The sequence below is a fragment of the Haematomicrobium sanguinis DSM 21259 genome, assembly GCF_000688395.1.
GTDB classification, from domain to species: domain Bacteria; phylum Actinomycetota; class Actinomycetes; order Actinomycetales; family Micrococcaceae; genus Haematomicrobium; species Haematomicrobium sanguinis.
On the sequence record NZ_JIAG01000016.1, the window covers coordinates 1 to 57,671 of the forward strand.

A 57,671-nucleotide genomic window follows, 5' to 3' on the forward strand; every position below is an offset into this window, starting at 1 on the left:
CGCCCGAACCCTTACGACCCGTCCCAGAGAACACGCAACTCTTCACCCGAACCGCCATACAACGCGGCGGGATCTCGGTGGCAGGGCACGTCTACGTCCTCGGCAAAGCATGGACCGGGCAAACGATCCACGTCATCCATACCCCGAACACCGTCGAACTCTTCACCCGCGAGGGCGAAAGCCTGATACTCAAACCCTGGCCCCCACCCAAATCCGTCAAATACGAAGCCATCGCACGCCAACTCACCCACCCACACACCCGACACCACACACCCCACAAAAACTGTCCACTATGTATTGAGACCTAACTGTCCACTATGTATTGAGACAGTACAGAGCCCCATACGGGGATGAAAATGCGGTACGGGGATGCGAAACGATAAAAGTGGCCCGCCCCCACACCGGGGACGAGCCACTTCACTTTACGAGTTCAACGAACGGCTTACTTAGCCTTCTCGATGATCTCCACAAGGCGCCAGCGCTTGGTGGCGGACAGCGGACGAGTCTCCGCGATGCGCACCAAGTCGCCAATGCCGGCGGTGTTCTCTTCGTCATGAGCCTTGACCTTGGAGGTCTTGCGCATAACCTTGCCGTACAGGGCGTGCTTCACACGGTCCTCAACGGCGACCACAATGGTCTTGTTCATCTTGTCGGAAACCACGTAACCACGGCGGGTCTTGCGGTAGCCGCGACCGGTCTCCGGGTTGATGCCGGACTTGACCTGGGTTTCCTCGTTCAGCGTCTCTTCGCTCACGTTGTCACTCATTTGGCATCCTCCGAAGCACCCTCATCGGCTGCTTCCTTCTTCTTGCTAGCCTTCTTGGCCTTCTTTTCCTTGGGAGCCTCTTCGGCAACCGCTTCCACTTCGGGGCGGATACCGAGATCGCGCTCGCGAAGCACGGTGTAAATGCGCGCAATGTCACGCTTGACCGCACGCAGACGGCCGTGGTTCTCCAACTGACCAGTTGCACTTTGGAAGCGCAGGTTGAACAGCTCTTCCTTGGCCTTGCGCAACTCCTCGAGGAGCTTGTCGCGGTCAAAGCTTGCCAACTGGTCGATAGCCAGATCCTTAGTTCCTACTGCCATCTCTATTCACCACCTTCACGACGAACAATACGGGCCTTCAACGGGAGCTTGTGAATGGCCAAGCGGAGCGCCTCGCGGGCAACATCCTCTGGCACACCGGAGAGTTCAAAGAGAACCCGGCCCGGCTTCACATTGGCAACCCACCACTCCGGGGAACCCTTACCGGAACCCATACGGGTTTCGGCAGGCTTCTTGGTGAGCGGGCGGTCCGGGTAAATGTTGATCCAGACCTTACCGCCACGCTTGATGTGACGGGTCATGGCGATACGTGCAGCCTCAATCTGGCGGTTGGTCACGTATGCCGGGGACAGGGCCTGGATACCCCACTCGCCGAAGCTCACCTGCGTGCCGCCAGTTGCCTGGCCGCTGCGCTTGGGGTGGTGCTGCTTACGGAATTTTACGCGGCGTGGGATCAGCATTAGCCTTCCCCTCCTTCTGCGGCCTTCGCCTCGGTGGCTGCCGGTGCCTCGGCGGCAACGGCGGCCTCATCGGCCGGACGCTCTTCAGTACGACGGCGGCGCTCACCACCGCGGGCAGCGTCACCGCGTCCGCGGGCTGGGCGATCTCCGCGTGCCGGGCGGTCACCGCGACCGCGGGAAGGAGCAGCGGCTGCCTGGGCGGCCAGTTCCTTGTCGGTCACGTCGCCACGGTAGATCCACACCTTGACACCAATGCGGCCAAAGACGGTGTGGCTCTCGAAGAAGCCGTAGTCAATGTTGGCGCGCAGGGTGTGCAGCGGCACGCGACCTTCGCGGTAGAACTCGGTACGGCTCATTTCAGCGCCACCCAAACGGCCGGACACCTGGACACGGATGCCCTTGACGCCGGCACGCTGTGCGGACTGAATGGCCTTCTTCATGGCGCGGCGGAATGCGACACGGCTGGCGAGCTGCTCGGCAATGCCTTGAGCAACCAACTGGGCGTCGGCTTCCGGGTTCTTCACCTCAAGGATGTTGAGCTGAACCTGCTTCCCGGTGAGCTTTTCCAGCTCGCCGCGGATGCGGTCCGCTTCGGCGCCGCGGCGGCCAATCACAATACCCGGGCGGGCGGTGTGAATGTCCACGCGAACGCGGTCACGGGTGCGCTCGATCTGAACCTTGGAGATTCCGGCACGTTCCATGCCTTTAGACATCAGTTCGCGGATCTTAACGTCCTCGCGAACGAAGTCCTTGTAACGCTGACCGTCCTTGTTGCTGTCGGCGAACCAACGCGAGACGTGATCAGTGGTGATGCCCAGACGGAAACCGTGCGGGTTTACTTTCTGTCCCACTAGCGATCCTCCTCGTTATCTGGGGTGGCGACGACAACCGTGATGTGGCTGGTGCGCTTCTTGATGCGGTAGGCACGGCCCTGGGCGCGTGGCTGGAACCGCTTCATGGTCGGTCCTTCGTCAACGAATGCTTCGCTGACAAAGAGCTCGTCTTCATTGAAGGCAACGCCGTCACGGTCGGCAAGGTCGCGGGCGTTCGCTACAGCGGACGCAAGTACCTTGTAAACCGGCTCCGAAGCGCCCTGGGGGGCGAACTTCAGGATGGCCAGAGCCTCATTCGCTTGCTTTCCACGAACCAGGTTGACGACGCGCCGGGCCTTCATAGGCGTCACGCGGATGTAGCGTGCAATAGCCTTGGCTTCCATTGCTTTCCTTCTCTCGTAATTCTGCGTAAGAGTGCAGGCCCCGCGCTAGCGGCGCTTGCCCTTACGGTCGTCTTTCACATGGCCGCGGAAAGTCCGCGTGGGAGCGAATTCGCCGAGCTTGTGCCCAACCATCGCTTCGGTGACAAACACGGGAACGTGCTTGCGTCCGTCGTGTACGGCGATCGTGTGCCCGAGCATGTCGGGGATGATCATCGAACGACGTGACCACGTCTTGATGACGTTCTTGGTGCCCTTTTCGTTCTCGTTTTGCACCTTCACAAAAAGGTGCTGATCGACGAAGGGGCCTTTTTTCAGGCTGCGTGGCATGTGTCCAGGCTCCTATCGCTTGTTCTTGCCAGTACGACGGCGACGCACAATGAGTTTGTCGCTCTCTTTGTTGGGTCGGCGGGTGCGGCCCTCGGGCTTGCCGTTCGGGTTGACCGGGTGACGACCACCGGAGGTCTTACCTTCACCACCACCGTGCGGGTGGTCAACCGGGTTCATCGCGACACCGCGCACGGTCGGGCGGACGCCCTTCCAGCGCATACGGCCGGCCTTACCCCAGTTGATGTTGGACTGCTCGGCGTTGCCGACCTCGCCGACGGTGGCGCGGCAGCGCACGTCAACGTTGCGGATTTCGCCGGAAGGCAGACGCAACTGGGCGTAGCGGCCTTCCTTTGCAACCAACTGGATGGAGGATCCTGCCGAACGAGCCATTTTGGCGCCGCCGCCGGGACGCAACTCCACGGCGTGGATAACGGTACCCACGGGGATGTTGCGCAGCGGCAGGTTGTTGCCGGGCTTGATGTCCGCGCTCGGACCGGACTCGACGATGTCGCCCTGCTTGAGGCGCTCGGGAGCCACGATGTAACGCTTGGTTCCATCAACGTAGTGCAGCAGTGCAATGCGCGCGGTGCGGTTCGGGTCGTATTCGATCTCGGCTACGCGGGCGTTGACGCCGTCCTTGTCATGGCGGCGGAAGTCGATCAGACGGTACTGACGCTTGTGTCCACCACCCTTGTGACGGGTTGTGATCTTGCCGGAGTTGTTACGGCCGCCCTTTTTAGGAAGCGGACGCACCAGAGACTTCTCTGGGGTGCTCCGGGTAATTTCTACGAAGTCGGCAACGGACGAGCCACGGCGGCCCGGCGTTGTCGGCTTGAATTTACGAATTGCCATAATTTAGTCCTCGTTAAAGTGGTCTCCGCCCTAGCCGAGCGGACCGCCGAAGATGTCGATGGTGCCTTCCTTCAGGGTCACAATGGCACGCTTGGTGCTCTTACGTGCTCCCCATCCGAAACGGGTACGCTTGCGCTTACCGGCACGGTTGATGGTGTTCACCGAATCAACCTTGACAGAGAAGATCTTCTCCACTGCCAGCTTGATTTCGGTCTTGTTGGAGCGAGGATCAACCAAGAAGGTGTACTTACCTTCATCGATGAGCCCGTAGCTCTTCTCGGAAACGACCGGAGCGATGATCACATCGCGCGGGTCCTTAGCGATAGTTCCGCTCATTTGGCGTCCTCTTCCTTAGTCTTGGACTCCTTCGTGGCACCGGCCACAAAAGCGTCGTAGGCATCCTTGGTGAAGACCACGTCATCTGAGACGAGAACATCGTAAGTGTTCAGCTGATCCGGGTAGATCACGTGAACGTTCTCGAGGTTGCGCACGCTGAGCGTGGTGGTGTCATCGTTGCGGCCCACAACAACCAAGAGGTTCTTGCGCTCCGAGATGGCACCGAGTGCTTCGCGAGCTTGCTTGGTGGACGGTGCGTCGCCGGTGATGATGTTCTCCACCACGTGGATGCGATCGTGGCGAGCGCGGTCCGAGAGCGCGCCACGCAGAGCGGCGGCCTTCATTTTCTTGGGGGTCCGCTGGCTGTAGTCACGCGGAGTCGGTCCGTGGACAATACCACCGCCGGTCATGTGCGGCGCACGGATGGAGCCCTGACGAGCCCGGCCGGTACCCTTCTGCTTGAACGGCTTGCGGCCTGCACCGGACACTTCACCGCGTCCCTTGACCTTGTGGGTGCCCTGACGCTTGGCAGCGAGCTGAGCAACAACCACTTGGTGCAGCAACGGCATGTTGGTCTGTACGTCGAAGATCTCTGCGGGGAGATCAACCTTTACGGTCTTGGTAGCCATCTAGCTTATGCTCCCTTCACGGCGCTGCGTACAAGGACGACCTGGCCGCGAGCACCGGGAACGGCGCCCTTGATCAAAAGCAGCGACTTCTCCGGGTCAACAGCGTGCACCGTCAGGTTGAGGGTGGTGTGCTTGTTGTTACCCATGCGGCCTGCCATGCGCAGACCCTTGAAGACGCGGCTGGGGGTGGATGCGCCACCGATGGAACCAGGCTTGCGGTGGTTCTTGTGTGCACCGTGGGAAGCGCCCACGCCGGAGAAGCCGTGACGCTTCATCACACCGGCGAAACCCTTACCCTTGGTGGTGCCCACCACGTCAACCTTCTGTCCTGCTTCGAAAAGCTCCACAGAAAGTTCCTGGCCCGGCTCGTAGCTGTCGGCGTCTGCGGTACGCAGCTCGACAACGTGACGGCGCGGGGTGGTCTTGGCGGTCTTCTCAAAGTGGCCGGCCAGCGGCTTGGTCACCTTGCGAGGATCGATCTGTCCGTAACCGATCTGAATGGCCGAGTAGCCGTCCTTGTCCTGCGAACGCAGTTGGGTGACGACGTTGGAGTCGGCCTGAACCACGGTCACGGGGATCAGGTTGTTGTTTTCATCCCAGACCTGGGTCATGCCGAGCTTTTTGCCCAGCAGGCCCTTGACCTGGCGCGTAAGGTGGTGAGTCATTTTTCTTATCCCCTTCCCTTACAGCTTGATTTCGATGTTCACGTCCGCCGGCAGGTCAAGACGCATGAGCGAATCGACGGCCTTTGGCGTGGGGTCAATAATGTCGATCAGACGCTTGTGAGTACGCATTTCGAAGTGCTCACGGCTGTCCTTGTATTTGTGCGGTGAACGGATGACAACGTACACGTTCTTCTCCGTGGGCAGCGGCACCGGGCCAACCACCGTAGCGCCTGCGCGCGTCACCGTCTCAACGATCTTCCGTGCCGAAGTGTCAATGACCTCGTGGTCATAGCTCTTCAGCCGGATGCGGATTTTCTGTCCCGCCATCTGTCTCGACTCTCTTTCAGTAAGTACTGCTGTTGTTGTAGTACGTGCGGTGTGACATTGACCCGCTGTGCAATGTGATGATTGCGCCACTGCCCTGAACAGACTGAATCCGGATAAATCCGGGTTCCTCACCCTGCCGAGCCTCCGACCCCCGCGCTCGGGCGTGTCGCGCTTTCGAAGGCGCAGATCACCCGTGCAATTTGAGGTGGGTTATATTTGGTCCCTTCACGCAAGGCGCGCGAGAGCGCTTGAACAACTCAACTAGTCTGCCAGATCAGGGCTGTGCGGCGCAAATCCACGGCCGGAGCAGCCCCGGGCACGCCGCTCCCGGCACCGTCGGCGACGCCCCGGCTACTGTTCGCCTTTATTGGCACGGCGAATACGCTTGGCCCGATCGATTTCATGCCGGAAGTACTTCCGACCCCAGAGCACGAGCGCACCCACGCCGACAACTACGGCAAGGACGATCAGAATTTCCATGGCGGTTTCTCCCGAGGGTTTTCGTCGCTTACTTAGCCAAAGACCCTTGCTTAGCGTTAAGCGCGCAGGTGACCGGGCCGCCGTCGTACTTCAATTCGGCCTTGGTCTCCCAATCGCGTTCTTCGCCGGCGGGCACCTGCTGCAGGGTTTGCACGCCGCGCGCCACCACGTCCGAGCGTTCGGTTATCCAACTCACCGTCAGCACAATGTCTTGCGGCGAATCGCTGGCGTTCTTCACCTTGCCCTTGGCGACAACTTCACCCGGGTTGGTGGTGCACTCATCCATCGTGGTGTTGGCGCGAATACCCTTGGCACCGTCCTGCAGATCAGGGGCCTTGGTCAACTCCGGGGAGATGACACCGGTCTCCTGCGGGCCGGAGGTTGCCGTTTTTTCTGCGTCGGGATTGTCGCCGCCGGTGCACGCCGCCAGCGACAGCGATCCGGCGAGGATCAGGGTCATGACGGAAGCGGTTTTGAGCTGCGGACGCAGTTTCATTCGGCGGTTCTCCTTCGCTTAGCTAGGGCGGTGATCACTATACCAGCCGCAATCAGGAGCAGGCTGACAAGTAGGGCGGTGGCGATGCGGGCGCCGGTGTCCGGCAGATCGTCGCTTGGCCGTTCGGTGTTGATGACAACCTCGTCCGGCAGGCTGGTGATCGGCTTGTCGTCCGGCGTGGTCGCAGTGACGGTGGCGCTGTTGCGCACCGAACCGCGGTCCACGTCGGCCTTGGTGACCCGGTACTCGCCCGAGGTGCAGGTAATGCTTGCACCCGGTGCGACGCTCGTGCTCTCACACGTGACGCGCACTCCGGCCGCGTCCAGCATCGCGTCATTGACGGTGATGTTGGTGACGGTGCGCGGGCTATCGTTGCGCACGTCGAAGGCGTAGATAATGCCATCGCCCTCGTTGAGCTTATTGTCGCCGTTGTGATCCAGCACGCGCTCGATCCGCTTGGTCACCACGACCGCGCCGTCACCGACCCCAAGGCCCGTAGTGATGCTCGACGGCGGTGAGGTCACCTCGTTACCGGAAGGATCAGTTCCCGAAGCGGTTGCCGTGTTGGACACGGTTCCGGCATCGATATCCGCTTGGGTGAGCGTGTAGTCGCCAGCACAGGTGGTGCTCGCTGCCGGTTCCAGGGTGGCAGTCGGGCAGGTGACATCAAGTAGTGCGTCGTTGATCGCGAGGTTCGTGATCGTCATCGAGCCGGTGTTGGTCACGTCGAACTCGTAGCGCAGGGTGTCACCGGCGTCAACGCGTCCGTTGCCGTTGGCGTCTGTCACTCCCGCGGCGCGCTTCACAAGGGCCAAGCCCGGTGTGTTCGGCAGCGGCGTGGTCACCGTTGACGGATCCGAGGTGTTCTTGGCGCCTGTGGGGTCCGTTCCGGAAACCGTGGCGGTGTTGGTGACACTGCCGGCGTCAATATCGGCCTGGGTCAGCGTGTAGGTACCGGCGCAGGTGAAGCTCTCGCCTGGTGCCGCGCTGGTCCTTTCACATGCGATGCCCGGAACCTTCACATCCTGAATCGCGATGTTGTCCATCGTGACCGTTCCGGTATTGGTCACCTCGAATGTGTACTCGATGGTGTCACCGGCATCCAGTTGTCCGTTGCCATTGGCATCGACCGGATCGCCTGCACGCTTCTCCACGGTCAGCTCCGGTGTTGGCGGAAGCGGGGTCTCCACAGTGGACGGCGGCGAGTCGATGGAGTTGCCGTCGGGGTCCGTGCCGCCCGCGGTCGCGGTGTTGCTGGTAGCCCCGGCGTCAATGTCCTCTTGGGTGAGGGTGTACGTGGCCTGGCACTCCATGGACTCCCCTGGCGCCAGTTCCGTTGCCGGACACTGGATGCCTGGGAGCTTGGCGTCGTTCACGGCGACGTCCCTGATGGTGACGGAACCGTTGTTACTCACCGCGAAGGTGTATTCGATGGTGTCACCGGCGTCGAGGCGGCCGCTGTTATTCGCATCCTGTGGCTCCCCTGCCGTCTTGACGACCTGGAGACTCGGTTCCTTGGCAATGTGGGTGAACTCGGTGTCATCCGGTGAGGTCACCTCATTGCCTGCAGGGTCCTTGCCACTCGCGTTTGCGGTGTTGACCACAAGCCCGGTGTTCACGTCATCCTGCGTGAGGGTGTAGTTGCCGGTGCAGTCCATGGACTCACCCGGAGCCAGGGAATCCTGCGGGCAGCTGACGTTCGGTACCAGCGCATCGTTGATGGCAATACCGTTCACGGTCACCGCGCCGTTGTTCGTCACGGCGAAGGTGTACTCAATGGTGTCACCGGCATCGACGCGCCCGTTGTTATTGGCATCGGTGACGCCGTTGCTGCTCTTGTCCAGGGTGAGGCCGGGCTCGGTGGGAACCTCGGTAATCTCCCGCGACGGCGGTGAATCCGTGCCGTTGCCGTTCGGGTCCGTGCCGCTGACGGTGGCGGTGTTGACCACGCGGCCATTGTCGATGTCGGCCTGGGTCAACGTGTAGGAGCCGGTGCAGGTCATGGACTCTCCCGGAGTGAGAGTGTCCTGCGGGCACTCGACGTTGGCGATCTTCGGATCGTTGACCGTGATGCCGTTCATCGTGACCGAGCCGTTGTTGGTGACGACGAACTCATAGTTGATGGTGTCACCGGCATCAATGCGGCCGCTGTCATTACTGTCCACGACACCGGTGGAGTTCTTGATGACCTCCATACGCGGTTGGCCGGGGATTTCGGTGATCTCGGTGTCACGCGGCGACTCGGTTCCATTGCCCGCCGGGTCCTGTCCGCTAGCGGTAGCACTGTTGGCGACACGGCCGTTGTCCATGTCGGCTTGTGTCAACGTGTAGCTTCCGGTGCAGGTCATCGTCTCGCCTGGCGCCAATGCGTCCTGCGGGCAGGTCGCGTTAGCGATCAGCGGGTCGTTGATACGGATTCCACTCACCGTCACCGAACCGGTGTTGGCCACATCGAAGGTGTACTCGATGGTGTCACCCGCATCCACCCTGCCGCTGCCGTTGCTGTCCACGACTCCCGTGGACTTTTTGTCCATGGACAGGGCCGGTGCAGTGGGGATTGGCGTGGTGATCGCCGAGGGGTCGGACTCGATGCCGTTGCCGCTCGGATCCTGACCGGTCGCGGTCGCCGAATTCTCGACGCTACCGCGATCCAGGTCCTCTTGGGTCAGCGTGTAGGACCCGGTGCACGTCATGGATTCGCCCGGTGCCAGCCCGTCCTGCGGGCAGCTCACGTTCGGAACCTTGGCGTCGTTGACCTGGATGCGCGTCATGTTGACGGCACCGGTGTTGGTCACTTCGAACGCGTAGTCGATGCGATCGCCTGCGTCGATACGGCCGGAACCGTTTGCATCGACAACCCCAGTCGCACTCTTGACAATGCCCAAGCTCGGTTCTGTCGGTTCCGGTGTGGTGATCTCCGAGGGGTTGGACTCGGTGTCCTTGCCCGCCGGGTCCTTGCCGGACACGGTTGCCGAGTTGCTCACACTGCCCGCGTCAATGTCAGCCTGGGTCAGGGTGTACGCGCCGGTACAGGTCATAGACTCGCCCGGAGCCAGGCCGTCCTGCGGGCAGAACACGTTGGGCACCTTGGCATCATTGATCTGGATACCGGTCATGGTGACCGCACCGGTGTTGGTGACCTCGAAGGAGTACTCGATTTGGTCACCGGCATCGATCCGTCCGCTGCTGTTCGTGTCGACAACGCCTGTGGCGCTCTTGTTGACGTTTAGCGACGGCTCGGTGGGGACCGGGGTGGTGATGCGGGACTCGTCGGACTCGGTGGACTCGCCCGCAGGATCGGTTCCAGAGGCGGTGGCGGCGTTCGTGACGCTACCCGCGTCAACGTCCTTCTGCACCAGCGTGTAGGTACCCTGGCACTCCATGCTCGCACCCGGCACCAGTGTGTCGCTCGGGCAGCTGATGGCTGGTACCTTCGGGTCATTGACCGTGATGTTGTTCATTGTCACGGCCCCGGTATTTTCCACCGTAAAGGTGTAATCAATCGTGTCGCCGGCGTCGATGCGACCCGAGTTATTGGTGTCGATCGGACCATTTGCTGTCTTGACGATGGAAAGCTCGCCGGTCGCCGGGAGCGGCACGGTGGCATCGTCCGGGTCGGAGTCAATGGTGCCGCGGCCGTTGGGCAGATCCGCGGTAGCGATCGCCGTGTTCTCCACCGTTCCGGCGTCCATGTCTTCCTGGGTCACCACATAGCTGGCGGTGCAATCCGCGCTTTGTCCGGGTTCTAGGACCTGCACAGGACAGGCCAGACCGCTCACCATGGGGTCATTGATCCGGATGTTCGCGAGCGTCGTGTTGCCGGTGTTGGTCACGGTGAACGTGTAGTAGATCGTGTCACCGGCGTCAACGCGTCCGCTGCTGTTGGTATCTTGCGGGGCGCTCGCGCTCTTATCCACGCTGATGCCATCGGCAGCTGGCAACTCGATCGACTCGCCGCCCGGCAAGGAGGTCACCGGCGGCTCGCCGGAGGGATTGCCTGTCGCCGTGGCCACGTTGTCGACCTTTTGCGCGTCAATCTCAGCCTGCGTCACGGCGTATTCACCCGTACAGGTCGTGGACGCGCCGGGCCGCAGGGTTGTCGCCTCGCAGGTAATGTCGCTGATCTTGGGATCGTTGACAGTAATACCGTTCAAGATGCGGGTACCGGTGTTTGTCACAGTGAACGTGTAGGTGATGATTTCACCGGCGTCCACGCGTCCGTTGTCGTTCGCATCTGCGGGAGCCGTGCCGCTCTTGGCAATCTCAATCTCCGCGCTGCCGACTACAGGCACCGTCTCAGTATCAGGCTCTGAAGTGACATCTTCGCCGCGCGGGTTCTTGCCCGTTGCGGTTGCCTCGTTGACAACCTGACCGGCTTCAATGTCGTCCTGAGTGATCGTGTAGGTACCGGTACAGGTCACGTTCTCACCGGGAACCAAAACCGTATCCGGGCAGTCGACCGCGCCGATCTTCGGATCATTGACGGTGATGCCGGTAATGGTCTGCGTTCCGGTGTTTGTCACCACGAACGAGTAATCGATCGTGTCGCCCTCATCGAGGCGCCCGGATTCATTGGCATCTACCGGTGCCGTGGCACTCTTGTCGATGCTCAGCGTGCCGGTTCCCGGGATCGGAGTGGTGATGCCCGAATCATCGGTGACATTCTCACCCTTCGGCGACGTTGAGTTAACGCTCGCGGTGTTGACGATTTCACCGGCATCCACATCATCCTGGGAAATGGTGTATATCGCGTAGCACGTCATCGAGGCGCCTGGCGCAAGCCCGCTCGACGGGCAATCGACGGGGCCAACCTTCGTATCGGTGACCACGATATTGCGTAGCCACGTGTTTCCGCGGTTCTCAACAACGAAGGAGTAGGTGATGGTGTCGCCCGCGTCCACGCGACCATTATTGTTCGCATCCACGGGATCCGCAGCGGACTTCTCCAGATTGATGGCGTTATTCTGCTCGATTTCAACGGTGTTATCGTCAGGCAGCGAACGCACCTCATTGCCGGAAGGATTGGTGCCGGTGGCGTAGGCGTCGTTGTAGACCTGTCCTGCGTCAATATCGGACTGAGTCACCGCGTATGTGCCGGTACAGGTCGTGGACGCGCCCGGACGCAAGGTCGTTGCCTCGCATGTCACCTCGGGAACCAACTGGTCATTGACGGCAATATTGCGCAATGTGGTGGTGCCATTGTTCGTCACGCGGAAGGTATAGGTAATGACCTCGCCCTCATCCACACGGCCATTATTATTGGCATCCTCCGGTTCGCTCGCCGACTTCTCAATCGCGAGATCCTCGGAAGCCTCGAGAACAACAATGTCAGTACTCGGGTCAGAGGTTACGCCGTCGCCGTTAGGAGCGGAACCGCTTGCGGTCGCGGTGTTCTCCACTTCGCCTGCGTCCATGTCGTCCTGAGTAATGACGTAGGTCGCAGTGCAGGTGGTGGCCTGACCGGGTTCAAGCGTGCTGACCGGGCACTTCACGGCGCCGACCTTCGGATCGTCGACCGAAATGCCAGTTAGCGTGGTGGTCCCGGTATTGGTGACCACAAAGGTGTAGGCAATGGTGTCGTTTTCGTCGACCCGGCCGTTACCGTTAGCGTCGCTCGGCACGTCGCCGTTCTTCAGAATGCTGAGACCGTTGGAATTGGGCAGCTCGCGGCGATCGTCATCGCCACCGCGCACCGGATCTCCGCCACCCGGAGGAACAACGACGGCGTTAGCCGAGTTCTCCACGAACCCGCGGTTCATATCGGCTTGAGTGATCGTATAGGTACCGGTGCAGGTCGTCTCGGCATTGGGCTCAAGCTCGGTGGCTTCGCAGGTGATGCCGGTCGGAATATTGCTGTCTTCAATACGGACGCCGGTCACCGAGGTGTTGCCGGTGTTCTTGACCACGAAAGTGTACGTGATCGTGTCGCCAGCATCCAGGCGTCCGCTGTTGTTCGCGTCCTCGGGTTCTGCCGACGTCTTGTTCAGTGTCACCGAGGTGATGCGCTCAAGCGGTGTCGTTTCCTTGGCCGGAGGCGAAGTCACCTCGCTGCCGTCGGGAGCAATCGCGTTGACCGTAGCCGTGTTCTCCACGACACCGGCGTTGATGTCGTCCTGCGAAATGGTGTAGGTACCGCGGCAGGTCGTGGTGGCCTCGGGAGCCAAACTCGTCTGCTCGCAGGAGATGTTAGCGATCTTGGGGTCATCGACGGCGACTGAATTCACTGTCACTGTTGAGGTGTTCTTGACCGTAAAGACATAGTCAATGGTGTCGCCGGCGTCAATCCGGCCGGAGCCGTTACTGTCCGCAGGGCCCTGGGATTCCTTGGTCAATTCCAAACTGGTGTCTGGGACCAGAGGGGTGGAGGTGTCGTCAGGTCCGCCGCTGACGGTTTCGTCTTGTGGGTTGGCGGCGGTGCCGGTCGCGCTATTGTCCACCGTTCCGGCATCCATGTCTGGCTGCGTGATGGTGTAGACCACGGTGCAGCTCACACGCTCACCCGGACCGAATGCGGTATCTGGGCACTGAACCGGACCAACCTTGTTGTCGCCGACCTCGACCTTGGACAACGTGGTGGTACCGGTGTTGACGAAGGTAAAGGTGTAGGTGATGGTGTCGCCAGCGTCCACACGGCCAGACTCGTTGGCATCAACAATGGAGCCGGCGGCCTTGTCGAAGGAGAAGGAATCGATGACGTCCAACGGTGTGTTGGTGGAATCCTCGTTGGAGAACGCGCCGCCGAAGTTTGCCGTGTCGGCAACTGCGACCGCCTTATTCACAATCTCGGTCTGAGAGTCCATGTCCTCCTGCGAGATGGTGTAAGAGCCATAGCAGTTGGTGGTCTCTGTGGGCTCCAAGGAGGTGGCATCACAGGTGATGTTGTCCAAAAGCGGGTCATCGATCCGCAGGTTGCTTATCGAGACGTTTCCGGTGTTCTCCACCGCAAACTTGTAGTAGATCACGTCCAGAGCGTCGGTGCGGTCATTGCCATTGACGTCGTCAACTCGCTCTACGGTCTTCTCCAGCGACAGCGTGCCGACCGGTTGCATATCAACGGTCGCGTTGGCTTCCGGAGATTCCACGCCGCCGCGATCGCCCGGCAGTGTGCCGCTGGCTGTTGCGGTGTTGTCAACAGTTCCGGCGTTCACATCATCCTGGGTGATGGTGTACGTCGCCTCGCAGTAAACCGTTGCTCCCGGCGCCACTGGGGCGCTCGGGCAGGCGATCGTGACGCCCGCGGCTTTGAGCATCGGGTCATTGATCGTCAGCGCGCTGACTGTGAGGTTTCCGGTATTGGTCACTTCAAAGACGTAGTCGATGGTGTCATTGGCGTCGCGGCGACCGGTGTTATTGGCGTCGTTGTACGTCGCGGTCTTGCGCAAGTCCAAGGATCCGGCGACGTTCTCGAGAGTGACACGCTCGTCATCGGTGCTACGCACTTCGCCACCCGGCTGGGGGTTAGCAATCGCGGTCGCGGTGTTGTCGACATAGCCGAGGTCAATATCGGGCTGTTGCAGCGTGTAGGTTCCGGTGCACTCGGTCGACTCGCCGACCCCGAGTGTTGTCGCCTCGCAGGTGACGTCGGTGACCTTCGGATCCTCAATGCGCAGTCCTTCGAGGGTGGTGACACCGGTGTTCTTGACCGAGAAGGTGTAGGTGATAACTTCACCCTTATCCGGACGGTTGTTGTTATCCACATCCGCCGGCTGGGCACCGGTCTTGACCATCTCGATGCCCGAAACGGGGTTCAAGTCCCGCTCGTCGGTATCGCCAGGTAGCGTCACCGGATCGGTTTGACCGCCCGGAGTGGTCACGAGGCTTGCCGTATTGGTGACCTTGCCGTTGTCGATGTCGTCTTGGGTCAAGGTGTAGATCGCGGTACAGGTGGTCTTTTCACCCGGTTCCAGGGTGGTCGATTCACACTGGACGCCTTGCACCTTGGCGTCGTCAATCGAGATGTCGGTCAGCGTCACGTTACCGGTGTTCTCAATTGTGAACGTGTACTCGATCGTGTCATTGGCGCTCGTGCCTGCCGGTGCGGCGACGTCGTTGGGCTCACCCGAGGTCTTATCTACCGTTGCCGAAACGACGCGATCCAACTGCGTGTTCGTGGAGCTACCGGTCGAGGTGATCTCCTCACCCGGATCGCCCGGCAAAGTACCGGTCGCGGTTGCAGTGTTGCGCACGGCACCGTTATTGATATTGGCCTGAGTGATCTCATAGGTCGCCGTGCAGATTGCCTTACCGCCCGGAGCAATGGTCGTGGTGTCGCACTCGTAGTTATCGCCAATGAGCGGATCATTGATGCGAATGTTGGACAGTGTCCGGTTACCGAGATTGTTCACCTCGAAGGTGTAGCGAATCGTTTCGCCCTCATCGGCTCGGCCGTTGCCGTTCGCGTCGTTGTAGTCTCCAGCGCTCTTGAAGATCGTGATGCGGTCGTCGCTATCGAGCGGAACCACTACTTCATTACTCGAGTTCGTGGCTTCGCCGCCCTGGGTGGACTGGCCACTCACCTCAGCGGTGTTGGTGACGTTCCCGGCGTCCATGTCCGGCTGAGTGATCGTGTACGTCGCGGTGCACTCGGTGCTCTGCCCCGGTTCCAGCGTGTCCAGGCCGCAACTGATAGTCCCGTCGATCTTAGCGTCGGTGACCTTAATGTCGCGCAGAATGGTGTTACCAGTGTTGGTGACCACGAACGTGTAGTCGATGGTGTCGCCCTCGTCGGTGCGCTTGGTGTTGTTCGTGTCGCTTGGCGCGTTGCCCGACTTCTCGATCGTGATCCCGGGCTCTGCGGTCAGCGGCGTCTCGACCTCGTTCGAGGTCACCGGCCCGACTGGGTCACCGGAGGGGTCCACCGCTGAAACGGTGGCCGTGTTAACGATCTCGGACTTGTCCATATCCTCGGGCGTGAGGGTATAAGTCGCGTTACAGGTGGTGCTTTGTCCCGGTGCCAAGCTTGTGGTGGGGCATTGGATGTCACCGGAAATGAGCGGATCCGAAATGCCGATGAGGGTCAGCGAGGTGTTTCCCGTATTAGTGACGGTGAACGTGTAATCAATGGTGTCACCAGCGTCATCGCGTCCGGTGCCGTTGGTGTCATTCACACCACTGGATTCCTTGTCCAAGCTCATGCCCGGTTCGCGCTCCAGCACCACGGTATCGGCGGAATCTTCGCGCTCAATGGCGTCGCCCGACGGTGGGCGCATCGATGCGGTCGCGGTGTTATCAACCTGTCCCGCGTCGATGTCTGCCTGGGTGATCACGTAAGTGGCAGTACAGGTGAAAGTGTCACCCGGGTCCGCCCTCGTCGTCGTACATTGCACTGCACCGACCTTCGGGTCGGTGATGCTCAATTCATTGAGCGTCACGTTGCCGGTATTGACGATCGTGAAGGTGTAGTCGATGGTGTCGCCGACGTCGACGCGGTTGTTGTCGCCGAGGTTCGGTTCGCCAGCGGTCTTCTCGAAGGTGTAGTCCGGGCTCGCGGGGAGCTCGGTGGTGACCGAATCGCTGTCGGATTGCGGGTTGCCCTCCGAGTCGGTGGCATCTGCACGCGTTGTTGGTGACCGAGCCACGATCGATGTCGGGCTGCGTCAGGGTATAGGTGGCGGTGCACTCCAAGGTCTTGCCCGGGTCCAAGGACGCAACTTCACAGGTGAAGCCGCTCGGGAAGAGTTGGTCGGTGACCTTGACGTTGGTCAGCGTGGTGTTACCCGTGTTGGTGACGGTGAAGGTGTAATCGATCGTGTCACCCTCGTCGACGCGGTTGTTGTCGCCGAGGTTGGGTTCGCTCGCAGTCTTGACCAGATCAAGTGCAGGCTCCCGGTCCAACGGTGTGCTGGTCTCATCCGGCGCGCTGTCCTGGGTGGATCCGTTCGGCAGAGTTGCGGTCGCGGTGGCCTCATTGTCAATGGTGCCGGCATCGACATCGCCCTGCTTGAGGGTGTAGGTCGCGGTGCAGGTGGCCGTTTACTTGGGTTCCAGCACGGTCCGGTCACAGGTGACCAGACCGGCGACCAGCGGGTCATTGATGGTGATTTCGGTGAGCGTGACGTTACCGGTATTGACCACGGTGAACGTGTAGTCCACGGTATCCCCGGCGTCCACACGGTTGTTATTGGTGGCCTCGTTGGGGCCGCTCGCGCTCTTATCGAGGGTGAATTGCGGTTCCTGATCCAGCGGCGTGGTGACCTCGTTGCTGGTGTCCCCAACGGATTCGCCGTCCGGGTCCTCAGAGTTCACACTCGCGGTGTTCTTGACCTCGCCGGCGTTCATGTCATCTTGAGTGATGGTGTAGGTCGCCTTGCAGGTGGTGGATTCACCGGGAGCGAGGGTCCGCACCGGGCACCCGACTTCGCCGGAGATCTTCGTGTCCGTGACGGTGATGCTGTTCAGAGTGGTGTTGTCCGTGTTGGTCACGACGAAGGTGTACTCGATGGTGTCGCCCTCGTTTTGGGTGCCCGAGTTATTGGCATCCACCGGTTCTGCCGCGCTCTTCTCGATCGTGATCCCCGGTTCGGCGTCCAGCGGTGAGGTTGCCGTGTCCTCATTAGAGGTGACTGGGTCCCCGCTGGGCGGATTGCCGGTGGCAGTTGCAGTATTGTCCACAGTTCCGGCGTCGATATCGTCCTGCGTGATGGCGTAAGTTGCCTGGCAGTTCGCTACCTCGTTAGGGGCCAAGGTGGTCTTATCGCAACTGACTTGTTCGAGATTGTCATCATTGATGACAATGCCGTTCATCGTCACGTTACCGGTGTTGACTACCTCGAACGTATAGGTGATGAGCTCGCCCTTGTCGGGGCGCCCGTTCCTGTTCGCATCATCGTAGGTGCTGGCGGTCTTGTCCAAGGACAGCGAGGGCTCCGCGGAAACCGGAGTGCTGGTGCTGTCACCGGTGTCGGTTTCTACCTCGCCGCGCCCGTCGTTGCCGGTTGCGGTGGCGTAGTTATTGACGGTGCCGGCATCGATATCGTCTTGCGTGAGAGTGTAGGTTCCGGAACAGGTTGTCGCGGTATTCGGAAGCAAGACTTGGTCTTCACAGGTGACGGCGACCAGGGTGTCTTGGACAGCAATGTCGCTGATAGTCGTGGCGCCGGTGTTGGTGACGATGAACGTGTAATCGATCGTTGCACCCTCTCGGGTGCCGCTGGGTTCTGATGCGCTCTTGTCGATCGTGAGCGAACTCGGCGGATTGAAGGTGACGGTTTCGTCGTCGGAACCAAACTGGGTAGAGCTGCCACCGGGAGGCGTTCCGACCGCGGTCGCGGTGTTATCCACCTTTGCTGCGTTCACATCGTCTTGGCTGAGCGGGTAGGTGCCCGTACAGGTGGTACTGGTATTCGGTGCGAGGGTAGTGGCCTCACAGGTGATGTCGGCAACCTTCGGGTCACTCACTCCGACGCTGCTGAGTGTGCGAACGCCCGTATTGGTCAGCGTGAAGGTGTAGGTGATCGTATCGCCGTCATCGATGCGGTTGCTGTTGTTGGTGTCGGCCGGCGCGGACCCCTTCTTGACAATGGTCATGCTGTCCGGGTTGTCACCCAACGGAATATCGGTCGTGATTTCGCTCGGATCGGATTCGATGAATTCACCTTGGGGCGGCGAGCCGATGGCGGTAGCCGAGTTGGTGATGCTGCCGTTATCGATGTCGGCCTGGGTCAGCGTGTACGTGGCGCGGCAGGTTGTGGGCTCGTTCGGGTCCAGTTCCTCCACATCGCAGACGACGTTACCGACCTTCTCATCCAGCACGTCAATGAGCGAGATAGAGACGTTACCGGTATTGGTGATATCAAACTCGTAGGCAAGGGTGTCCCCCGCATTTGTCCGGTTGTCTCCGTTCGCGTCGGTGAAGGCGCCGCTGCGCTTGTTGATGGAAAGATCCGGGTTTTGCTCCAGGGTCACGGTAGCGGTGGCGTCCAGCGACTCGACCGCACTGCCATCTGGCTGGGTGCCGCTCGCGGTCGCGGTATTGACCACTTCGCCGCGGTTCAGATCGTCCTGAGTCAGCGAGTAGGTTCCGCGGCAAGTGGTTCCAGCCCCCGGGGCAAGCGTTCTTGTGTCGCACGTGACGTTAGTTAACATCGGGTCGTTGATCACCAGATTGTTGATGGTGACGTTCGACGAGTTGTTGACGAGGAAGGTGTAGTTGACGGTGCTGCCTTCGACCGGGGTATCGGTTGAGGCGAGAGCGCCCTGCTTGGTCAGGATCAGCTCGGTTGCCGCAGGGATCTCGGTTTCGGTGCTGTCCGGGTTGGAGGTGGTGTCGCCTCCCAGTGAGGAGGTCGCGGTGGCGGTGGCGGTATTCTCCACCGTTCCGGCATCGATGTCCGCCTGGGTGATCGAGTACGTAGCGGTGCAACGAACTGTTTGGCCCGGGTAGAGAGTCGTCTCCCCCTCTTTGCAGGTCACATTCTGCACCTTGGGGTCATCGAACGTGAGACCATCCACGCGAACGGTGCCATTGTTGGTCACCAAGAATTCGTATTCGATGGTGTCACCCGGATCGATGACTCCGTTACCGGCCCGGTCGATCACCGCGACGACATTCTTGTCCAGTAGCAGACTCGGCGAGTTTGACGGCGTGACGGTTGCGGTGCTCTCGTTGGATTCCACCGTTGCGCCGCCTGGGCCAGTGCCCTCAGCCTGCGCCACGTTGACGATATCGCCGGCGTCGACATCGGCTTGAGTGATGTCATACGTCCCGGTGCACTCCATTGAGGCACCCGGTGCCAAGGTAGTTTGCGGACACGTCACCGAGCCGAGTTTGGGGTCATTCACCGTGACGTTGTTGATTGTCGTGGTGCCCGTGTTGCGTACGGTGAAGGTGTAGGGAATCTCATCCCCGGCATCGATCTTTTGGTTTTCGTTCTTGTCCGCCGGGGTGCCTGCGACCTTTTCCAAGCTCAACGCGTTGGTTTGCTCCACGGTGGTCGTGGTCGTGTCCGGGTTGGAGGTCACCTTGGTAGCATCCGGACCGTAGGTTCCGGTGGCTTCGGCGCGGTTGTCCACGGTTCCCGCGTCGATATCGCCCTGGGTCAGGGCATAGGTCGCGGTACACGTGACGGATTCGCCCGGGGCGATCGATACCGAGTCGCCGCCACAGTTAACCGCGCCGAGGAGCGGGTCGGTGATCGCGATCGAATTGACCGTCACGGTTCCGAGGTTGGTGACCACAAAGGTGTAGCTGATGGTGTCGCCGGGGTTAATGCCGGTTTCGCCGTTGCTGTCTTGAACTGCGGACGCGCTCTTATCCAGTCCAAGGCTCCCGGATTGCGTCAACTCGGTGGTGACGGTGTCCTCGTTGGTGTCGGCGGTGACGCCGGCTGGACCAGTCACAGTAGCGGTAGCCGTGTTGTCCACGGTTCCGGCGTCCATGTCATCTTGGGTGATGGTGTAAGTACCGGTGCAGACGGCCGTACGGCCGGGCAGAAGCGGTTCGCTCGGGCAGTTGGCTGCCACCTTCGAGTCATTGATGACGACGTTCGAGATGGTGGTGTTTCCGGTGTTTTTCACCAGGAACTCATAGCTGATGGTGTCGTCAACGTTGGTCTTGCCATCACCATTGGCGTCATTGACGCTCACGAGCTTCTTGTCCAGGCTCGCCGATGTCACTCGCTCGAGTTCCAGGGTGTCCGTGGCCTCGTTGGAGTCGACGTTTTGATCGCTTGGGTTGTTCGCGGAGGCAGTGGCGGTGTTGACCACTTCACCGGCGTCGATATCGTCCTGGGACAAGATATACACGCCTTCGCAGGTGGTCTCTGCACCCGGCGCGAGCGTCGTCGCTTGGCAACTCACATCGGCGATCTTGGGATCATCGATAGTGAGGTCGGTGAGGGTACGAGTTCCAGTGTTCTTGACCGTGAAGGTATAGGGCACGCGAGAACCCGCGTCAATTGCGCCAGAATTATTGCTGTCCTGCGGCTCCCCCGCAGCCTTTGTGAGAGACAGTGAGTCGGCACCGGCCAGTTGCCGCTCGTCGTTGTCCGCCGGAGATGTGATCGCATCGCGCCCTTGTGGAGGCGTCGCGGTCGCGGTAGCGGTGTTAACGGTGACCCCCGCGTCCATGTCCGCCTGGGTGATCGTGTAGGTGCCGGTACATGTGGCACTCAAGCCCGGAGCCAAAGGCTCAGTTGGGCATTGGATACCCGGCACCTTGGTGTCATTAATGACCAAGCCGGTTAACGTCGTCGTACCCGTATTGGTGACCTTGAAGGTGTAGGCAATGGTATCGCCCGCATTCAGCGCACCCGATTTATTAGCATCAACGGGTTCGGCGCTGGACTTATCAATGGTGAGACGGTCTACCGGTTGGATGGTGACGGTTTCGGTGCTCGGATCGCTCTCGACCGCGGGGCCCGAGGGCGGGTTGCCGGATGCGGTGGCGGTGTTCTCGATGGTGCCGGTTCCATCCAGGTCATCCTGGGTGAGCTGGTAGCTACCGGTACACGTGGACTTCTCCCCGGGGTTCAACGTTGTGGGGGTGCACGTGACGTTGGGGGCCTTGGGGTCGCTAATGCTGATCGAGGTAAGGGTCGTGGTGCCGGTGTTGGTGACCGTGAAGGTGTACGGGATGGTGTCACCAGCGTTCACCGACTGGGAACCGTTAGTGTCCTGGATGTCGCCGGCCTGCTTGTCGACCGAGAGGCTACTGGTCGTCTCGACGCTCTTGGTGTTGGTGGCGGTCGCTGTCGAGGTGGTGCCGTCGGGGCGGGTTCCGGTCGCACGCGCGTTATTGACCACGTTGCCGTTATTGAGGTCGGTTTGGGTCGATTGGTAGGTCGCGGTACAGGTCATGTCTGCGCCCGGTGCCAACGAGGTGGCCGGGCAGCTCACGGTACCGATCTTGGGGTCGCTGACGCTCATCTCGCGGAGTGTGACGTTGGACTCGTTCTTGACAACGAAGGTGTAGGCAATGGTGTCGCCGGCGTCAACCTTCTGGTTGGTGTTGGCGTCCTGAACATCTCCGGCGGACTTGGTGAGGGTCAGCCCCCCGGTGGGATCGATCACTGTGGAGGTGCGGTCTTCATTGGAGGTAACGTCGGTGCCGCCGGGGTTGTCAGCGGTGGCCGTCGCGACGTTGTCAACGGTGCCGGCATCAACGTCGGCCTGGGTGATCGTGTACGTCGCGGTACAAGTTGCCGTCTGACCTGGCTGAATGGTGCGCTGGTTTTCCGGACACGTGACCGCGCCGACCTTGGGGTCATTGATGGTGAGAACATCTACCGTGCGCGCACCGTCATTCTTGACCGTAAAGGTGTAGGTGATGGTGTCACCGGCATCTACACGCTTGCTGTTATTGGTGTCTGCAGGTGCCGAAGCAGTCTTGTCTAGGGTGAGCTTGTCCTCGGTGCTGGTGTCTGTGCTGGTGCTACTCGGGCCGGAGGTCACTTGAGTGCCACTCGGACTGGTGCCGCCCGCGGTCGCGGTGTTCTTGACCGAGCCGGTGTTCACGTCTTCCTGGGTGATCGTGTAGGTGGCGGTGCAGTTAACGCTCTTACCGGGGGCGACCGTGGTGGTGGGGCAGTTTACTGCGCCCACCTTGGGGTCATTGATCGCGACATTGCTGATCGTGGTGTTACCGGTGTTCGTCACGGTGAAGGTATAGGCGATGGTGTCGCCGGCGTCCACCCGGTTGTTTTGGTTCGCGTCCTGAGGTGTGCCCGCGGTCTTCTGTAGACCCAAGGAGCTCTTGGTCGGGATGGTGACCGTGGCCGTCGAGGGCTGGCTCGGTTGCTCTTGGCCGCCCGGAGGCGTGCCGTACGCGGTCGCGGTGTTCACGACCTTGCCGGCATCGATATCGGCCTGTGTCAGCGTGTACGTCGCTGTACAGGTGACGCTGGTGCCGGGCTGGACCTGTGCCGGACAGTTAACGGTTCCGACCTTGGGGTCGCTGATGCGCAGATTGCTGAGCGTCACGCTACCGGTGTTGTTGATCCGGAACGAGTAGTTGATCGTGTCGCCGGCCTGGATCCCAGCGGTCCCGTTGCTGTCCACTGGATCGCTGCCGGACTTCACCATATTGAATTCGGTGACACGGGTGAGCGGTGTGCTGGTCGTCGCCGGACCGGCAGACACATTTCCGGCAACCGTGGTACCGGCTACCGTAGCGGAGTTATTTGCGGTCCCCGCGTTCACCTCAGTCTGGGTAATGGTGTGGGTGGCACGGCACAGAACCGAAGTATTGGGCTCAATTGTGCTGGCATCACAAGTAATGGTGCCCACTTTTGCATCGGTGATGGTGAAGCTATTAATGCGAACGTTGCCGGTGTTGGATACGCGGAAGGTGTAGTCGATCGTGTCGCCAGCGTCGCGGCGCCCGTTGGTGTTCACGTCATTGACTTGTTGAACGGACTTAGTGATCGCGATCTTGGCATCTCGCGCCAAGGTGGTCGTCACAGTGTTGGAGGTATTGGTTACCGGAGTGCCGATGAGGTCGGTGACTCGGGCGGTCGCCGTGTTTCTGATCTGTCCGGCCTCGAGATCAGCCTGGGTAATGGTGTAGGTGCCTTGACAGGTAACCTTTCCACCCGGGGCGATGCGCCCGGCGGGGCAGGTGACGTTGCCGATCTTCGGGTCGGAAATGGTGGGATTCTGCACGGTTTGCGGCCCGGTATTAGTCACCACAAACGAATACTGAATGGTTTCACCCGCGTCCGGGCGAGAGTTGCCGTTGGAATCGGTGAAGGGTGCGGCGCTCTTCACCACGGTGATGGAGTTGTTGCTCACGGTGCGCACGGACGCCGAAGCCACCGGGGAGGTAGTCTTGGCTCCGCCCGGGGTGGTACCGCTGGCCGTGGCGTCATTGTTGATCGAACCGGCGTCAACATCATCCTGAGTGACCGTGTACGTCTGAGTGGTACAGGTTGCTGTTTGACCGGGAAGCAGGGTGCCGTCCCCATTGGGCGAAGCACAGGCGATGGGAGATGCCGACACCTTCGTGTCAGTCACGGTGACATTGCGCAAGGTGACATTGCCGCTATTGCGGACGGAGAAACGGTACGTGATTGTTTCGCCAAGGTCCGCAAGGTTGTTGTTGTTACCGTCATTGAGGGTCGCGGTCTTGGTCAGTGTCAGGCTCGGGTTCTGCGGGGCTAACGGAGTCAGGGTCGCGGACGAGGGGTTAGTGATGAGTTCATGCCCTCCGGCCGTCGCAACGCGAGCGGTTGCAGTATTGTCAACGCGGCCGGACTCATATTCCGCCTGGGTAATGACGTGAGTGCCCGTGCAGGTGATGCTCGCACCGGGCGCTACAGGAAGACTCGCGGCAGGACAATTGAGGGTACCGGCATTAACCTTCGGATCAGTGATAGACACGGTTGCCAGCGGTGCTGTGCCGGTATTGGTGACCTTGAACGAATAATTGATGACGTCTCCGGCCTCGGTGGCGCCATTTCTGTTCGAATCCGTCACACTGGCGATGCGTTTTTCCAGCGACGCGGCGAGCCGCTGGACCACCGGTGTCTCCACCGGATTTGACCAGATGTCTCGGTTTTCATTGCCGCGTTCGGTAAATGCCGCCCTAGCCTGATTGACGATCTTGGTGCCATCGGCGATATTGTCGTCGACTCTGACTCGGAAAGTGACCGTCTCCGAAGCGCCCGCGGCAAGTGTTCCGCCTCCGGATCTGAACGCACTAGTAGCCCCGGACCCGAGATTGACCATCACTTTATTGCCAGCACCGTCCCCCGGATCCGTGCCGTACCAGCCTCGATCGTCTCCTGTGGCATCCGTGAGAGCCGCACCCCCCACACGGATAGAGCCGGGAACGTAGGTCGTGTCGTTGGGCACCACATCCATCATGTACGTGTTGGACGATGCGTTGGCGCCGACGTTGCTGGTCTTGACGCTGTATTCCAAGATGTCACCGGGAAACACTTCGCCGCTATTGGGCGAGGTGATATTGGTGACGGATTTTTCCGACTCGAGACACGGCGCCGAGGCGAATGTGATGTTGTCGATGAAGTTACCCAGCGTCACATTGCCGCTGATGGAGGAAACCGCGCGGAAGGTAAAGTAGGTGGTCGTTTGCCCCGGTGGAACAACATACACACCACCCCATTGCGTCCAGACGTTTGTCAAACCCTCTATAGGCGTATTGGCAGCAACGGGAAAGTTATTACGGGTGGTAGGAGCGACGACCGGATTGTTCGTACCGCCGGCAGCACCGCCAGAGTTGGGGCTCGGGACATTGCCGCCAATGCGGACCTCCATGACGTCCTTGCCAGACCCGGTCGAGGCACGCGCCCGGTGACTCAATCCCCAGTAGATGATCTCACCCGGCGTCGTTGCAACAGGCTGGTAAAGGGCGGAATTCTGATTTGCATTCAGCTCAGCCCACTGAGATCCCGCCGCTGCAGCAATGGGAACACCGCCATTGGCAGCTTGAACGTTGCCGCCGTTACGCCAGTATTCCAAAAGGTTATCGGTCGCAGTAGTCCGCCAATAACGGGACACACCCGCCCCCTGGCTACCTTCTTGAGCAACGGTTGCGCCGGCACCAGCGGCCACAGTCGGAACTTCAAAGCTTCCATTTTGAAGTTGAGCCGGCACGTTCGGGCAGAACGTCTGCGGTTGAGTCGCATATGGGGCGGCTTCCGCCTGCGGGGCCAACTCTGGGGACGCTTGCACAATGAAGCCAGCAACCAAGAACACCCCGAGCAGGCTAAAGGCCAGCACGGAATGAATGAACTTGCGAAAGAAGTTCTTTTCCCCCTGCTCATAAAGGCAGTCCCCCGGACAAGATACGTTGCGATTTCCTGATGACGTGTTGAAACCCGCGCAAGTAACACGAGTAACAACATTAACAATCCTATACTCTATCCGATAGCTTCTCGATATCTCATACTCGCGAGTAACTCCCGCAAGACCACAGAGTGCATAAAGAAAGGGGCGGCCCCGCGCAATTGCGGAACCGCCCCTTTTTTAGAAGAGCTATGAACTACTTCAGGATCTTGGTTACACGACCCGAACCCACGGTACGGCCACCCTCACGGATAGCGAAGCCGAGGCCCTCTTCCATAGCGATCGGCTGGATGAGCTTCACGGTCATCTCAGTGTTGTCGCCAGGCATAACCATTTCGGTGCCTTCAGGAAGCTCGATCACACCGGTCACGTCAGTGGTACGGAAGTAGAACTGCGGACGGTAGTTCGAGTAGAACGGGTTGTGGCGTCCGCCTTCATCCTTGGAGAGGATGTAGACGTTTGCCTCGAACTCGGTGTGCGGGGTGATGGAACCGGGGGCCACAACAACCTGGCCGCGCTCCACGTCTTCACGCTTGATACCGCGAAGAAGCAGACCACAGTTCTCGCCAGCCCATGCTTCGTCGAGTTGCTTGTGGAACATCTCGATACCGGTCACGGTGGTCTTCTGAACCGGGCGGATACCCACGATCTCAACTTCGGAGTTGATCTTCAAGATACCGCGCTCTGCACGGCCGGTCACCACGGTACCGCGACCGGTAATGGTGAACACGTCCTCGATCGGCATCAGGAACGGCTTGTCCTTGTCGCGGACCGGGTCCGGAACGTTGTTGTCCACAGCGTCCATCAAATCCTCAACGGACTTGACCCACTCCGGATCGCCTTCCAGAGCCTTCAGACCGGACACGCGCACCACGGGTGCGTTGTCGCCGTCGAATTCCTGGCTGGAGAGCAGTTCGCGAACTTCCATCTCCACGAGGTCAAGAAGTTCCTCATCCTCAACCATGTCGGACTTGTTCAGTGCGACGAGGAGGTAAGGAACACCAACCTGGCGAGCGAGCAGAACGTGCTCGCGGGTCTGAGCCATCGGGCCGTCGGTAGCGGCAACCACGAGGATTGCGCCGTCCATCTGAGCAGCACCGGTGATCATGTTCTTGATGTAGTCAGCGTGGCCCGGGGCGTCAACGTGTGCGTAGTGACGCTTGTCGGTCTGGTACTCAACGTGGGAAACGTTGATGGTAATACCGCGCTGGCGCTCTTCAGGAGCGTTGTCGATGGATGAGAAATCGCGCTGTTCGTTCAGGTCCGGGTACTTGTCCGCGAGAACCTTGGAAATTGCAGCAGTCAACGTGGTCTTACCGTGGTCAACGTGACCAATGGTTCCGATGTTGACGTGCGGCTTGTTGCGCTCGAACTTGGCCTTAGCCACTAGTTCCTCCTAGAACTTATTTCGAAGACTTGAATCTTGCTTCGCCGCTTCTAGGGCGAACCAAACCTGTCCAAGTCTACTTGGCTTTGTTTCTTTTGGTGAAATTACGGTCTTTCGAAGGTCAAAAGAAGTACGACGGCGATGCTCACCTTCGACCCTTTCGTTGCCTTCAACGCGGGTTCGGTGGGCCCAAGCGGGCCCACCTCGCCTCAGCGAATTTACTCTCCGCGGCTCTTCTGGATGATCTCGTCGGCAACAGCCTTCGGGACCTCCGCATAAGAGTTGAATTGCATCGAGTAGACGGCGCGACCTTGGGTCTTGGACCGCAGGTCACCGATGTAGCCGAACATTCCAGAGAGCGGCACCAGGGCGCGAATGACCTTCACACCGCTGGCGTCCTCCATGGACTGCATTTGGCCACGGCGGGAGTTGATGTCACCGATGACATCCCCCATGTATTCCTCAGGGGTACGCACCTCAACATCCATGACCGGCTCCAGCAGAACCGGATTAGCCTTGCGCGCGGCTTCCTTGAAGGCCATGCGACCGGCGATCTTGAACGCCATTTCGGACGAGTCAACATCGTGATACGCACCGTCAACCAGGATTGCCTTGATGCCCACAACCGGGTAACCGGCCAGGACACCGTCATTCAAGGCGTCACGGATACCAGCGTCAACGGACGGGATGTATTCGCGCGGAACACGGCCACCGGTGATCTGGTTATCGAACTCGTAAAGCTCACCCTCAGTGGTTTCCAAAGGCTCGATGGTGATCTGAACCTTGGCGAACTGACCGGATCCACCGGTCTGCTTCTTGTGGGTGTAGTCAAGCTTCTCCACGGCACGGCGGATGGTCTCGCGGTAGGCCACCTGGGGCTTACCGACATTCGCTTCCACCTTGAACTCGCGGCGCATGCGGTCCACCAGGATGTCCAAGTGGAGCTCGCCCATGCCGGCGATGATGGTCTGTCCAGTTTCCTCATCCAACTCGACGGTGAAAGTCGGGTCTTCGGCGGAAAGCTTCTGGATAGCGGTGGACAGCTTCTCCTGGTCGCCCTTGGTCTTGGGCTCAATGGCCACACGGATCACGGGCTCGGGGAAGGTCATCGACTCGAGCACAATCGGGTTCGACGCGTCGGCCAGGGTGTCACCGGTGGTGGTGTCCTTCAAGCCAATAGCGGCGTAGATGTGCCCGGCGGTTGCCTCTTCGACCGGGTTCTCCTTATTGGCGTGCATCTGGAAGAGCTTGCCAATGCGCTCCTTCTTCCCCTTACCGGAGTTCAGGACCTGGGAGCCGGCGGCAATCTTGCCGGAGTACACGCGAATGAAGGTCAAGGTTCCGAAGAACGGGTGCGCCGCAACCTTGAACGCCAAAGCCGAGAACGGCTCGGACGAATCCGGCTTACGGGTCATCTCCTTTTCCTCATCCTTCGGATCGGCGCCGACCATGTCGGGGACGTCCAGCGGGGAGGGCAGGTAGTCGATGACAGCATCCAGCATGGGCTGCACGCCGCGGTTCTTGAACGCGGAACCACACAGCACCGGGTAAACCTCGGAGTTGATGGTGAGCGTACGGATACCGGACTTGAGTTCCTCAACGGACAGCTCGCCGGTCTCCAGGTACTTCTCCATGAGCTCTTCGGACGCCTCGGCCACGGTCTCCATGAGTTCGGCGCGGTATTCCTCGGCCTTCTCCTGAAGATCGGCAGGGATTTCCTGGACCTCATACTTGGCACCCATGGTCACATCGCCCTTGGCGTCGCCCGGCCAAACCAGTGCGCGCATTTCGAGCAGATCGATCACGCCGATGAAGTCATTCTCGGCACCGATCGGCAGCTGCAGCACGAGCGGACGAGCACCCAAACGAGACTTGATGGTGTCCACGGTGAAGTAGAAGTCTGCACCGAGCTTATCCATCTTGTTCACGAAGCAGATGCGCGGAACGTCGTACTTGTCGGCCTGACGCCACACAGTCTCGGACTGCGGCTCCACGCCTTCCTTGCCGTCGAATACGGCTACGGCACCGTCAAGCACACGCAGTGAACGCTCCACCTCAACGGTGAAGTCCACGTGGCCCGGGGTGTCGATGATGTTGATCTGGTTACCGTTCCAGAAACAGGTCACAGCAGCGGAGGTAATGGTGATACCACGCTCCTTTTCCTGCTCCATCCAGTCGGTGGTGGACGCACCATCGTGCGTTTCACCGATCTTGTGGTTCACGCCCGTGTAGAACAGGATGCGTTCCGTGGTAGTGGTCTTACCGGCATCGATGTGAGCCATGATGCCGATGTTGCGGACCTTCTTGAGGTCGGTTAGCACGTCGAGTGCCACGGTATCTCCCTTGTATTTTGTAAGGTGAGGTTCGGCAGCGATGGCGAGCATCGCCGTCGAACTTCATGTCAGTAGGGGTTGGTTACCAGCGGTAGTGAGCGAAGGCGCGGTTGGACTCGGCCATCTTGTGGGTGTCTTCGCGACGCTTCACCGAAGCTCCAAGACCATTGGACGCATCCAAGATTTCGTTCTGCAGACGCTCGGTCATGGTCTTCTCGCGGCGAGCCTGCGAGTATCCGACGAGCCAGCGCAGCGCGAGGGCGGTGGAACGGCCGGGCTTGACGTCAACCGGGACCTGGTAGGTCGCGCCGCCGACACGGCGGGACTTGACCTCAAGGGCCGGGCGAACGTTGTCCATGGCCTTCTTCAAGGTGGCAACCGGATCGGAACCGGTCTTCGCCTCGGCGCCCTGCAACGCGCCGTAAACGATGCGCTCAGCAGTGGACTTCTTGCCGTCCTTCAATACCTTATTAATGAGCTGGGTCACCAAAGTGGAGCCGTACACCGGATCCTGGACCAGGGGGCGCTTCGGAGCGGGTCCCTTACGCGGCATTACTTCTTCTCCTTCTTTGCACCGTAGCGGCTGCGAGCCTGCTGACGGTTCTTCACGCCCTGGGTATCAAGCGCGCCACGCACAATCTTGTAGCGCACACCCGGGAGGTCCTTCACACGGCCGCCGCGCACCAGCACGATGGAGTGTTCCTGCAGGTTGTGTCCCACACCGGGGATGTAAGCGGTGACCTCGATGCCACCGTTCAGGCGCACACGGGCGACCTTACGCAGTGCAGAGTTCGGTTTCTTCGGGGTCGTGGTGTACACACGGGTGCATACGCCACGACGCATGGGGCTGCCCTTGAGAGCGGGAGCCTTGGTCTTGGCGACCTTCGGTGAGCGGCCCTTGCGGACCAGCTGCTGAATTGTAGGCACTTCTTCTCCGTTTGTTGTTCTTCCGCGGTTTGCGGCTGTGCTCTTAGTATTTGCTTCACGCGCGGGCGTGCTCGGCTGACTTTCGTGTTGCCGGGCTCGCGCTAGGGCTGCAACGCGGCTACTCAAGAGCAATGTTTTCCGCGGAACTGCCTCAGGCATAGGAAAATGTGGCATTTGTCGTTCACGTTCCCAACGACCCGGACTGAGTCCTACTGCCACAAGATGTTCACTGGTTAGTCTAGCAGAAATTCGCGGGAGTTTATTCCCTAGGGGCTCGGGCGGCGGCTGGGTGCAGTGGCCAAGCGGTTCCGCCAGGTCTGTCCGGGTGCCGGGGACGGGTGCCACGTGAACGGGCCGGGATCGCGTGTACGGTGCCTCGTGTACGGTGCGGTGCAACATTGAATCCGGTGCCCGGGACACTCCCCCGCGTTTACGGGGTTGCTACTCGCGCGGGCGCCCGTCGTGAGCTCAATGTTGCACGGTTATGAACGCTTTTCGAGAGCCGGGTCCGCCGAGACGGGCTCGGTTTCCGGGTTCCAGTGCCGCATGAGCGTCGCATTGTCCCAGTTGCCAAGCGTGGAGCCGGCAGCATAGCCCTTGTTCATGAACTCGAGGATCTTTGCTGCCGGGTCAGGGCTCGTGCGCGCCACCTCGTAGGGCAGGATGAACTCCCCCAAATCCTTGTCCCAGAACACGCCTTCGCCGAGGTCGGCGTCGCGGAAGCCTTCGGGTTCGGGATAGAAGTACTGGAAGAAGGCACCTTCACTTCCGTAATCGGGCCAGAAACCGATGTTCTGTAGCTCCCGTGAGTACGCCTCCAACATGACCTGCGGCCCGCAGTTCGGAGCGGGGTGAGTGTTCGGGGGTGCCATACGTCCGGAGAAGCGGCTGGTGGAGAGGTCGAAAGATCCCCACCAGAACAGCGTCGGCGAGGCCTTGCCCATGAAATCGGCGCGGTATTGCTGGTACACCGCGCTGATCTTGAGCAGGGTCTCCCAAAAGGTCACGACCGAAGCCGGGGTGTACGCCTGATGGTCGGTGTCCTGGTCAAATGGGATCGCGCCGGCGATCTCCACCGGCATCGGCCAGATGGTGGTCTTCAAACCAATCTGCGCGAGCGTCTCGAGAACGTCTTGGTAGAAATCGGCGACGGTCACGCCTTCCAAGTCAATCCCCCTGCGGACGTCGTCGTCCCGCTCGACAAAGAAGATGTGATCTTGAAAATCGAAACCGAGCTGATAGGTGTGGCCTTCGTGGTGAATGAGCTCTGTTTCCATGCCGCGATCGGTGAGGCTGAAACCGACATTCCACCAGTGGCTAATGAGCGGCGTCTGCTCCAGGACAACCTTTCCCACCACCTGGGTGAAGAGGTGCAGCGTTTCGCGGCATCCGGTCCAAGAATCTGTACGCAAGGCTGGCCATTCACTCATGTCGTAAGCCTATTACGATGTGTGAGCGCTCGCTACGCCTGCCGCCGGGGCGAGCGCCGCGGCACTCGCCCCGGCGCGTACAACGGTAGGCGACCTCCGCGCGGTGGTGAGCAACGCCGTCGTACGTCCCAGCTGCCCGGCGCTCATCCCCCAATTGCCTTTTCATCCGGCATTTGCGTCATGAAAAGGTAATTAGGGGATGAACCGCGGGAGGGGCTAGCGGGCTTGGATGCCGGTCACCGAGGTGATCCAACTGGCCGCCGCATCAACGCGCGTGTAGTTGGAGATCGCGTTGATGTCCCGGCCGTAGCTCCCGCTGGTGGATGCGACGCCCACGATCTTCCCGCCGACCACGAAGGGGCCGCCGGAGTCGCCCTTCCAGGCTTGACCGTCGATGCCGTTGTGCTGGTACGCCGGTCCGCCATAGGCGTCGGTGGAGTCGCGGTTGTACTTGACCTGGGCGGTTTTCAGGGTTGGCGAGGCGGGGCCGTCATAGGTTTCGCGGCCCCAGCCGTAAATGTTGCCGACCGAGCCCACGGAGACCTTGGACGCGGCGAGGGTGCCGTAGGTGGTTTGGAAGGAGCCGTTCAGCTTCAGCAGCAGGATGTCGCCGCCGCTCCACGCGTAGGTTTGCGTGACGCTGAGCGTGGTTCCTTGGCCGAGGCTCGCGCTGCCGACCTTGACCGACATGTTGGAGCCGCCGCAGTGCTTCGCGGTGAGCACCCACTGCGCGCCGATGATGCTTGCGGAGCAAGCGAACTGACCGTTGATGTAGACCTGCGTGGCGTAGGGCGCGGCCGAGAGCGGAACGTCATTGCCGCCGACGATGCGGGGATCGATCGTCGGGTCCGAGGTGGAAATCGGTGCCTTGTCCTTGGTGGCCCCCGTGTGCGGGGCGGCGTTAGCCGGTACGGCGGCGCTGGCGGCCAGCAATCCTGCTGCGGCGAGCGCGCCGAGGGTGCGAGCAATTTTCACTGTCGTGTTCCTTCTTCTTCGATGATGCGCGGGTGGGGGTGCCCGCGAACCCTCGCCTCGCCATAAGGTTCCCAGGGCGTGTGCGAGTGTTATCAGCCGAAGCTAGTGCAGCGTTTTTGCCGACGAAAGCCGTTGCGCGCAGAAAAGTCTATTTTGACCGGAACGTCTTGACGGCTGATGGGTTGAGCCCTATCTTTGCCCCGGGTATAAGCACGACGGCGCGTGGTGACCGTTTCGAGCGAAAGGTCACCACGCGCCGTCATACGCGATGGCGTCATCCTAGAAGTCCCTAGTAGAGCGAGCGGATGTGATGATTCATCACGGCCGCAATCACCCCAATGGCGAGAAACGTGATCGCTACCGGCCAGGCACCAAAAACAAGGAACGGAACTGCAACCACAAGTGAGAGCGCCGCTGCGGATCCCCATGGCGATACCTGCCACATGGACCGTTTGGGATCGCTGTTGGTGATGCCAAGGAACTCGAGGACCTTCAATATCTTCACTTCTTCATGTACTTTGCAATGACATTTGTGACAACACTCTTAACCATGCCAGCCGCACCACCGAGTGCCGCACCCGCGAGGCAGGACTTGAGAACGGACCAGCCGTTTTTACCATCGAACTTTGCCTTGAGCGCGCTTCCGGCGCAACCGCCAGCGGCACCGGCGACTGCCGGGCCGACACCGGGGATAGCAGCCACGGCCGCTGTCACGGCACCGGTTGCCGCGGCAATGATGGGCCACTGCCACCATTTCGGGTCAGCGGTGACCGGAAAAGCAGTCTTGCTAGAGAATTCAATGGTTTGAACCAGTGTGTTTCCGTCCAACGTGAAACGCGTCGGAATGGTGTTGCCGTTGGCGTCAATGGCCCACGGAGTTTCCACACCTCCGAGCTCGGCGCCGTTGACATCAATCACACTCACCGAGCCGTCATCGTTAAGCCGCGGTGAGGTGTCCTCCGGGAGTGTCAAAGGGAAACGATATTCGGTAGGAGCCTGTGCTGAAACGATGGAAATAATGGTTTGGGATCCGTTGTCGGTAGCGAAGCTAGAGAGTTCAGCCCCATCCACCGTGGTAGTCGCGAGCGGGGCGCCAGTGCCGTCAAATTTCTCGCCCAACACAGATTCCAGGTTAGTACTAGTTGTATCGGCCGCTTTCAACGCGGCATAGTCAGTGACAGCATTCCCCGGGAGCGTGATCCCGCCGATAAAGGAAGAATCCGGACCCGAGGATGAGAGAACGGTATTCTCATCAGTCCCTCGTGTGGAGACTGAGCTTGACAGATTTTCGGATGCGGAACTGTCCGCGTTCCCTTCCAAGCTTGAGGCATTGGCGATACCGCCTCCGCTGAGCACTAAGCCAGCGGAAACTGCCAAAGCCACCGCTCCTTTGAGCAAGGGCAAGCGGGGTTTTTTCTTGAGATTCATGATAATTTGTCTCCTCAATGTGAGGTGCTACTTCGATGAGTGAACCCGATTGCATTGGCGCTCGAGCGATAGGATTACCAACCCCAATGCTCCAAGCAATCGTTCTCAGCGTAGGAAAATGCCGAGGACTTAGGAACGACCGATCGTCTAGTGGTTCCTATACCTTTGTCTATTGACAAGAGCGCACAAAGTACGACGGCGGGTGGTCACCTTTCGCGCGAAAGGTGACCACCCGCCGTCGTACTTTAACGAAAGGTGCGGGGCGCGCCATGCACGCCCCGCACCTTCACACTCGATTTCGACTGTGCAGATAATGCACACTTACACGGCGTGTCGCGTGCGTGTTCTGCACAGTCGATGGGGAGGGGTTAGCGGAAATCGGCTCCGGAATCGTAGTCATCCAAGGGGATGGCCTGGAACTCGGGAGTCAGGCCGCCGTCCTCGGTCGCGTAATCGAAATCGGAGTACACGCTCGGGCCGGTGTAGAGGTGAGCCTTCGCTTCCTCGGTCGGCTCCACGTCCACCTGGTTGTACCGATCCAGACCGGTACCGGCCGGGATCAGGTTACCGATGATGACGTTCTCCTTGAGGCCGAGCAACGGATCGGACTTGCCTTCCATTGCCGCCTGGGTGAGCACGCGGGTGGTCTCCTGGAAGGAGGCCGCGGACAGCCAGGACTCGGTCGCCAAGGACGCCTTGGTGATACCCATGAGCTCCGGACGGCCAGACGCGGGGCGCTGACCCTCGGAAACCACGCGGCGGTTCTCCGTCTCGAAGCGGGCGCGCTCCACGAGCTCGCCTGGCAGCAAGTTGGACTCACCGGACTCGATGACCGTCACGCGACGGAGCATCTGACGCACGATGACCTCGATGTGCTTCTGGTGGATACCCACACCCTGGGAGCGGTACACCTCTTGCACCTCGTCCACCAGGAACTTCTGTGCCTGGCGGGGTCCGAGAATGCGCAGCACCTGCTTCGGGTCCATGGCACCGGCAACCAGCTGCTGGCCGACCTCCACGTGATCGCCATCGGCGACCAACAGGCGGGCACGGCGCAGAACCGGGTACACCAGTTCCTCGGATCCGTCATCCGGGGTCACGATCAGACGGAGCTGACGGTCGGTTTCCTCAACGGAAACGCGGCCGGCAACCTCGGAGATCGGAGCGACACCCTTCGGGGTACGCGCTTCGAAAAGCTCCTGGATACGGGGCAGACCCTGGGTGATGTCTTCGGCAGAAGCAACACCACCGGTGTGGAAGGTACGCATGGTCAGCTGGGTACCGGGCTCACCAATGGACTGCGCGGCGATAATGCCGACAGCCTCACCGATGTCCACGAGCTTACCGGTCGCCAGGGAGCGGCCGTAGCACATGGCGCAGGTACCGACAGCGGACTCACAGGTGAGTACGGAGCGGACCTTGACCTCGGTAATACCGGCGTCGAAGAGCTTCTTGATGAGCACGTCACCGACGTCCTCACCGGCCTTCGCCAAGACGTTGCCGTCAGCGTCCACCACATCGGTGGCCAGCGTACGGGCGTATGCGGAGTTCTCCACGCCCTCGGCCAGGCGCATCTCACCGGTAGCCTCGTCCGGCTCGGCGATCGGCAGCATCAGACCGCGCTCGGTACCGCAGTCGTATTCGCGGACGATGACATCCTGCGACACGTCCACCAAACGACGGGTCAGGTAACCCGAGTTCGCGGTCTTCAGAGCGGTATCGGCAAGGCCCTTACGGGCACCGTGGGTTGCGATGAAGTACTCGAGAACCGACAGGCCTTCACGGTAGGAAGACTTGATCGGACGCGGGATGATCTCACCCTTCGGGTTTGCCACCAGGCCACGGATACCGGCGATCTGGCGCAATTGCAACCAGTTACCGCGAGCACCCGAGGACACCATGCGGTTGATGGTGTTGGTCTTGGTCATGCTCTTCTTCATGGCGTCGGCGACCTCGTTGGTTGCCTTGTTCCAGATGTCGATGAGTTCCTGACGGCGCTCATCATCGGCGATCAGACCCTTGTTGTACTGCTGCTCAACCTTCTCGGCCTGAGCCTCATACCCTTCCATGATCTTCGCCTTGTCCACCGGAGCGGCCACATCGGAGATCGCGACGGTCACACCGGAGCGGGTTGCCCAGTAGAAACCGGCATCCTTCAGGTTGTCCAGCGTTGCCGCGGTAACGACCTTCGGGTAGCGCTCGGCAAGGTCGTTGACGATCGCGGACAGACGCTTCTTATCCGCAACGTCCTCAACCCACGGGTAATCTTCGGGAAGCGTCTCGTTGAAGAGCACCTGTCCAAGCGAGGTCTCCAACACCACCGGCTGACCCGGCTCCCAGCCCTCGGGGGCAGGTTGCGCGTCAGAGGGCGCGAAGTCATTCACACGGATCTTGGCCACCGAGTTGAGGTGCAGTTCACCGTTGTCGAAAGCCATGATGGCCTCGGCCGGGGAACCGAAGTAACGGCCTTCGCCGGCTTCGCCCTCACGCTTAGTGGTCAAGTGGTGCAAACCAATGATCATGTCCTGGCTCGGCTCGGCAACCGGGCGGCCGTCCATCGGCTTCAGGATGTTGTTCGAGGAGAGCATCAAGATGCGGGCCTCGGCCTGAGCTTCCGGAGACAGCGGCAAGTGCACAGCCATCTGGTCGCCGTCGAAGTCGGCGTTGAACGCGGCACACACAAGCGGGTGCAGCTGCAGCGCCTTGCCTTCGACCAGTTGCGGCTCGAACGCCTGGATGCCCAAACGGTGCAGGGTAGGTGCACGGTTGAGAAGCACCGGGTGTTCAGTGATGATCTCTTCCAGAACATCCCACACCTGCGGGCGGAAACGCTCCACCATGCGCTTGGCGCTCTTGATGTTCTGGGCGTGGTTCAGATCCACCAGTCGCTTCATGACGAACGGCTTGAACAGCTCGAGCGCCATTTGCTTGGGCAGACCGGCCTGGTGCAGCTTGAGCTGCGGGCCGACCACGATCACGGAACGGCCGGAGTAATCCACGCGCTTACCGAGAAGGTTCTGACGGAAACGTCCCTGCTTGCCCTTGAGCATGTCGGAGAGCGACTTCAGCGGACGGTTGCCCGGACCGGTGACCGGACGGCCGCGGCGGCCGTTGTCGAACAGCGAGTCCACAGCCTCTTGGAGCATGCGCTTCTCATTGTTGACAATGATTTCCGGGGCGCCCAGATCCAACAGACGCTTCAGGCGATTGTTGCGGTTGATCACACGGCGGTACAGGTCGTTGAGGTCGGAGGTCGCGAAGCGGCCACCGTCCAACTGCACCATCGGGCGAAGCTCCGGCGGGATCACCGGGACGGCGTCCAAGACCATGCCCAACGGGGAGTTGTTGGTGGTCAAGAACGCGTTGACAACCTTCAGACGCTTCAGGGCGCGAGTCTTACGCTGGCCCTTGCCGTTCTGAATGATGTCGCGAAGCGATTCCGCCTCGGCTTCCATGTCAAAGGTTTCCAGGCGCTTCTTGATCGCCTCGGCACCCATGTAGCCCTCGAAGTACATGCCGTAACGGTCACGCAATTCGCGGTACAGGCCCTCGTCGCCTTCCAGGTCGGAGACCTTGAGGTTCTTGAAGCGATCCCACACCTGCTCCAGGCGCTCGATCTCTTGATCCATGCGCTTGCGCACGTTCGCCATTTGACGGTCGGCCGAATCGCGGGCCTTCTTCTTCTCTGCGGCTTTAGCGCCCTCGGACTCGAGGCGAGCAAGCTCGTCTTCTAGGTCCTTGGCGATCGCGGCAATGTCGGCGTCGCGGGTGTTCGCGAGCTGCTTGATCTCCAGATCGTGCTCGGTCTGCAGGTTCGGCAGGTCGGCGTGACGCGCCTCTTCATCGACCGAGGTGATCATGTATGCAGCGAAGTAAATGACCTTTTCCAGGTCCTTCGGTGCAAGATCCAGCAGGTAGCCCAAACGCGAAGGCACGCCCTTGAAGAACCAAATGTGCGTGACCGGTGCGGCCAACTCGATGTGGCCCATGCGCTCACGACGCACCTTGGCGCGAGTCACCTCAACACCGCAGCGCTCACAAATGATGCCCTTGAAGCGGACGCGCTTGTACTTACCGCAGTAGCATTCCCAGTCGCGGCTCGGCCCGAAAATCTTCTCGCAGAAGAGGCCGTCCTTCTCTGGCTTCAGGGTTCGGTAGTTAATGGTTTCTGGCTTTTTGACCTCGCCATAGGACCACGCGCGGATATCGTCCGCGGTGGCAAGACCAATGCGCATGAGGTCGAAGGAGGATTCGTTGGACATTTGGGTCCTGTTCTCTCTCTTTTGAATCTTTGAAATGAAGTCTTAGCTGGTGACAAAGCGGAGGAAGAACGACGGCGATACTCGCCGCCGTGCCTCATCACACCTCTTCGACGGAGCTGGGTTCGTTCCGGGACAGATCGATACCCAGTTCTTCCGCGGCCCGGAAGACTTCATCGTCCGAGTCACGCATTTCAACAGTGCTGCCATCTTGAGCGAGGACCTCAACGTTCAGGCACAAGGACTGCATTTCCTTGATCAGAACCTTGAAGGACTCCGGAACACCGGGCTCCGGGATGTTCTCGCCCTTGACGATTGCCTCATAGACCTTGACACGGCCGTGGATGTCATCCGACTTGATGGTCAGAAGTTCCTGCAGCGTGTAGGCGGCGCCGTACGCTTCCAGCGCCCACACTTCCATTTCACCGAAGCGCTGGCCACCGAATTGGGCCTTACCGCCAAGCGGCTGCTGGGTGATCATGGAGTACGGACCGGTGGAGCGGGCGTGGATCTTGTCATCGACCAAGTGGTGCAACTTCAAGATGTACATGTAACCCACGGAGATCGGATCCGGGAACGGTTCGCCGCTGCGGCCATCAAACAACTTGGCCTTACCGGACTCGCCGATCAAACGGACGCCATCACGGTTCACGTTGGTGTGTTCCAGCAGACCGGTGATCTCGTCTTCGCTCGCACCGTCGAAGACCGGGGTCGCCACCGTGGTAGGACCGGTCTCGCGCGGCAAATTCGGAACCTTCTCCAAGAAGGAGGCATCGCCGTCGATCTTCCAACCCTGCTTCGCCGCCCAGCCAAGGTGCAACTCGAGGACCTGGCCGATATTCATACGGCCGGGAACACCAAGCGGGTTCAAGATGACGTCAACCGGGGTGCCGTCCTCCAAGAACGGCATATCCTCGATCGGCAAGATCTTGGAGATGACACCCTTGTTGCCGTGACGGCCGGCGAGCTTGTCGCCGTCGGTGATCTTGCGCTTCTGGGCCACGTACACGCGCACCAGCTGGTTCACGCCGGGAGCCAGCTCATCGTCATCGTTCTCGCGATCAAAGATGCGAACACCAATGACGGTGCCGGACTCGCCGTGCGGAACCTTGAGCGAGGTGTCGCGCACTTCGCGGCTCTTCTCACCAAAGATGGCGCGCAGCAGGCGCTCCTCCGGGGTCAACTCGGTTTCACCCTTCGGGGTCACACGACCCACCAGGATGTCTCCAGTGTCCACCTCGGCACCAATGTGGATGATGCCGCGCTCGTCGAGCTGGGAGAGAGCCTCTTCAGACACGTTCGGGATGTCACGAGTGATCTCTTCGGCACCGAGCTTGGTGTCGCGAGCGTCAACCTCGTGCTCCTCGATGTGGATTGAGGTCAACAGGTCCTCAGATACCACACGCTGGCTCAGGATGATCGCGTCCTCGAAGTTGTGACCTTCCCAGGACATGAACGCCACAAGCAGGTTGCGGCCGAGCGCGAGCTCACCCTTGTCGGTGGAGGGACCATCGGCAATGAGCGAACCGACTTCGACGCGCGAACCCTCGGAGACGGTCACACGCTGGTTGTAGGCGTTGCCCTGGTTGGAGCGGGCGAACTTCATGATTGGGTAGTTGGTTTCGGTGCCGTCATCGTTGAGAACAACAACCACGTCCGCCGAAACCTCATTGACCACACCGGCCTTGGTCGCGATGACGGAGTCACCGGCGTCCACGGCGGCCGGGCGCTCCATGCCGGTACCCACCAGCGGCGCCTCGGAGGTCAAGAGCGGCACGGCCTGACGCTGCATGTTGGCGCCCATCAGCGCGCGGTTCGCATCGTCATGCTCGAGGAACGGAATCAGGGAGGTACCCACGGACACCATCTGGCGCGGGGACACGTCCATGAAGTCGACGTCTTCGGCGTCAATCACCACGGGCTCGCCGGAGCCGCCCTTGGCGCGCACCAAGACCTGGTCCTCGACGAACTTGCCCTTCGCGTCGATCGGGGCGTTTGCCTGAGCGATCCACACTTCGAGTTCATCGTCGGCGGTCAGGTACTCGACCTCATCGGTCACGACACCGTTGACAACCTTGCGGTACGGGGTCTCGATGAAGCCGAAGGCGTTGATGCGCCCGTAGGATGCGAGCGAACCGATCAGACCGATGTTCGGACCTTCAGGAGTTTCGATCGGGCACATGCGTCCGTAGTGGGACGGGTGCACGTCGCGAACTTCCATTGCGGCGCGGTCGCGAGAGAGACCGCCCGGGCCGAGCGCGGAGAGACGGCGCTTGTGGGTCAAACCGGCAAGCGGGTTGTTCTGGTCCATGAACTGGGACAGCTGGCTGGTTCCGAAGAACTCCTTGATCGCGGCCACCACGGGGCGGATGTTGATCAAGGACTGCGGGGTAATGGCCTCGACGTCCTGAGTGGTCATGCGTTCGCGGACCACACGCTCCATACGGGAGAGACCGGTACGCACCTGGTTCTCGATGAGCTCGCCCACCGCGCGGATGCGGCGGTTGCCGAAGTGGTCGATGTCATCGATGGTGACCGGGACATCGACTTCCTTACCCTTGCGGGTGCCCTTGACGGTTTCTTCGCCGGCGTGCAGTGCCACAAGGAACTTGATCATCGCGACAATGTCTTCGATGTGCAGCACCGAGGCGTCCGCGTCATCCAGGTTCTTGTCGACACCGAGCTTGCGGTTGATCTTGTAGCGGCCCACCTTCGCCAGGTCATAGCGCTTCGGGTTGAAGTACAAGTTGTCCAGCAGGTTCTGGGCAGCATCCACTGTCGGCGGCTCGCCCGGACGCAGCTTGCGGTAAATATCCAGCAGGGCGTCTTCGCGAGTCTCGGTGTTGTCCTTCTCCAAGGTGGCGCGAATGGAATCGTACTGGCCGAACTCTTCCAGAATCTGGCCCTCGGTCCAACCAAGAGCCTTGAGAAGCACGGTCACGGACTGCTTGCGCTTGCGGTCAAGACGCACGCCGACCTGGTCGCGCTTGTCGATTTCGAGCTCGAACCAGGCGCCGCGGCTCGGGATGATCTTCGCGGTGAAGATGTCCTTGTCGCTGGTCTTGTCCGGGGTGCGCTCGAAGTATGCACCTGGGGAGCGCACGAGCTGGGAGACAACCACGCGCTCGGTACCGTTAATGACAAAGGTGCCCTTGTCGGTCATGAGCGGGAAATCGCCCATGAACACGGTCTGCTGCTTGATTTCACCCGTGTTGTTGTTCATGAACTCGGCCTTGACGTACAGCGGTGCCGAGTACGTCACGTCCTTGTCCTTGCTTTCCTCCATGGAACGCGAAGGCTCGTAGAACTCCGGATCGGAGAAACTCAGGGACATGGTGCCCTGGAAATCTTCAATGGGGGAAATTTCTTCGAAAATGTCTGCCAGACCGCTGGTCTTGGCAATGCCCTGCTCTCCGCGGGCCACGGCATCTTCTACGCGAGCCTTCCACCGATCATTGCCGACCAGGCGGTCAAAGCTTTCGGTTTGGAGCGCGAGAAGATTAGGAACGTCGAGCGGTTCGTCAATCTTTGCAAATGAGAGCCGACTTTGAGCACCATCCGTCGATGGGTCAAACTGGCTTTTGGCGTTTTTCTTTGAGGCGCTAGAGGCGACCAATGGGGATCCTTCCACAGACCTATCGGGCTGAACTGGACTTCACCGCACACCAACTGTTGGATCCGCCATATGATCCAAGCGATTCTTCAAACTGCAACCTGCCACCAGACACTTGCTGAGCAAAACTGCCGGTACGCACGGCGCATTAATCGCGAGCCAACCGCTATTTGAGGGCTATAGGTAGAGAGGGAAGACGCAACTTTCAACAGTAGTCAAAAAATGCGCGCTTGTCTAGTCGAGCCACCACCCACCCGCGTTTCGCATCCCCGTACCGCAAAAATTGCACCGTATGGGGCTCTTAAAGCGCGGTCCGGGGATGCGAAACGCGGGTGGGGCGCGGGAAGTCCTCGGTTAGGGGCGCTCTTCGTGCTCGATCCCATCGTGCTCGCGGCCCACGTCGAAGCGCAGCAAGCGCAATGCGTTGAGCACCACCAGGAAGGTGGACCCCTCGTGGATAAAGACCACCGGCCCCATTTCCATTCCCAGAAGGCTCGCCGGAACCAAGAACGCGACAATCGCCAGCGAAACAATCAGGTTCTGCCGAATGATTTTCGTCGTCGCACGGCTCAACCGAATCAGAAACGGCACCCGGCCAATGTCATCACTCATCAGCGCCACATCAGCGGTGTCCAATGCCACGGCAGAACTTGCCGCACCCATTGCCACCCCGACCGAGGCATTGGCCATGGCGGGCGCATCATTGACTCCGTCCCCCACCATGGCCGTTTGCCCTTTGGCGGAGAGAGATTTGATCGTCGTGACCTTGTCCTCCGGCATCAGGCCGCCGCGTGCGGTGTCCACCCCCACTTGGCCACCAACCGCGTCGGCAACTTTCTGATTGTCCCCAGAAATCATGACGAGTTCCTGCACTCCGGATTGGCGCAGCGAATTCAACACACTTGCGGCTTCGGCCCGCGGCGTGTCCATGACGCCTAAGACACCGAGGAATTGCTGTCCCCAGCTAACCACCATGATGGTTCGGCCTTCGCTTTGCAGCCCGTCCGCCGCAGCAACAACATCCTCGGGGACCGCTGGCCCGCTCCCGTCCGCGGCGTCAGCCACAAACATTTCCAGGCTGCCGATCTGCGCGCGTTTACCGCCGATGGCCGCAATAATGCCCTTACCCGTGACCGCCTCCAGCCCACTAGCCTTGAGCCGGCTTTCGGCGGGAACTTTCGGTTCCAGATCTCGCACTATCGCAACAGCCAGCGGGTGGTCGCTACTGGATTCCAGGGCGAGCGCCACCGCACCGAGCGTTGCCTCGTCCGCACCGGTGGCAGGCTTGACATCGGTCAGTCGCGGCATACCCCAGGTCAATGTGCCGGTCTTATCAAAGGCAATAGAGGTCACCTTGCCGAGGGTTTCCAAGGGCGCCCCGCCTTTGACCAGCAGCCCGGCGCGCGCCGCCCTCGCAACACCGGACAGAACGGCCGCCGGTGTCGCGATCGCGAGAGCGCAGGGGCTCGCGGCAACCAAAATCAGCATCGAACGGTAAAAGCTTTCGCTGAGCGGCTCATTAATCCACAACCACCCGACCGCAAACACCACGGCGACAAGGGCAATCACCGCAGGAACGTAGTAGCGCTGGAAGCGGTCAATGAATAGCTGCGTGGGGCTCTTGGTCGCATCGGCGTCTCGCACCATTTGAACTACCCGCGCCAGGGTCGAGTCCTTTGCCGGGGTCAGCACCGTCACATCCAGTGCGCCATTGCCATTGACCGTTCCCGCGAATACGCGCGAGGACTCCGGCACACTGTTTGGCCGGGCGAGCGCCGCCGAAGCCGAGTCCACCGGCCCCTTTTCCACCGGGATGCTTTCCCCGGTAATCGCCGACTGGTCCACGGCCGAATTTCCGACGCTCACAAAACCGTCCGCGGGAATCCGCGCGTGCGGGCGCACAACCACCACATCGCCGACCTCGAGTTGCTCGGTGGGCCGCTCCACTACCTGGTCGCCCTCGCGCACCAGCGCGGTGGCGGGAGCGAGTTCGGCCAACGCCTCGATGGACTTTTTGGCGCGTCCCATCGCATACTCCTCGAGCGCGTGGCCCAAGGAGAAGAGGAAGAGCAACACCGCGCCCTCGGCAAACTTGCCGACCGTCGCGGCGCCGATCGCCGCCACCAGCATGAGGAAGTCGACCTCGAATCTGCCTCGGCGCACGGAGCGAATCGCGGTCGTGAAGGTGAAAAACCCGCCAAAGAAGTAGGTCGCTAGGAACAGTGGTATCGCCACCTGGTTGACCGGCGCGCCCGGGACGAAATATTCAAACACCACGCCGGAGAGGTACGTGACGCCGGAGGCGATAGCAAAGCCCATTTCCCATTTCGGGCCGCCAAAGTGATCGTGTTGGTCTGGAGCTGATGAAGTTGCCATGTCTCCATTATATTTAGATATCTAAATATGTCTACAGTTATTTTTGGGGTTGCGTACTTTGAATTACGACGGCGCGTGCCCGCCCAGGTGCACATGGCACCTTAGCGACAGCTGACCGCGCACCTAAAGTGGAACCATGAAATCGCCACTCAGCCTCGCCCCCGACGTCGATGTCATTGTGCTCGCGGGCGGGCGCGCCAGGAGACTTGGCGGCGTCGATAAGGCCAGCATGAGGGTCGGTGCCCGCACGCTACTCGGATACATCATGGATCAATTGGGTCCGCAACGAGCCATTGCGCTGGTCGGGCCCCAAAAACTTGCCTCGCTCGAACACGGAGCGCTCTTCGGCGACGACTTCGCGCACCGAGTGCTGACCCGAGAGGTCCCGGACTTTGGCGGACCGGCCGCCGGAATTGCGTCCGGTGTCGCGGCGCTCGGAAATCGGAGAGTGCGGGGTAACTTTACGGCCATTCTTCCGGTCGATGCACCGTGGGCTCCGGCGGCTTTGCCCGAACTGCTGGCAGCCCTCACCAGCGAGGAGCACGGCCCCGAGATTCACGGCCCCGAGCTTGCCGTCGCGGTAGACGCAGGTGGGCGCGAACAGTGGCTCACCTGCGTCGCCCGGTCTGACGCCCTTGCTCGACGAGTGGAAGCCGCGGGCGAACTTGACGGCACCTCCGCGCTAAAGCTCTTGGCTCCGCTCAAAACTCGCTTTGTGACAATGACACAGCCCGCCAAAGCGCAGCTTGTGCTCGATATTGACACCCCCGAGGACGCTCGGCGGCTCGGGGTGTCCCTTCCGCCATCCTGACAGTGCCGTGGCGGCGAAGCCAGCTGACACCATTACAGTGGAATCACACGCCACGTCGACGCACCCCAAGGAGAACGCCATGACGGACCTGCCCCCAGAACTGAGCGCCCTAGCAGAAAAGCTCAACGCAGAATTCAGCCTGAGCGACCCAGCCCTCACCGACGAGAACCTCAACACCATTTTGGGACTAGCCGGAGTGGCCGCACACAAGGTGGTGCGCCCGGCCGCACCGGTTACCACCTACGTCTTGGGATACCTCGCCGGTCAGCTTGCCGCCGAGAGCGAGGGTACCGCCACCGAGGTCGAGCTCGGCCCCATTGCCGCCCAACTCAAGGACCTCATCGCCGCACAGGGTGACGCCGAGTGATCCATCCCGCATGAACGGCCCCCTCCTCGAATACAACCCGCACCCCGTTTCCCTCGCCCGCGCCCGCGCCCTGGCGCAGGAGTTGGGCGACGCCGCACCGGCGGCAGCATCCCGGCACGTACCCCTGCTCGAGGCCGGGGGCTCATACCTCGCCGAGGACCTTGCCGCTCCGTACCCGCTTCCCCACTATGAGTCCTCGGCCATGGACGGCTGGGCGCTTGCCGAGCCGCTGGACCCAACTGCGAGTTGGATTCTCAATCGCACGGACAAACCGGCATCTTTGCGCCCGGGTGAGGCAACGCCCGTGGTGACCGGAGGCACGCTACCGCAAGGCACCGCCGTCGTACTTCCTTTAGAACACGGGCAGGTGAGCGCTACCGAAACCCTCTCCGTGGCCGAGGACGCTCCGGCTCACGCGCTGACGCGTGGCAGGCACATTCGGCGGACGGGAACCGAGGCGAACACCTCTGACGTGCTGGTGCCGCGCGGCAAGAAGCTCACGCCGGTTGACCTTGCGCTGGCGGCGGCCATCGGTGCCGACACCGTCCAGGTGAGCGCGCCGATTGCCGCGACCCTGATACGCACCGGGAATGAGGTGGTGTCCGCAGGTGTGCCTACGGCAGGCACAGTGCGGGACAGTTTCTCTGCGCTGCTCCCGCCAATGCTGAGCGCGTGGGGCGCACACGTGGAAACGAATGTGGCCCTCGGCGATTCGCTGGAGTCCACACTCGCCGCTCTGGATGCGCCCACACCGCTGATCGTGACGACCGGGGGAACCGGACCGAGCGGCGCGGACCACCTGCTGGATGCGCTGCGTATGCGTGCCGATCGCATCGCTTTCGCGTCGATTGCCATGCGCCCCGGGCACCCCACCATGATGGCGCAAATGAAGGACGGCCGGACGGTTCTTTCGCTACCCGGGAATCCCTTGGCCGCGGTGTGCGCCGCGATGACACTGCTCCCCCAGTTTTTGGCCGGTGTACGCCGATCCGAACCTGCGCCGGAACGGACTTTCGTCTCCGCAGAAGACGTAGAGCCGCTTTCTGGGCGCACCCGAGTCACTCCGGCGATCCTGACCGAATCCGGGGTGCGGCGCGCCAACTGGGTGGGCTCGGGCATGTTGCGCGGGCTCGCCAGCGCAGACGTGCTAATGCTGATACCCGAATCCGGGCTTGCCGCGGGCGACGAGGTTGCGACCATCGCCCTACCGTGGCTGTAGGCGAGCGCGCGTACACTAAAATTTCATGAACATCTCAAGGACGGGCTGGCAATGACGCGTAAAACCCAGCGACTGCGCATCCGCAAGCTAGATCGCGAAGGCGGCGCCGGTGTGCGCGAGGACGTGCTCGCCGCCGAAGAACCCCTGCAAATCCTGTTGGGCAACAAGCCGTTCACCATTACGATGCGCACCCCCGGCGACGACTTCGACCTCGTCGCCGGTTTTCTGGTGGGCGAAGGCGTGATTCACCACAAGGAAGACCTTCCCTCGATGCGGTTTTGCGCCGGCGAGGACGAGCAGGGACGGCAAACCTATAACGTGGTGCAGGCCGATCTGGCTCCCCACGTTCCCTTGCCCGATGAGGGCTTGGAGCGTCACATTTACACGACCTCCGCGTGCGGGATTTGCGGAACCGCTTCGATCGACGCGGTGCGCAAGAAATCCACTTTCGAGCTGGAAAAGGAACCCGAGTCTCTCGCCTTGGATGTTCTCCTGGATCTGCCGCAAAAGCTTCGCGAGCACCAGGATATCTTTGACAGCACGGGCGGCGTGCACGCGGCCGGGCTCTTTGACTTTTCCGGAAACCTGCTGTGCTTGCGCGAAGATGTTGGGCGGCATAACGCGGTGGACAAGGTGGTGGGCTGGGCGCTGCGCGAAGGCAAGTTGCCGCTTGCCAACACCGTGCTTCAAGTGTCCGGCCGCGCGTCCTTTGAACTGGTGCAAAAGGCCGCCATGGCAGGAATCCCGGTTCTCGCCGCCGTAAGCGCGCCGAGCCATCTGGCGGTGGAGCTTGCCCGTGAGTCCGGGCTCACTTTGGCCGGGTTTAGCCGCGGCAAGAGTGTCAATATCTATTCGCACTCCGAGCGCATCGACACCCGCGCACCGTTGCCGGCGTAGCGAGTGCCTCTATCACCCACGCCGATTCAAAGGAGCACCACATGGGACGCAAAGCGCCCGTACAAGACATTGACGAAAACGCGCTCAAGGTCACTCCGCCGAAAAAGTACGCTGCCGGTGTCCAAGCCGTCAAAGTCGCGATGGAGCGCGGTTACGAGCAAGCCGGAGTTGTTCGCACGGCACGGTCCATGCTGCGGGTCAATCAGCGCGGAGGATTTGATTGCCCGGGTTGTGCTTGGCCGGAACCAGATGGAGCGCGGCGACCGGCAGAGTTTTGCGAAAACGGCGCGAAAGCGATTGCCGAGGAAAATACGACCCGCACAGTCACCCCGGAATTTTGGGCGGCACATTCCATCAGCGAGCTGGCGGAGAAGAGCGAATGGTGGCTGGGCAGCCAGGGACGCATCACCGAACCTGTCATCATTCACGAGGGCGAGGAGCACTATCGGCCGATTTCCTGGGCCGATGCCTTTGAACTCATCGGAGAGCGCATCCGGTCCACCACCCCGGACAAGTGCGTTTTCTACACCTCAGGACGCACCGCCAATGAGACGGCGTTCATGTATCAGCTCTTCGCCCGCTCCATCGGCACCAACAATCTCCCCGACTGCTCCAACATGTGCCACGAGTCTTCCGGTTCGGCGCTCAATCCGACGATCGGCATTGGCAAGGGCACGGTGTCCCTGGAGGACATTCACCAGGCGAAACTCATCTTCGTGGTGGGCCAGAACCCCGGCACCAACCATCCACGCATGCTCTCCGCGCTGAAAGCAGCCAAGGACGCCGGAGGCAAGATCGTCGCCGTCAACCCGCTCCCGGAGGCCGGAAACATTGCGGTCAAGGATCCGCAAACCATCAGCGGGGTACTTGGGGATGGCACTAAGCTCTCTGACGAGTATCTGCAAATCAAGGTCGGCGGCGACCTTGCACTGTTCCAGGCTCTCGGGCACCTGCTTCTGGAGGAGGAAAATGCGAACCCGGGCAGCGTGCTGGATCGCGAGTTCATCGAGTCCCGCACCGCCGGCTTCGACGCCTACCGCGAGGCCCGCAAAACCCTGGACTGGGATGAAATCGAGATGGCAACCGGCTTGCCGCGCGCGCAGATTGAGCGGGTGGCGCAAATGCTCATCGCCTCGGATGCCACCATTTTCTGTTGGGCGCTCGGCATCACGCAGCAACCGCACTCGGTGGACACTATTAAAGAAATCGTCAATCTGCTCTTGCTCCAAGGGAACTTCGGCAAACCTGGTGCCGGAGCCTGCCCGGTACGCGGCCACTCCAATGTCCAGGGCGATCGGACCATGGGCATTTGGGAGAAGCCCAAAGAATGGTTGCTTGCCAATCTTGACCGCGAGTTTTCCTTGAATACCCCGCGCGCGTTTGGTCTGGATGCGCAAGAGACTCTCGATGCGTTCGAAAAGGACGAGATCGACGTCTTTGTCTCGATGGGCGGAAACTTTGCGGCGGCATGCTCGGATTCGGAAAACTTGGAAGCCGGGATGAAGCGTGCGGGCCTCAGCGTGTTTGTCTCCACCAAGCCGAACCGTTCCCACATTGTTCACGGGCGCACCTCCATTATCCTGCCGACGCTCGGCCGAACCGATAAGGATGACAAGCACCCCGGCGGCGCTCAGTTTGTCTCGGTCGAGGACTCGATGTCCATGGTGCACCGCTCCCAGGGGCGTCTTGATCCGGTGTCAGACCACTTGCTCGCCGAGCCGGTCATTGTGGCGCGGATGGCGCAGGCGACGCTTGGCGACGATCACCCGGTGCCGTGGCGAGCCATGGCTGAAGACTATGACGTGATCCGCGACCATATCAGCCGTGTCCTCCCCGGATTCGAGGGATATAACGAGCGCGTACGCAGCAAAAACGGCTTCCAGTTGCCGAACCCGCCCCGCGATACGCGCAGCTTTGCCACCGCAAGCGAGCGCGGTCACTTCACCGTGTCCCCACTGGAATACTTGAATGCTCCCGAGGGCCACCTCATCTTGCAGACCCTGCGCAGCCATGATCAGTACAACACCACCACCTACGGGCTCGATGATCGCTACCGCGGCATCAAAAACGCGCGCCGAGTCATCTTGATCAACCCCGAAGACCTAGCCCAGCTCGGCTTCGAAGATCGGGATCTGGTGGACGTCATTAGCGTCTTTGGGGGGACGAAGCGGCGCGCGGAGAGCTTCCATCTCGTCTCATATCCCACGGCGAGGGGTTGTTGCGCGGCGTATTTCCCGGAGGCCAACGTGTTAGTCCACAAGGATTTGGTGGCCCGTGAATCGAACACACCGGGCTTTAAGGCCGTGACGGTCCGCTTTGAGAAACGGGATACACCGCACATGAACTAAACCTAGGCTCGCAACTGCCTCTGCGTTACGTAGCATAGGAGACATGGGACGCCTCGAGAACTCGCGCATAGCGGTACTCGTCGGCACCGCCGCCACCCTGTTTTACACCGTCCTTTCCTGGGTGCCGTCCTTGTGGTTTGACGAAGCGGCGACCGTCAGCGCCGTCCGCCGTACACCCGCTGAACTCCTGGACCTGCTCGGCAATATCGACGCGGTCCACGGCGCCTACTACTTCATGATGCAGGGCTGGACGGCGCTATTCGGAGTCAGTGAGTTCGCGCTCCGGATCCCCAGTGCTATCGCCGGTGGAGCGAGCGCGGGACTCATTTATGCCATCGGATGCCGGCTGGGTTCCTCGCGTTATGCGCTGGTCGCTGCCGGAATTTTTGCAATCCTGCCTCGAGTTCAATATGCCGCCTTGGAAGCGCGGCCCTTCGTTTTTTCGATGCTGTTTGCCGCTCTTGCGACGTGGGCGCTGGTGCGCATTTGGTCTGCCGATGAAGAAAGGGACCGCACGGCGTTCTGGTGGATCCTTTACGCGCTCTGCGGTGCGCTCGGCGTCCTGTTTTCCCTCTACACGATTTTCCTCTTTGCCGCTCACCTCGTCACGGTCCTACTGGTCCCCGTCCTGCGCCGACGCATGCTCTCCTTCCTGGCTTCCGGCATTTTCTGGGTCGCGCCAGCCGCTGTGATTGGCTTCATCGCCTACGGCCAACGCGATCAAATTGCCTGGATTCGCCCGCTCGGACCCACGACCGTGACGGAATATTTTCTCGCACAATATTCGAGCCGGGTGCAGTTCCTGGATGGCACCGACTACATACCGACCCTCGGAAAAATTGAATCCGCTGCGACAAGCGTGCTGGCGGTCGTGCTCTTTACCTCAGCACTCGTCGGCATCTGGCGAGTGCGACGCGAATTTCTTGTCCGGCTCGCCCTGCCCTGGTTGTTGGTGCCGCTTGCGGCGCTCTTGGCGGGTTCCCTGATTCTCGGCTCGCCGTATTATCTACCCCGCTATCTGACTTTCACCTCGCCCGCAATTGCTCTCCTCAGCGCAGCCGCCCTTGTCCCGAGGGCAAGACCAACAGCCCGACCATTCGCTCGCGCGGTTCCCATCGCGGCCTTGTGCGCCCTGGTGCTCGCGGCAATACCGGCAACCATCAGCTTGCGCACCACCGGCGGCAAAGACGCGAGCTACGACTACCAATGGGTTGCCAAAACGGTCGCCGAAAATGCGCAGCCGGGGGACGCGATCGCACCGATGGGCGGGGAACCTAATCTGATTGTGCGTTCCTCTCCAGACTCGTTCTCGGGACTGGCCGACCCCACCTTGATAGAGCCCGCGGGCAGTATCGATCTGCTCTTTGACGGTCGGGTTGGCATTGCCAGCGCAGCGGATAAGGTGCAGCAATATGATCGGGTGTGGCTCATTCGCGAGAAGAACGACGGCGTGTCCCCGGCTGATCTTGCGGCTCTCGGATATATTCCCAAGACAGAATATACAGGAGTGACGCGGGTAGTCACCTTGTACGTTCGGGGTTAGAGATAGTCGTCCAGCCGCTGCGGTGAGACCAAGCGCGGGTAGCGTGCGCTGAGATGATCGCCCGAGGAGACGCCGCGCAATCTGCGAGATATCCAGGGCCCTAGGTAGGTCTTCGCCCACTGGGCATTTGCCCGGGTGCGTTGCCACCGGGATTGCAACGGGGTTTCGGGCGCCTCTAACGAGTGCTCGGCGGTGATGCCCCAGGCCATTAAGACATTGTGCGCCATCCGGGTGTGGCCAAGCGTCGACATGTGAGTTCGGTCTTCGCCCCACATATGCACAGATGCGAATTCACGCATACGCCAATAGTCGATGATGCCCGCGCCGTGCTCGTGAGCGATTTCGCGCACGAATTCGTTATAGAGCGCGACCCGACCTCGCGTCATCGAAAAGACCTTGGATGCAGAAGGGTTGAATCCGGTAAACATCCACACCTCGGCGCCGGCATCCCGCAAAGCGCCAATGGCTTCGGCATAGCGAAGCATGAGGGCATCGAGATTGACCCGCGGACGCAAAATGTCGTTCGCCCCGGCGTAGATGGTGACAAGAGTCGGCTTCATGGCCAGTGCCGGATCGATCTGTTGCTCGAGAACTTGCAGGAGCTTGCGGCCCCGAATTGCGAGGTTGGCATAACCCCAGCCGAGTTCGTGGGCTTCTAACCCCTCTGCTACCCGGTCCGCCCAGCCTCGAACACCGGTCGGGCGGCGTGCGCAGTCATCGCCCATGCCTTCGGTGAAAGAATCGCCCAATGCCACGTATCGACGCTCAAAATCCACGTCCTTAACTCTACTGAATCCCCGGGTGCCGAAAGGCGCCCGGGGCGGGCATCGCCGTCGTACGTTAAAGCGCAACAGGTTACTAGCACCTTCAGGGTTTTTCCAGTAAGTTCAGGGCATGACCTCACGCGCGCCCTACCTTATTGCCACCTGCGGTTTTCCGAATTTCGGCGATGAGGTGATTACCGCTGGCTGGTTGCGCTATCTGGCTGACGCTGCTCCTGAGTCAACCGTGTGGGTGGACTGTCCGGAGCCGGGCCTGTCTGCCAAGCTGTTTGAGGGCATTCACCCTAAAGCACGGTTCACGAACACGGTGTGGCGCATGATTGCCGAGGCGCCGTCGCAGGAACCGGAGGAATTGCGCGCCCATCTGGAGCGGTTGGTCGCGCACGGGGGGAGCCCCCGGTTTGACTTGGGGCTCGAGACGCTGCGGGATGCGTCCAGTGTGCATGTGCTTGGCGGCGGGTACATTCATGCCAAGTGGCCGCACCACGCCGGGCTCATATACGCGGCACTCGCGGCCCGGGATATAAACGGAGCCGCGCTGTACGCGACCGGACAGGGCCTTGCGCCCGTGCTCGGACCCGAATACGGGTTAGCTGAGGCGCTTGGGCAGTTCGATCACTTGAGTGTTCGGGACGCCTCGAGTGCCGAATTCCTGGGGATTGATGTGGGGCTCGACGATGCCTTTTTGGCGGCGCCCGAGGTGCTCAAGCGTTCGCGCCAGTTGAATTTGGATGCGACGGCGCCGGATGTGCTGGTGTGCGTTCAAGACGACATGGGTTCGCCCGAGCGCATTGGCCACGTGCGCGAACTGGTGCGTGAGCGGGTTGCCGAGGCTGTGGCCGCCGGGAATTCGGTCGGGTATGTGGAGTGCATTCCCGGCAACGACCACCCGGGTTTTGCTGCACTGGCCGATCTCATTCCGGCGGAAAATTTCTACCCGTTCGCGCGGGTGTGGAATGAGGGTATGCCGTTGCGTTCCGGGCAGCACATTCTGACCACGCGGTTTCATCTGCACTTGCTGGGCTCGGCGGCGGGCGCACGTGGGACCGCCTATGGGATTAGCGATGACTACTATGACGAGAAGCATCGCAGCCTGGTGGAACGCGGGTCGGGGTGGGAGTTCGTTCCTGCCTCTGGTGAGAGAGCGCCGGAATTCTCCGACTCCTTAAAGACGCGGTTGTCCGATTATCACGAGCAAAAGGACGCGGAGGCGGCCGGTCTCTACGGATCCAAGAACGCTGCGACGGTGACAGAAATTGAGACACCCCGTCCGGTCACCGGATCGCTCAGGCGCCTGTTGCGGAATAGATGATGTGTGCATCCCCGTTGTTCGGTCTAAGCTGATGTTTAAGTTATTGATCATTAACTGAAAATCTCATCGAAGGACAAACAGTATGAGCAACCCCAAAGACGTGGTCATTCTCGCTGGCGCGCGCACTCCCTTTGGAAAATTGTTGGGATCTCTTGAATCATTTGAGGCCACCGACCTCGGCGGCATGGCGATCTCGGCCGCTCTCGAGCGCGCCGGGGTAGCTCCCGAGCAGGTGGATGCCGTGATCATGGGGCAGGTCATTCAAGCGGGTGCCGGGCAAAATCCCGCACGGCAAAGTTCAATCAACGCCGGTATCGGTTGGGACGTCCCCACCGTCACCATTAATAAAGTCTGCCTATCCGGGCTCACCGCTATTATCGATGCTGCCCGCTTGATCCGCTCCGGTGATGCGGAAGTTGTGGTCGCCGGCGGCCAGGAGTCCATGACCAACGGGCCGCACCTGCTTCCAGGCTCGCGCAAGGGCTGGAAATACGGCGATCTGGCCGCCGTGGATTCGGTGGCGCATGACGGTTTGACCGACGCCTTTGACCACCAATCCATGGGCGCCTCAACCGAAAAGAAGAATGGCGAATTGGGCATCGATCGTGCCGCTCAAGACGAAGTTGCCGCCGCCTCGCACCAGCGCGCCGCGAAAGCGACCGAGGACGGCATCCTCGGCGAAGAAATCGTGGCGGTGAGCGTCCCGCAACGCAAGGGCGACCCGATAGTGGTCAGCGCAGACGAAGGAATTCGCGGGACAACAACCGTAGACTCGCTCAGCGTTCTGCGACCTGCTTTCGCCAAAGACGGCACCATCACAGCGGGTAATAGTTCCCCATTGAGCGATGGCGCTGCGGCCGTGGTGTTGACTACCCGGGAAAATGCGGAGGCCAAGGGTTGGGACTACCTGGCCGTGCTCGGAGCTCCGGGACAGGTCGCCGGTCCAGATACCTCGTTGCACTCCCAGCCGTCCAATGCCATCACACAAGCGCTGGGCCGCCAGGGCTGGTCCACCGAGGATCTGGACTTGATTGAAATCAATGAGGCCTTCGGCTCCGTGGCCGTGCAGTCGCTCAAGGACTTGGACTACCCGATGGACAAGACCAATATCCACGGCGGAGCGATCGCGCTGGGTCACCCGATCGGCGCGTCCGGTGCCCGCCTCGCCTTGAGCGCCGCGATGGAGCTGGCGCGCCGCGGTTCCGGCAAGGCCGCCGTGTCGCTGTGCGGCGGCGGAGGTCAAGGCGAAGCGCTTCTGCTCTACCGCGACTAGGGCGTACGCGACTAAGTTGGTGGCATGAACACCCAGTTGGAAATTTATGGCGCCCGTCCGGTGCCCTTGGCTCGCGTGGAAGAAATCCTGGACGCAGAGCCGGGCCTGGTCACCGGAAAAGTGAACGACAAGGGCAATGGCGAATTCACCATCCATGTGATCGATGGCGAGTCGAATCAGAACTTTTTTGTATTCTCCGGGCCCTTCCACGCTGTGACCGGCTCTCTTCCGGGTGCGGTTGGCGCGCTCCTGCCAGAAGCGACCGTGGTGTATCGCATGAAGGTCGCCGATTTGCCGCCCTCGGTCGAGGCGCTCATGGCCGTATTTGTGGCGACGGTATCGGCAGAGGCCGGCGGTCACGCCTATGACGTCAAGAAACAATCGGTTGTGTTTGGAGATGTGCTGTGAGCCTAGACAATTCCCACCAACGTTTCCTCGACGGCGCCGAGGCATTGGGCCTAGAGGTCGAGGTCATTGATCGCGCGCCGGCCAAGTCGCTGGAAGAGGCTGCCTCCATGCTCGGTATCACGCCGGCAGAGATTGTGAAATCGCTTGTGGTGCGGCATAAGGACGGCAGCTACCTGTTTGCGCTTGTCCCCGGTGATCGGCAAATATCCTGGCCGAAGCTACGTGCGCTCCTGGGGGTTAATAAGGTTTCCATGCCGCCCGCCGATGAGGCATTCACTGCCACCGGATATGAGCGTGGGACCATCACGCCCATCGGCTCCACAACGCCATGGCCCGTATATGCCGATGAACGCATACAAGGTAAGCGCGTGTCGATGGGCGCCGGAGCGCATGGGAAGAGTGTATTCGTCGACGCGGACGAGCTCGCCATCGCTCTCGGCGCGAGCATCGCCGACATCTCCGACTGACCGCCTACCCGGCCCCACCACCGCGTTTCGCATCCCCGTACCGCATTTTCATCCCCATATAAGGGTCTCGAAATGCGGTACGGGGATGCGAAACGCGTAGTGGGTGGAGGTTAGCGCTTGAAACGCAGCGTCACAATCTGGAAGGGCTTGAGCGACACCTCGACCCCGGAATCCGAGGCCAACACGGCACCGCTCGTCTCCTCGAGATCACGCTCGAGGAGGTCCACCTCGGCCACCGAGCCGAACTCGAAGTCCGGGGTGATCTGGGCCTTGTTGCGCCCGCCGGTCGCCTCGTAGACGCGCACAATGACGTCGCCGGACTCATCGTCGGCAAGCTTCACCGCGGAGGGCACCACCGCAGGGTTATCCACCTGGATGGGCGAGGCAAAAGCCGCACCGCCGCGCACTGTGCGCACCGGCAGATTCTGCTGATAACCGGCGCTCACCGCATCCATGGTGCTCGCCCCCGGCACGAGCGCGTAGTGCACGGTGTGCTCGCCCTGATCGGTGAGCGGATCGGGAAAGCGCGGTGCGCGAATCACGGACAAGCGCAGGTCCGTGTACACCCCCTCGGGCCCCTTCTTCCGCGAAATGTCATGGCCGTAGGTTGAATCGTTCGTGACGGCGACACCGTACCCGGGCTCCTCCACCTGCACCCATCGGTGTGCGCAAATCTCAAACTTTGCCGCATCCCAGGACGTGTTTTGGTGGGTCGGCCGGTAGATGTGCCCATACTGAATTTCCGCGGCAGAGCGCTCGGTGAGCACATCCAGGCCAAAGGAGAGCTTCAAGAATTTCTCGACTTCATGCCAGTCCAGCGCGAGCTCAAACTCCACTCGGTCCGAGCCGGGCGCAAGGCGCACAAGCTCGTCCACGCTCGAGTCTCCGAAGGACCGCTTGATCCGCAACGAATCCCCGCCCTCGATGCTGATCGAGTCGACATCGCGCAGATCCGTCACGGTGTTGCGATAAAACTCCTCCACATCCCACGCATCCCACAGATTCGGGAAGTCGGGGTGCAACTGCAACAGGTTTCCGGGCTGACCGGCCGACAGCACCTCCCGCTCGGCCCGCTTATCAAACACGGATGAGAAGGTGCCGTCGGCGTCCACCGTGACACGGAGATTTTCATTCTCCATCACCCAGCCCGAGCCATCTTCGCGCACCGTGGCTGCCGGGTCGCCATCAGGACGTACGACGGCGGAGCGCGCCTCGAGCGCGCCACGCGCGTGGGGTGCCGAATTGACTACTAATTCCTTATCCCCCGACCCGGCAAGAGCGCTCAGCGCAGCGTCGATGATCGCCGTCGCATTGGTGAAGATTTGCTGGTACATCTCCGCGGTCTCCCGGTGCACCCAGGCGATCGAGGTTCCCGGCAGAATGTCGTGGAACTGGAGCAAAAGCACTTGCTTCCACAGCCGATCGAATTCGGCGTAGGGGTACTCGAAACCGGTCTTGAGCGCAGCCGTGGCCGCCCACAGCTCGGCTTCGTAGAGCAGGTGCTCGCTCTTGCGGTTACCCTGCTTGTTCTTTGCTTGCGAGGTGTAGGTGGCGCGGTGGTACTCCAAGTAGAGCTCTCCGCTCCAGACCGGAGGGTTCTGGTAATCCGCTTCGGCGCCTTCGAAAAAGGCGCGCGGGGACTCCATGACCACTTGGGCACTTCCCTCTAGGTCGCCGGTGCGCGCAATGCGGGCGAGCATTTCTCGGGTGGGTCCGCCACCGCCGTCGCCCCAACCAAATGGTGCAAGCGAACGGGATGCCGCCCCCTTGTCCTGGAAGTTGCGTACCGCGTGGGCGAGCTGGCCGCCGGAAATGTCCGAGTTATAGGTGTCAATGGGTGGGAAGTGCGTGAATACCTGGGTCCCATCCAGGCCCTCCCACATGAAGGTGTGGTGTGGGAATTTGTTGGTGGTATTCCAGGAAATTTTCTGGGTCAGGA

At 60.8% G+C, this 57,671-nt stretch carries 38 protein-coding genes and 1 pseudogene (1 of these 39 running past the window's edge); 11 read left to right on the plus strand and 28 right to left on the minus strand.

Annotation, left to right across the window (positions count from 1 at the left end; genetic code table 11):
- Nucleotides 1–308, plus strand: a 308-nt coding sequence (locus tag O148_RS18000; RefSeq protein ID WP_205618192.1) for a hypothetical protein, incomplete at its 5' end; no start/stop codon positions are given.
- 134 nt (nucleotides 309–442) lie between these two features.
- Here the strand turns inward: O148_RS18000 and rpsQ are convergent.
- The 26 genes and pseudogenes from rpsQ to O148_RS16550 all read right to left on the minus strand — a co-directional run bounded on the left by rpsQ (nucleotide 443) and on the right by O148_RS16550 (nucleotide 44,305).
- Nucleotides 443–766 (minus strand): 30S ribosomal protein S17, encoded by a 324-nt coding sequence (rpsQ, locus tag O148_RS0112645; protein WP_240470869.1) that lies wholly within the window; start codon nucleotides 764–766, stop codon nucleotides 443–445.
- Nucleotides 763–1,086, minus strand: coding sequence for a 50S ribosomal protein L29 (rpmC, locus tag O148_RS0112650; protein WP_026531214.1), 324 nt, complete (start codon nucleotides 1,084–1,086; stop codon nucleotides 763–765). Before rpmC ends, rpsQ begins: the two co-directional genes overlap by 4 nt.
- A gap of 2 nt (nucleotides 1,087–1,088) precedes the next feature.
- Nucleotides 1,089–1,505 carry a 50S ribosomal protein L16 gene (gene rplP, locus O148_RS0112655; protein ID WP_026531215.1) on the minus strand — a complete coding sequence of 139 codons (417 nt, stop codon included), beginning with the start codon at nucleotides 1,503–1,505 and terminating at the stop codon, nucleotides 1,089–1,091.
- The gene (gene rpsC / locus O148_RS0112660; protein WP_026531216.1) at nucleotides 1,505–2,356 is read right to left on the minus strand and encodes a 30S ribosomal protein S3; all 852 of its coding nucleotides are present in this window, start codon (nucleotides 2,354–2,356) and stop codon (nucleotides 1,505–1,507) included. The genes rplP and rpsC overlap by 1 nt, the downstream gene beginning before the upstream one ends.
- Nucleotides 2,356–2,721 carry a 50S ribosomal protein L22 gene (rplV, locus tag O148_RS0112665; protein ID WP_026531217.1) on the minus strand — a complete coding sequence of 122 codons (366 nt, stop codon included), beginning with the start codon at nucleotides 2,719–2,721 and terminating at the stop codon, nucleotides 2,356–2,358. Before rplV ends, rpsC begins: the two co-directional genes overlap by 1 nt.
- A 45-nt stretch (nucleotides 2,722–2,766) precedes the next feature.
- Nucleotides 2,767–3,048 (minus strand): 30S ribosomal protein S19, encoded by a 282-nt coding sequence (gene rpsS, locus O148_RS0112670; protein WP_026531218.1) that lies wholly within the window; start codon nucleotides 3,046–3,048, stop codon nucleotides 2,767–2,769.
- A gap of 12 nt (nucleotides 3,049–3,060) precedes the next feature.
- Nucleotides 3,061–3,900 carry a 50S ribosomal protein L2 gene (gene rplB, locus O148_RS0112675; protein ID WP_026531219.1) on the minus strand — a complete coding sequence of 280 codons (840 nt, stop codon included), beginning with the start codon at nucleotides 3,898–3,900 and terminating at the stop codon, nucleotides 3,061–3,063.
- Nucleotides 3,901–3,930: 30 nt separating this feature from the next.
- Entirely contained in the window at nucleotides 3,931–4,236 is a 306-nt protein-coding gene (gene rplW / locus O148_RS0112680; RefSeq protein WP_026531220.1) for a 50S ribosomal protein L23, read from the minus strand.
- Nucleotides 4,233–4,865, minus strand: coding sequence for a 50S ribosomal protein L4 (gene rplD, locus O148_RS0112685; RefSeq protein WP_026531221.1), 633 nt, complete (start codon nucleotides 4,863–4,865; stop codon nucleotides 4,233–4,235). The genes rplW and rplD overlap by 4 nt, the downstream gene beginning before the upstream one ends.
- A 5-nt stretch (nucleotides 4,866–4,870) precedes the next feature.
- The gene (rplC, locus tag O148_RS0112690) at nucleotides 4,871–5,530 is read right to left on the minus strand and encodes a 50S ribosomal protein L3 (protein WP_026531222.1); all 660 of its coding nucleotides are present in this window, start codon (nucleotides 5,528–5,530) and stop codon (nucleotides 4,871–4,873) included.
- Between the two features lie 18 nt (nucleotides 5,531–5,548).
- Nucleotides 5,549–5,857: a 30S ribosomal protein S10 gene (rpsJ, locus tag O148_RS0112695; protein ID WP_026531223.1), complete on the minus strand. Its 309-nt coding sequence runs from the start codon at nucleotides 5,855–5,857 to the stop codon at nucleotides 5,549–5,551.
- A gap of 351 nt (nucleotides 5,858–6,208) precedes the next feature.
- Entirely contained in the window at nucleotides 6,209–6,337 is a 129-nt protein-coding gene (locus O148_RS18200; RefSeq protein ID WP_276203073.1) for a hypothetical protein, read from the minus strand.
- Nucleotides 6,338–6,365: 28 nt separating this feature from the next.
- Complete coding sequence (locus O148_RS0112705) at nucleotides 6,366–6,833, minus strand: hypothetical protein (protein ID WP_026531224.1); 468 nt, start codon at nucleotides 6,831–6,833, stop codon at nucleotides 6,366–6,368.
- Complete coding sequence (locus tag O148_RS17830; RefSeq protein ID WP_026531225.1) at nucleotides 6,830–16,411, minus strand: DUF7507 domain-containing protein; 9,582 nt, start codon at nucleotides 16,409–16,411, stop codon at nucleotides 6,830–6,832. Before O148_RS17830 ends, O148_RS0112705 begins: the two co-directional genes overlap by 4 nt.
- Before the next feature lie 34 nt (nucleotides 16,412–16,445).
- Nucleotides 16,446–25,046, minus strand: a pseudogene (locus tag O148_RS0112720) (DUF7507 domain-containing protein); the annotation flags it as partial.
- Nucleotides 25,047–25,773: 727 nt separating this feature from the next.
- On the minus strand, nucleotides 25,774–26,964 hold the full coding sequence (tuf, locus tag O148_RS0112725; protein WP_026531227.1) for an elongation factor Tu: 1,191 nt from the start codon (nucleotides 26,962–26,964) through the stop codon (nucleotides 25,774–25,776).
- Nucleotides 26,965–27,182: 218 nt separating this feature from the next.
- Nucleotides 27,183–29,297, minus strand: a complete 2,115-nt coding sequence (gene fusA, locus O148_RS0112730) for an elongation factor G (RefSeq protein WP_026531228.1) — start codon at nucleotides 29,295–29,297, stop codon at nucleotides 27,183–27,185.
- Between the two features lie 82 nt (nucleotides 29,298–29,379).
- Nucleotides 29,380–29,850 carry a 30S ribosomal protein S7 gene (gene rpsG, locus O148_RS0112735; protein ID WP_026531229.1) on the minus strand — a complete coding sequence of 157 codons (471 nt, stop codon included), beginning with the start codon at nucleotides 29,848–29,850 and terminating at the stop codon, nucleotides 29,380–29,382.
- Nucleotides 29,850–30,224 carry a 30S ribosomal protein S12 gene (gene rpsL / locus O148_RS0112740; RefSeq protein ID WP_026531230.1) on the minus strand — a complete coding sequence of 125 codons (375 nt, stop codon included), beginning with the start codon at nucleotides 30,222–30,224 and terminating at the stop codon, nucleotides 29,850–29,852. The genes rpsG and rpsL overlap by 1 nt, the downstream gene beginning before the upstream one ends.
- 482 nt (nucleotides 30,225–30,706) lie before the next feature.
- Complete coding sequence (locus O148_RS16535) at nucleotides 30,707–31,654, minus strand: DUF5996 family protein (protein WP_157374636.1); 948 nt, start codon at nucleotides 31,652–31,654, stop codon at nucleotides 30,707–30,709.
- Nucleotides 31,655–31,870: 216 nt separating this feature from the next.
- Nucleotides 31,871–32,629, minus strand: coding sequence for a S1 family peptidase (locus O148_RS16540; RefSeq protein WP_035746123.1), 759 nt, complete (start codon nucleotides 32,627–32,629; stop codon nucleotides 31,871–31,873).
- Between the two features lie 289 nt (nucleotides 32,630–32,918).
- Entirely contained in the window at nucleotides 32,919–33,134 is a 216-nt protein-coding gene (locus O148_RS0112755; RefSeq protein ID WP_026531231.1) for a hypothetical protein, read from the minus strand.
- On the minus strand, nucleotides 33,131–34,057 hold the full coding sequence (locus O148_RS17210; RefSeq protein WP_051620198.1) for a hypothetical protein: 927 nt from the start codon (nucleotides 34,055–34,057) through the stop codon (nucleotides 33,131–33,133). The genes O148_RS0112755 and O148_RS17210 overlap by 4 nt, the downstream gene beginning before the upstream one ends.
- A gap of 368 nt (nucleotides 34,058–34,425) precedes the next feature.
- Entirely contained in the window at nucleotides 34,426–38,319 is a 3,894-nt protein-coding gene (locus O148_RS0112765) for a DNA-directed RNA polymerase subunit beta' (RefSeq protein ID WP_026531232.1), read from the minus strand.
- A 97-nt stretch (nucleotides 38,320–38,416) separates the two neighbouring features.
- A complete protein-coding gene (rpoB, locus tag O148_RS0112770) occupies nucleotides 38,417–41,932 on the minus strand; it encodes a DNA-directed RNA polymerase subunit beta (protein WP_026531233.1) in 3,516 nt (1,171 codons plus the stop codon).
- A 351-nt stretch (nucleotides 41,933–42,283) separates the two neighbouring features.
- Complete coding sequence (locus O148_RS16550; protein WP_035746126.1) at nucleotides 42,284–44,305, minus strand: heavy metal translocating P-type ATPase; 2,022 nt, start codon at nucleotides 44,303–44,305, stop codon at nucleotides 42,284–42,286.
- 136 nt (nucleotides 44,306–44,441) lie between these two features.
- Here O148_RS16550 and mobA point away from each other — a divergent pair, with 136 nt between their 5' ends.
- The 6 genes from mobA to O148_RS17215 all read left to right on the plus strand — a co-directional run bounded on the left by mobA (nucleotide 44,442) and on the right by O148_RS17215 (nucleotide 51,490).
- A complete protein-coding gene (gene mobA / locus O148_RS16555) occupies nucleotides 44,442–45,116 on the plus strand; it encodes a molybdenum cofactor guanylyltransferase (RefSeq protein ID WP_051620199.1) in 675 nt (224 codons plus the stop codon).
- Nucleotides 45,117–45,195: 79 nt separating this feature from the next.
- On the plus strand, nucleotides 45,196–45,483 hold the full coding sequence (locus tag O148_RS16560; RefSeq protein ID WP_051620200.1) for a DUF6457 domain-containing protein: 288 nt from the start codon (nucleotides 45,196–45,198) through the stop codon (nucleotides 45,481–45,483).
- Nucleotides 45,484–45,493: 10 nt separating this feature from the next.
- On the plus strand, nucleotides 45,494–46,702 hold the full coding sequence (locus O148_RS16565; RefSeq protein WP_051620201.1) for a molybdopterin molybdotransferase MoeA: 1,209 nt from the start codon (nucleotides 45,494–45,496) through the stop codon (nucleotides 46,700–46,702).
- A 51-nt stretch (nucleotides 46,703–46,753) separates the two neighbouring features.
- Nucleotides 46,754–47,599 carry a formate dehydrogenase accessory sulfurtransferase FdhD gene (gene fdhD, locus O148_RS0112795; protein ID WP_026531234.1) on the plus strand — a complete coding sequence of 282 codons (846 nt, stop codon included), beginning with the start codon at nucleotides 46,754–46,756 and terminating at the stop codon, nucleotides 47,597–47,599.
- A 41-nt stretch (nucleotides 47,600–47,640) separates the two neighbouring features.
- Nucleotides 47,641–49,947, plus strand: coding sequence for an FdhF/YdeP family oxidoreductase (locus O148_RS0112800; RefSeq protein ID WP_026531235.1), 2,307 nt, complete (start codon nucleotides 47,641–47,643; stop codon nucleotides 49,945–49,947).
- A 43-nt stretch (nucleotides 49,948–49,990) separates the two neighbouring features.
- Nucleotides 49,991–51,490 (plus strand): glycosyltransferase family 39 protein, encoded by a 1,500-nt coding sequence (locus tag O148_RS17215; protein WP_051620202.1) that lies wholly within the window; start codon nucleotides 49,991–49,993, stop codon nucleotides 51,488–51,490.
- On the opposite strand, the gene O148_RS0112810 is transcribed toward O148_RS17215, so the two are convergent.
- Complete coding sequence (locus O148_RS0112810) at nucleotides 51,487–52,266, minus strand: SGNH/GDSL hydrolase family protein (protein WP_026531236.1); 780 nt, start codon at nucleotides 52,264–52,266, stop codon at nucleotides 51,487–51,489. The genes O148_RS17215 and O148_RS0112810 overlap by 4 nt on opposite strands.
- A gap of 118 nt (nucleotides 52,267–52,384) precedes the next feature.
- Between O148_RS0112810 and O148_RS16575 the strand changes: the two genes are divergently transcribed.
- From O148_RS16575 to O148_RS0112830, 4 genes are all read left to right on the plus strand, one after another.
- A complete protein-coding gene (locus O148_RS16575; RefSeq protein ID WP_051620203.1) occupies nucleotides 52,385–53,584 on the plus strand; it encodes a polysaccharide pyruvyl transferase family protein in 1,200 nt (399 codons plus the stop codon).
- Between the two features lie 82 nt (nucleotides 53,585–53,666).
- A complete protein-coding gene (locus tag O148_RS0112820) occupies nucleotides 53,667–54,857 on the plus strand; it encodes an acetyl-CoA C-acetyltransferase (RefSeq protein ID WP_026531237.1) in 1,191 nt (396 codons plus the stop codon).
- Nucleotides 54,858–54,881: 24 nt separating this feature from the next.
- The gene (locus O148_RS0112825) at nucleotides 54,882–55,265 is read left to right on the plus strand and encodes a hypothetical protein (RefSeq protein ID WP_026531238.1); all 384 of its coding nucleotides are present in this window, start codon (nucleotides 54,882–54,884) and stop codon (nucleotides 55,263–55,265) included.
- Entirely contained in the window at nucleotides 55,262–55,732 is a 471-nt protein-coding gene (locus O148_RS0112830; protein WP_026531239.1) for an aminoacyl-tRNA deacylase, read from the plus strand. Before O148_RS0112825 ends, O148_RS0112830 begins: the two co-directional genes overlap by 4 nt.
- Nucleotides 55,733–55,842: 110 nt before the next feature.
- On the opposite strand, the gene O148_RS0112835 is transcribed toward O148_RS0112830, so the two are convergent.
- Nucleotides 55,843–57,671, minus strand: the 3' portion of a protein-coding gene (locus O148_RS0112835) for an alpha-mannosidase (RefSeq protein WP_338035381.1). Its footprint extends 1,201 nt past the window's final position; the window shows 1,829 of its 3,030 coding nt (coding positions 1,202–3,030); its start codon lies beyond the right edge, outside the window; its stop codon occupies nucleotides 55,843–55,845.

Excerpts from the sequence above, each read along its gene's own strand:
- rpsQ (WP_240470869.1), bottom strand. The coding sequence starts at position 766 with ATGAGTGACAACGTGAGCGAAGAGACGCTGAACGAGGAAACCCAGGTC.
- rpmC (WP_026531214.1), bottom strand. The coding sequence starts at position 1,086 with ATGGCAGTAGGAACTAAGGATCTGGCTATCGACCAGTTGGCAAGCTTT.
- rplP (WP_026531215.1), bottom strand. The coding sequence starts at position 1,505 with ATGCTGATCCCACGCCGCGTAAAATTCCGTAAGCAGCACCACCCCAAG.
- rplV (WP_026531217.1), bottom strand. The coding sequence starts at position 2,721 with ATGGAAGCCAAGGCTATTGCACGCTACATCCGCGTGACGCCTATGAAG.
- rpsS (WP_026531218.1), bottom strand. The coding sequence starts at position 3,048 with ATGCCACGCAGCCTGAAAAAAGGCCCCTTCGTCGATCAGCACCTTTTT.
- rplB (WP_026531219.1), bottom strand. The coding sequence starts at position 3,900 with ATGGCAATTCGTAAATTCAAGCCGACAACGCCGGGCCGCCGTGGCTCG.
- rplW (WP_026531220.1), bottom strand. The coding sequence starts at position 4,236 with ATGAGCGGAACTATCGCTAAGGACCCGCGCGATGTGATCATCGCTCCG.
- rplD (WP_026531221.1), bottom strand. The coding sequence starts at position 4,865 with ATGGCTACCAAGACCGTAAAGGTTGATCTCCCCGCAGAGATCTTCGAC.
- rplC (WP_026531222.1), bottom strand. The coding sequence starts at position 5,530 with ATGACTCACCACCTTACGCGCCAGGTCAAGGGCCTGCTGGGCAAAAAG.
- rpsJ (WP_026531223.1), bottom strand. The coding sequence starts at position 5,857 with ATGGCGGGACAGAAAATCCGCATCCGGCTGAAGAGCTATGACCACGAG.
- O148_RS18200 (WP_276203073.1), bottom strand. The coding sequence starts at position 6,337 with ATGGAAATTCTGATCGTCCTTGCCGTAGTTGTCGGCGTGGGTGCGCTC.
- O148_RS0112705 (WP_026531224.1), bottom strand. The coding sequence starts at position 6,833 with ATGAAACTGCGTCCGCAGCTCAAAACCGCTTCCGTCATGACCCTGATC.
- rpsG (WP_026531229.1), bottom strand. The coding sequence starts at position 29,850 with ATGCCGCGTAAGGGACCCGCTCCGAAGCGCCCCCTGGTCCAGGATCCG.
- O148_RS16535 (WP_157374636.1), bottom strand. The coding sequence starts at position 31,654 with ATGAGTGAATGGCCAGCCTTGCGTACAGATTCTTGGACCGGATGCCGC.
- O148_RS17210 (WP_051620198.1), bottom strand. The coding sequence starts at position 34,057 with ATGAATCTCAAGAAAAAACCCCGCTTGCCCTTGCTCAAAGGAGCGGTG.
- O148_RS0112765 (WP_026531232.1), bottom strand. The coding sequence starts at position 38,319 with ATGTCCAACGAATCCTCCTTCGACCTCATGCGCATTGGTCTTGCCACC.
- O148_RS16550 (WP_035746126.1), bottom strand. The coding sequence starts at position 44,305 with ATGGCAACTTCATCAGCTCCAGACCAACACGATCACTTTGGCGGCCCG.
- mobA (WP_051620199.1), top strand. The coding sequence starts at position 44,442 with ATGAAATCGCCACTCAGCCTCGCCCCCGACGTCGATGTCATTGTGCTC.
- O148_RS16560 (WP_051620200.1), top strand. The coding sequence starts at position 45,196 with ATGACGGACCTGCCCCCAGAACTGAGCGCCCTAGCAGAAAAGCTCAAC.
- O148_RS16565 (WP_051620201.1), top strand. The coding sequence starts at position 45,494 with ATGAACGGCCCCCTCCTCGAATACAACCCGCACCCCGTTTCCCTCGCC.
- fdhD (WP_026531234.1), top strand. The coding sequence starts at position 46,754 with ATGACGCGTAAAACCCAGCGACTGCGCATCCGCAAGCTAGATCGCGAA.
- O148_RS0112800 (WP_026531235.1), top strand. The coding sequence starts at position 47,641 with ATGGGACGCAAAGCGCCCGTACAAGACATTGACGAAAACGCGCTCAAG.
- O148_RS17215 (WP_051620202.1), top strand. The coding sequence starts at position 49,991 with ATGGGACGCCTCGAGAACTCGCGCATAGCGGTACTCGTCGGCACCGCC.
- O148_RS16575 (WP_051620203.1), top strand. The coding sequence starts at position 52,385 with ATGACCTCACGCGCGCCCTACCTTATTGCCACCTGCGGTTTTCCGAAT.
- O148_RS0112820 (WP_026531237.1), top strand. The coding sequence starts at position 53,667 with ATGAGCAACCCCAAAGACGTGGTCATTCTCGCTGGCGCGCGCACTCCC.
- O148_RS0112825 (WP_026531238.1), top strand. The coding sequence starts at position 54,882 with ATGAACACCCAGTTGGAAATTTATGGCGCCCGTCCGGTGCCCTTGGCT.